The sequence below is a fragment of the Kitasatospora sp. NPDC058046 genome, assembly GCF_042885595.1.
Taxonomy (GTDB): domain Bacteria; phylum Actinomycetota; class Actinomycetes; order Streptomycetales; family Streptomycetaceae; genus Kitasatospora.
Genome location: NZ_JBHVRS010000006.1, coordinates 281,990 through 339,660, shown reverse-complemented (window position 1 = coordinate 339,660; position 57,671 = coordinate 281,990). Strand labels below are relative to the sequence as shown.

At 73.9% G+C, this 57,671-nt stretch carries 47 protein-coding genes (1 of these 47 cut by a window edge); 25 read left to right on the top strand and 22 right to left on the bottom strand.

Features of this window, described 5'->3' with window-relative positions; translation table 11 throughout:
- Positions 1-844 carry the 3' portion of a polyprenyl synthetase family protein gene (locus ACFVU7_RS15930; RefSeq protein ID WP_388045587.1) on the top strand. It extends 221 nt beyond the left edge of the window, so 844 of the gene's 1,065 nt are visible here — the last part of the coding sequence; the start codon falls outside the window, past its left edge; it ends in the stop codon at positions 842-844.
- 40 nt (positions 845-884) lie between these two features.
- On the opposite strand, the gene ACFVU7_RS15925 is transcribed toward ACFVU7_RS15930, so the two are convergent.
- Positions 885-1,880, bottom strand: coding sequence for a helix-turn-helix domain-containing protein (locus tag ACFVU7_RS15925; protein WP_388045475.1), 996 nt, complete (start codon positions 1,878-1,880; stop codon positions 885-887).
- Between the two features lie 162 nt (positions 1,881-2,042).
- Between ACFVU7_RS15925 and ACFVU7_RS15920 the strand changes: the two genes are divergently transcribed.
- The 5 genes from ACFVU7_RS15920 (at position 2,043) to ACFVU7_RS15900 (ending at position 7,048) form a co-directional block, all read left to right on the top strand.
- Entirely contained in the window at positions 2,043-2,396 is a 354-nt protein-coding gene (locus ACFVU7_RS15920; protein ID WP_063780328.1) for a hypothetical protein, read from the top strand.
- A gap of 148 nt (positions 2,397-2,544) precedes the next feature.
- Positions 2,545-2,703, top strand: coding sequence for a hypothetical protein (locus ACFVU7_RS15915; protein WP_388045474.1), 159 nt, complete (start codon positions 2,545-2,547; stop codon positions 2,701-2,703).
- A 196-nt stretch (positions 2,704-2,899) separates the two neighbouring features.
- On the top strand, positions 2,900-4,237 hold the full coding sequence (locus tag ACFVU7_RS15910; RefSeq protein WP_117486056.1) for an FG-GAP-like repeat-containing protein: 1,338 nt from the start codon (positions 2,900-2,902) through the stop codon (positions 4,235-4,237).
- 94 nt (positions 4,238-4,331) lie between these two features.
- Entirely contained in the window at positions 4,332-5,489 is a 1,158-nt protein-coding gene (locus ACFVU7_RS15905; protein WP_380741011.1) for an FG-GAP-like repeat-containing protein, read from the top strand.
- A gap of 29 nt (positions 5,490-5,518) precedes the next feature.
- Positions 5,519-7,048: an FG-GAP-like repeat-containing protein gene (locus tag ACFVU7_RS15900; protein WP_388045473.1), complete on the top strand. Its 1,530-nt coding sequence runs from the start codon at positions 5,519-5,521 to the stop codon at positions 7,046-7,048.
- A gap of 104 nt (positions 7,049-7,152) precedes the next feature.
- Here ACFVU7_RS15900 and ACFVU7_RS15895 read toward each other — a convergent pair whose 3' ends face one another.
- Positions 7,153-8,724, bottom strand: a complete 1,572-nt coding sequence (locus tag ACFVU7_RS15895) for an FAD-dependent monooxygenase (protein ID WP_388045471.1) — start codon at positions 8,722-8,724, stop codon at positions 7,153-7,155.
- 58 nt (positions 8,725-8,782) lie between these two features.
- On the opposite strand from ACFVU7_RS15895, the gene ACFVU7_RS15890 reads away from it, so the two are divergent.
- Entirely contained in the window at positions 8,783-9,424 is a 642-nt protein-coding gene (locus tag ACFVU7_RS15890; protein WP_259316351.1) for a TetR/AcrR family transcriptional regulator C-terminal domain-containing protein, read from the top strand.
- Positions 9,425-9,645: 221 nt separating this feature from the next.
- Positions 9,646-10,701: a beta family protein gene (locus tag ACFVU7_RS15885; protein ID WP_049651707.1), complete on the top strand. Its 1,056-nt coding sequence runs from the start codon at positions 9,646-9,648 to the stop codon at positions 10,699-10,701.
- Positions 10,702-10,803: 102 nt separating this feature from the next.
- On the opposite strand, the gene ACFVU7_RS15880 is transcribed toward ACFVU7_RS15885, so the two are convergent.
- Positions 10,804-11,763, bottom strand: a complete 960-nt coding sequence (locus ACFVU7_RS15880; protein WP_388045469.1) for an alpha/beta fold hydrolase — start codon at positions 11,761-11,763, stop codon at positions 10,804-10,806.
- Positions 11,764-11,878: 115 nt separating this feature from the next.
- Between ACFVU7_RS15880 and ACFVU7_RS15875 the strand changes: the two genes are divergently transcribed.
- Complete coding sequence (locus ACFVU7_RS15875; protein ID WP_388045585.1) at positions 11,879-12,859, top strand: helix-turn-helix transcriptional regulator; 981 nt, start codon at positions 11,879-11,881, stop codon at positions 12,857-12,859.
- A gap of 99 nt (positions 12,860-12,958) precedes the next feature.
- Here the strand turns inward: ACFVU7_RS15875 and ACFVU7_RS15870 are convergent, their stop codons facing one another.
- Positions 12,959-13,522: a YdeI family protein gene (locus tag ACFVU7_RS15870; RefSeq protein WP_049651705.1), complete on the bottom strand. Its 564-nt coding sequence runs from the start codon at positions 13,520-13,522 to the stop codon at positions 12,959-12,961.
- A 282-nt stretch (positions 13,523-13,804) separates the two neighbouring features.
- Between ACFVU7_RS15870 and ACFVU7_RS15865 the strand changes: the two genes are divergently transcribed.
- The 3 genes from ACFVU7_RS15865 to ACFVU7_RS15855 all read left to right on the top strand — a co-directional run bounded on the left by ACFVU7_RS15865 (position 13,805) and on the right by ACFVU7_RS15855 (position 17,635).
- Positions 13,805-14,641 (top strand): hypothetical protein, encoded by an 837-nt coding sequence (locus ACFVU7_RS15865; RefSeq protein ID WP_388045468.1) that lies wholly within the window; start codon positions 13,805-13,807, stop codon positions 14,639-14,641.
- A 196-nt stretch (positions 14,642-14,837) separates the two neighbouring features.
- Positions 14,838-15,317, top strand: coding sequence for a hypothetical protein (locus ACFVU7_RS15860; protein WP_074002806.1), 480 nt, complete (start codon positions 14,838-14,840; stop codon positions 15,315-15,317).
- A gap of 44 nt (positions 15,318-15,361) precedes the next feature.
- The gene (locus ACFVU7_RS15855) at positions 15,362-17,635 is read left to right on the top strand and encodes a tetratricopeptide repeat protein (protein ID WP_388045466.1); all 2,274 of its coding nucleotides are present in this window, start codon (positions 15,362-15,364) and stop codon (positions 17,633-17,635) included.
- Positions 17,636-17,787: 152 nt separating this feature from the next.
- On the opposite strand, the gene ACFVU7_RS15850 is transcribed toward ACFVU7_RS15855, so the two are convergent.
- The 6 genes from ACFVU7_RS15850 to ACFVU7_RS15825 all read right to left on the bottom strand — a co-directional run bounded on the left by ACFVU7_RS15850 (position 17,788) and on the right by ACFVU7_RS15825 (position 24,967).
- On the bottom strand, positions 17,788-18,948 hold the full coding sequence (locus tag ACFVU7_RS15850) for a CopD family protein (RefSeq protein WP_388045464.1): 1,161 nt from the start codon (positions 18,946-18,948) through the stop codon (positions 17,788-17,790).
- Between the two features lie 118 nt (positions 18,949-19,066).
- Positions 19,067-20,488 (bottom strand): MATE family efflux transporter, encoded by a 1,422-nt coding sequence (locus ACFVU7_RS15845; RefSeq protein WP_388045584.1) that lies wholly within the window; start codon positions 20,486-20,488, stop codon positions 19,067-19,069.
- Between the two features lie 25 nt (positions 20,489-20,513).
- Positions 20,514-21,545 carry a cysteine synthase family protein gene (locus tag ACFVU7_RS15840; protein ID WP_388045462.1) on the bottom strand — a complete coding sequence of 344 codons (1,032 nt, stop codon included), beginning with the start codon at positions 21,543-21,545 and terminating at the stop codon, positions 20,514-20,516.
- 49 nt (positions 21,546-21,594) lie between these two features.
- Complete coding sequence (locus tag ACFVU7_RS15835; RefSeq protein WP_388045460.1) at positions 21,595-22,938, bottom strand: Y4yA family PLP-dependent enzyme; 1,344 nt, start codon at positions 22,936-22,938, stop codon at positions 21,595-21,597.
- The gene (locus ACFVU7_RS15830; protein WP_388045458.1) at positions 22,929-23,918 is read right to left on the bottom strand and encodes an ornithine cyclodeaminase family protein; all 990 of its coding nucleotides are present in this window, start codon (positions 23,916-23,918) and stop codon (positions 22,929-22,931) included. Before ACFVU7_RS15830 ends, ACFVU7_RS15835 begins: the two co-directional genes overlap by 10 nt.
- 59 nt (positions 23,919-23,977) lie before the next feature.
- Entirely contained in the window at positions 23,978-24,967 is a 990-nt protein-coding gene (locus ACFVU7_RS15825; protein ID WP_388045456.1) for a TauD/TfdA family dioxygenase, read from the bottom strand.
- Positions 24,968-25,342: 375 nt separating this feature from the next.
- On the opposite strand from ACFVU7_RS15825, the gene ACFVU7_RS15820 reads away from it, so the two are divergent.
- From ACFVU7_RS15820 to ACFVU7_RS15805, 4 genes are read left to right on the top strand one after another with little or no spacing between them, the layout of a single operon-like run.
- A complete protein-coding gene (locus ACFVU7_RS15820; protein ID WP_388045454.1) occupies positions 25,343-26,902 on the top strand; it encodes an ABC transporter substrate-binding protein in 1,560 nt (519 codons plus the stop codon).
- Positions 26,899-27,879 (top strand): ABC transporter permease, encoded by a 981-nt coding sequence (locus tag ACFVU7_RS15815; protein WP_369808294.1) that lies wholly within the window; start codon positions 26,899-26,901, stop codon positions 27,877-27,879. The genes ACFVU7_RS15820 and ACFVU7_RS15815 overlap by 4 nt, the downstream gene beginning before the upstream one ends.
- Positions 27,876-28,727, top strand: coding sequence for an ABC transporter permease (locus ACFVU7_RS15810; RefSeq protein WP_117486043.1), 852 nt, complete (start codon positions 27,876-27,878; stop codon positions 28,725-28,727). Before ACFVU7_RS15815 ends, ACFVU7_RS15810 begins: the two co-directional genes overlap by 4 nt.
- Complete coding sequence (locus tag ACFVU7_RS15805; RefSeq protein WP_388045452.1) at positions 28,724-30,208, top strand: ABC transporter ATP-binding protein; 1,485 nt, start codon at positions 28,724-28,726, stop codon at positions 30,206-30,208. Before ACFVU7_RS15810 ends, ACFVU7_RS15805 begins: the two co-directional genes overlap by 4 nt.
- A gap of 47 nt (positions 30,209-30,255) precedes the next feature.
- Here the strand turns inward: ACFVU7_RS15805 and ACFVU7_RS15800 are convergent, their stop codons facing one another.
- The 4 genes from ACFVU7_RS15800 to ACFVU7_RS15785 form a co-directional block, all read right to left on the bottom strand.
- Complete coding sequence (locus ACFVU7_RS15800; RefSeq protein WP_388045450.1) at positions 30,256-30,837, bottom strand: MarR family winged helix-turn-helix transcriptional regulator; 582 nt, start codon at positions 30,835-30,837, stop codon at positions 30,256-30,258.
- A gap of 208 nt (positions 30,838-31,045) precedes the next feature.
- Positions 31,046-31,993 carry a M48 family metalloprotease gene (locus ACFVU7_RS15795; protein ID WP_388045448.1) on the bottom strand — a complete coding sequence of 316 codons (948 nt, stop codon included), beginning with the start codon at positions 31,991-31,993 and terminating at the stop codon, positions 31,046-31,048.
- Positions 31,990-32,412 carry a BlaI/MecI/CopY family transcriptional regulator gene (locus ACFVU7_RS15790; protein ID WP_380744587.1) on the bottom strand — a complete coding sequence of 141 codons (423 nt, stop codon included), beginning with the start codon at positions 32,410-32,412 and terminating at the stop codon, positions 31,990-31,992. The genes ACFVU7_RS15795 and ACFVU7_RS15790 overlap by 4 nt, the downstream gene beginning before the upstream one ends.
- Positions 32,413-32,624: 212 nt before the next feature.
- Positions 32,625-32,927 carry a hypothetical protein gene (locus ACFVU7_RS15785; protein ID WP_387825057.1) on the bottom strand — a complete coding sequence of 101 codons (303 nt, stop codon included), beginning with the start codon at positions 32,925-32,927 and terminating at the stop codon, positions 32,625-32,627.
- Positions 32,928-33,088: 161 nt separating this feature from the next.
- Here ACFVU7_RS15785 and ACFVU7_RS15780 point away from each other — a divergent pair, with 161 nt between their 5' ends.
- The 3 genes from ACFVU7_RS15780 to ACFVU7_RS15770 are packed head-to-tail and all read left to right on the top strand — an operon-like array spanning position 33,089 to position 35,537.
- Positions 33,089-33,493, top strand: a complete 405-nt coding sequence (locus ACFVU7_RS15780) for a hypothetical protein (RefSeq protein ID WP_388045446.1) — start codon at positions 33,089-33,091, stop codon at positions 33,491-33,493.
- Positions 33,493-34,839 carry a DUF4062 domain-containing protein gene (locus tag ACFVU7_RS15775; protein ID WP_375873031.1) on the top strand — a complete coding sequence of 449 codons (1,347 nt, stop codon included), beginning with the start codon at positions 33,493-33,495 and terminating at the stop codon, positions 34,837-34,839. Before ACFVU7_RS15780 ends, ACFVU7_RS15775 begins: the two co-directional genes overlap by 1 nt.
- Before the next feature lie 11 nt (positions 34,840-34,850).
- Positions 34,851-35,537: a hypothetical protein gene (locus tag ACFVU7_RS15770; protein ID WP_387825063.1), complete on the top strand. Its 687-nt coding sequence runs from the start codon at positions 34,851-34,853 to the stop codon at positions 35,535-35,537.
- Positions 35,538-35,609: 72 nt separating this feature from the next.
- On the opposite strand, the gene ACFVU7_RS15765 is transcribed toward ACFVU7_RS15770, so the two are convergent.
- From ACFVU7_RS15765 to ACFVU7_RS15750, 4 genes are all read right to left on the bottom strand, one after another.
- Entirely contained in the window at positions 35,610-39,698 is a 4,089-nt protein-coding gene (locus ACFVU7_RS15765) for an AAA family ATPase (RefSeq protein WP_388045444.1), read from the bottom strand.
- Positions 39,699-39,703: 5 nt separating this feature from the next.
- Positions 39,704-40,813 carry an effector-associated domain EAD1-containing protein gene (locus tag ACFVU7_RS15760; protein WP_380778888.1) on the bottom strand — a complete coding sequence of 370 codons (1,110 nt, stop codon included), beginning with the start codon at positions 40,811-40,813 and terminating at the stop codon, positions 39,704-39,706.
- Between the two features lie 4 nt (positions 40,814-40,817).
- Entirely contained in the window at positions 40,818-41,876 is a 1,059-nt protein-coding gene (locus tag ACFVU7_RS15755) for a trypsin-like peptidase domain-containing protein (protein ID WP_388045442.1), read from the bottom strand.
- Between the two features lie 64 nt (positions 41,877-41,940).
- A complete protein-coding gene (locus tag ACFVU7_RS15750) occupies positions 41,941-43,266 on the bottom strand; it encodes an alpha/beta hydrolase (RefSeq protein ID WP_388045441.1) in 1,326 nt (441 codons plus the stop codon).
- 231 nt (positions 43,267-43,497) lie between these two features.
- Here ACFVU7_RS15750 and ACFVU7_RS15745 point away from each other — a divergent pair, with 231 nt between their 5' ends.
- The 4 genes from ACFVU7_RS15745 to ACFVU7_RS15730 are packed head-to-tail and all read left to right on the top strand — an operon-like array spanning position 43,498 to position 49,702.
- Entirely contained in the window at positions 43,498-44,109 is a 612-nt protein-coding gene (locus ACFVU7_RS15745; RefSeq protein ID WP_388045439.1) for a hypothetical protein, read from the top strand.
- 49 nt (positions 44,110-44,158) lie between these two features.
- Entirely contained in the window at positions 44,159-47,413 is a 3,255-nt protein-coding gene (locus tag ACFVU7_RS15740) for a protein kinase (protein WP_388045438.1), read from the top strand.
- A 31-nt stretch (positions 47,414-47,444) separates the two neighbouring features.
- Positions 47,445-48,347 (top strand): tetratricopeptide repeat protein, encoded by a 903-nt coding sequence (locus ACFVU7_RS15735; protein ID WP_388045436.1) that lies wholly within the window; start codon positions 47,445-47,447, stop codon positions 48,345-48,347.
- A complete protein-coding gene (locus ACFVU7_RS15730; protein ID WP_074002784.1) occupies positions 48,344-49,702 on the top strand; it encodes a protein kinase in 1,359 nt (452 codons plus the stop codon). Before ACFVU7_RS15735 ends, ACFVU7_RS15730 begins: the two co-directional genes overlap by 4 nt.
- 39 nt (positions 49,703-49,741) lie before the next feature.
- Here ACFVU7_RS15730 and ACFVU7_RS15725 read toward each other — a convergent pair whose 3' ends face one another.
- From ACFVU7_RS15725 to ACFVU7_RS15710, 4 genes are all read right to left on the bottom strand, one after another.
- Complete coding sequence (locus tag ACFVU7_RS15725) at positions 49,742-51,019, bottom strand: alpha/beta hydrolase family protein (RefSeq protein ID WP_388045434.1); 1,278 nt, start codon at positions 51,017-51,019, stop codon at positions 49,742-49,744.
- Between the two features lie 166 nt (positions 51,020-51,185).
- A complete protein-coding gene (locus ACFVU7_RS15720) occupies positions 51,186-52,235 on the bottom strand; it encodes an SGNH/GDSL hydrolase family protein (protein WP_388045432.1) in 1,050 nt (349 codons plus the stop codon).
- Positions 52,236-52,464: 229 nt separating this feature from the next.
- The gene (locus ACFVU7_RS15715; protein WP_388045430.1) at positions 52,465-54,348 is read right to left on the bottom strand and encodes a sensor histidine kinase; all 1,884 of its coding nucleotides are present in this window, start codon (positions 54,346-54,348) and stop codon (positions 52,465-52,467) included.
- Complete coding sequence (locus ACFVU7_RS15710; RefSeq protein WP_388045428.1) at positions 54,338-55,087, bottom strand: response regulator transcription factor; 750 nt, start codon at positions 55,085-55,087, stop codon at positions 54,338-54,340. Before ACFVU7_RS15710 ends, ACFVU7_RS15715 begins: the two co-directional genes overlap by 11 nt.
- 142 nt (positions 55,088-55,229) lie before the next feature.
- Here ACFVU7_RS15710 and ACFVU7_RS15705 point away from each other — a divergent pair, with 142 nt between their 5' ends.
- Together ACFVU7_RS15705 and ACFVU7_RS15700 are read left to right on the top strand one after the other, a co-directional pair.
- Positions 55,230-56,159, top strand: a complete 930-nt coding sequence (locus tag ACFVU7_RS15705) for a M20/M25/M40 family metallo-hydrolase (protein ID WP_388045426.1) — start codon at positions 55,230-55,232, stop codon at positions 56,157-56,159.
- Positions 56,160-56,185: 26 nt separating this feature from the next.
- Positions 56,186-57,619 (top strand): M1 family metallopeptidase, encoded by a 1,434-nt coding sequence (locus ACFVU7_RS15700; RefSeq protein WP_388045424.1) that lies wholly within the window; start codon positions 56,186-56,188, stop codon positions 57,617-57,619.
- Positions 57,620-57,671 lie beyond the last annotated feature (52 nt).

The window sequence follows — 57,671 nt, the reverse complement described above, 5'->3', positions numbered from 1 at the left end:
GCCCGGCCTGGCGGAGGCCGCGCTGAGCATCGAACTGCTCCAGACACACGGGCTCGTCCACGACGACATCATCGACGACGCGCCCGTACGCCGCGGCGGCCCCTCCACCTACTACGCCTACCGCCGGGAGTTCCCGGAGGCGGACCGCACCGCCCTCGGCCTGGCCGTCCTGGCCGGTGACCTCGCCGCCTTCCTGTCGATGCGGGTCCTGTTGGAGGCGGACGTCCCCGCCGAGCTGCGCCAGGCGATGCTGGAGGTGCAGCTGAACGCGGGCGCCGAGACCGTCACCGGCCAGATCGTCGACCTCGAACGCGATTTCCGGTCGCTCCCGGACGAGGAGTTCCTGCACACCGTCTGCGAGTACAAGTCCACCCGGTACTCGGTGCTCGCCCCGCTGCGGCTGGGGCTGCTGGCCGCCGGCGCGGACCTGGCCGCCCACGACGCACGGCTGCGCCGCTACGCGACCCTGGTCGGCATCGGCGGCCAGCTGCGCGACGACTACCTCGACCTGTTCGGCGACGAGGACGCCACCGGCAAGTCCACCGGCGCCGACCTCCGCGCGGGACGCCGCAGCTACGCCGTGAGCGCCCTGCTCGCCGCCGCGGACGAGGCCCAGCGGGCCGTGGTGGAGTCCGCGCTCGGCGACCCGCACTGCCCGGACGACACGGTCGAGCACGTCCGCGAGCTGGCCCGGCGGCTGGGCGTGGACGGCAGGCTCCGCTCCGACATGCGCCGCTGCGCCGAGGCGGCCCGCGCCGAGGCCGAGGGCTGGCGCCCGCACTGGCGGGAGGAGGCGGTGGCCTTCTTCGCGGGCCTGCCGCTGTCGAACGTGGTGCCGGACTGACCGGGCGGTGCGGGCTCCTGCACTCCGGGAAGAGCGCCGTTCAGACGCGGGCCGGGAGCCAGCCGTGCTGGACGGCGCGCACACCGGCCTCGAACCGGCTGCGGGCGCCGAGCCGCTCCATCAGTTCGGTGGCGATCCGCCGCGCCGTGCGCGGCGAGACGCCCAGCCGCTTGGCGATCGCCTCGTCGGTGTGCCCCTCGGAGAGCAGCCGCAGGGCGGCCGACTCCTGGCCGCTGAGGCCCCGGGAGTCGCGCACGGCGGGGCCCACCAGGGGCCGCGCGGCGTCCCAGACGTTCTCGAACAGGGCACACAGGGCCGTCAGCGTGCCGTGCCCGGTCAGCACCACGGCCGCCGCCGCCGTGTCCTCGCTGTTCACCGGGATGACGGCGGTGGCGCGGTCGACCACGATCATCCGCGTCGGCAGCGACGGCACGACCCGCACCTGTCCGCCCCGCGCGGCGAGCCACGCGGTGTACGCGACGGTCGGAGCGCTGTTGCCCGCGCTCTCCAGGTAGACGGTGCGGATCTTCACGCCGCGCCCGAGCAGCTCCTCGTCGAGCGGACGGGCCGCCTCGATGCTCTCCGGCGTGTGGGCGCCGTCGGGGGCGAAGGTCATCACCTCGTCCCTCACCTCGCGGGTGAGGGACGCCAGCCGGTCGCGGATCGCGTCCAGGCCGACCAGGTGCTCGACCCCGGCGTGCGCGGTGGCCGGACGGAGGTCCGAGAAGTCGGCGATGAGCTGCGCCGCCGCGACCCGGGAGGCCTCGATCCGCTGCTGCTGGACCGCCAGTTCGGCCTGTTGGCGGGCCATCAGGATCTCCATGCCGACGTCCGGCGAGACCGCGCGCAGCGCTCCGTCCCGCTCGTGCGAGGGCCGGACCAGGGCGAGCTCGCTGAGGGTGTCCAGCGCCGAGCGCACCTGCGCCTCGGTCAGTCCGACCGCTGCGCAGAGCCCCAGCACACCGTCCTGGGGACGGGCCAGCATGGCCCTGTACACGGCTTCCGAAGCGGTGTCCAAGCCCAGAACAGCCAGCATTTCCTACCCCCCGGTAGCGGTCCTGTGAACGATGCGCGCATGATCATCGCACGAAGATCCGCAGCTGGACCAGGGTTATCCCGTGGACCGTTCCGGCCACGGCCCGAAGCGTCCCGGGCGACCCCCTGTGCTCCGTCCGCGCGGCCTGGGAACGTCGGAGGCATGTACCTGATCCACGTTCAGCTGCTCGCCCCGGAGGGGGCACCCCTGCCCGACGGCGTCGCCGACCTCGTCCGGTCCGTGGCGACCCCCGCGGACCGGCTGGAGCACGTCGCCGTCCACCCGCACGCCGTCCCCGACCCGGTGCTCGGCCTGTACCTCCTCGCCGACGGCCTCGCCGACGCCGAGTCCCGGGCCGCAGGGCTCTGCGAGCGGGCCGTGGCGTCCGCCGCACCGCTGCACGGCTGGTCCGTGGCCCGGGCCGGCGCCCCGCTCGTCTCGCCGTTCTACGAACTGGAACTGTCCCGATCCGGCCCCGCTGGACGGAACCGGCAGGGGACGTTTCCGTCCACCTGACATCCCTTCCGTCCGCCCCGGGCCCACGGCCAAGGTAGTGATCACCGGCCGGGAGCACCGACCGGCAAGGCCACCAGGACGAAGCGTCACCGCGGGACGCACGGTCCGGCCGCCCCCACTCGGCCCACCTCCGTGGAAGGACCCCACCATGCTGCGCACCCGTCTCGCCAAGGCCGCCGCGGTCGTCACCCTCGCCGTCGCCGCCGCGCTGCCCGCCGTCGCCCTGTCCGCCGCCGGGCACACCACCGCCTCCGTCTCCCGTGTCGAGGCCGCCGACGTGCACGACGAGAACATGATCTGGCAGTAGCCGGCACCGCCGCGGGCGCCCACGACCGCTGCTCCTGCAGGGCAGCCGTCCCGCCCCGCGCCCACTGAACACCGGTCCCGGTCTCCGGCGGGCCGGCACGGTCTCCGTGCCCGTCGCCACCGCCCGACCCGCGGACCGTTCCTCACCGTCGCACCACGCCTGTCCCCGCCATGCCCGAAACAGGAGAAAACCCACCATGCGTAAGCGTTCCCTCCGCACGCTGGTCACCGCGGCCTTCGCCACCGCCGCGGTCACCCCCGTCCTCATGTTGACGGGAGCCCAGATCGCCGTCGCCAGCGTCGGGTCGAACATCGTCGGCACCGCCGAGGCCAACCTCGGCCACGGCGCCTGCGACACCAACAGCGCCGGCGGCAGCGGCTACTACACCAGCTGCGGCGAGTCCTGGTGCGCCGACTTCGCCCGCTGGGTCTGGGCGCAGAACGGCGTCAACGTCTCGGGGCTGACCTCCGGGGCCGGCAGCTTCGGACAGTACGGCTCCGGTCTGCACTCGACTCCCCGCGTCGGTGACGCCGCCGTCTTCAACTACAACGGCTCCGACTACGCGGAGCACGTCTCGCTGGTCGTCTCGGTCAACTCCGACGGGTCGGTCGGCACCATCGGCGGCAACCAGGGCAACAGCCAGGTCACCCGCGGCACCATCACCGCCGGCGGGATGTACGGGTCGAAGCACGTCAGCGGCTACGTGTCGCCGATCGGCGGCCGGGGGTCCTCGGCCGGTACGGAGTCGGGTGGGGCGGGTCGGGTGCGGTGGGCGGACTTCGACGGTGACGGCCGTGCGGACTACGTCATCCTGAACGACAACGGTTCGGCGCGGGTGTTCCTGAACAAGGGTGGTGACGGGCACGGTGGTTGGAGCGACCTGGGGCAGGTCACGACGGGGATGACCAGCGACCGCAGTCGGGTGCGGTTCGCGGACTACGACGGTGACGGTCGTGCGGACTACATCCTGATCAACGGTGACGGTTCGGTGCGGGTGTTCCTGAACAAGGGTGGTGACGGTCACGGTGGTTGGAGCGACCTGGGGCAGGTCGCGACCGGGCTCACCGCCAACCCCGCCCAGGTGACGTTCGCGGACTTCGACGGTGACGGTCGTACGGATTACGTCATCACCCAGCCGGACGGTGCGGTGGGTGTCTTCCGCAACACCGGTATCGGCAGCTGGAGCGACCTGGGCAAGGTCGCCGGCGGTGTCACGGCCGACACGTCGCGGATCAAGTGGGCGGACATCGACGGTGACGGGCGTGCCGACTACAACATCGTGAACCCGGACGGCAGCATCACCAGCTACGTGAACCACGGTGGTGACACCGGTGGCGGCTGGACCCTGCGTTCCAAGATCACCACCGGTCTGACCAGCAACCAGAACACCGTCGACCTGGCCGACATCAACGGTGACGGCCGGGCCGACTACCTCGTGACCACCGGTCCGACCACCGCCTTCCTCAACAACGGCGGAGACGACCGGAACAACCCCGGCTGGATCGACTACGGCCAGATCGCCGCCGGCGCCTGAACCGGTCCCACCCGAGGCGGGGCGCCGCGCGCCGGGTGCCCGCGGTGCCCCGCCACCCACCTGATCGATCGCCCTTAGTGAAGAGAGTGAATCCTTGAACCCGCGCCGTAGCATCCCGGTCTCCCTCGCCGTCCTCGCCGCAGCCTGCGGACTCGGCGCGGGCACCGCCAACGCCGCCTCGGTCAGCACCTGGGACAAGGTCGCCCAGTGCGAGAGCACCGGGAACTGGAGCATCAACACCGGCAACACCTACTACGGCGGGCTGCAGATCAGCCTGGCGAACTGGCAGCACTACGGGGGCACCGCGTACGCGGCCCGCCCCGACCTCGCCACCAAGCGGCAGCAGATCCTGATAGCCGAGAAGATCCTCGCCGACCAGGGCGCCGGGGCGTGGACCTGCGCGCCGGGCACGGGTCTCGCCACCGACCACGCCAACCCGTACCCCAGCGGGGCCGGTACGGAGTCGGGTGGGGCGGGTCGGGTGCGCTGGGCGGACTTCGACGGTGACGGCCGTGCGGACTACGTCATCCTCAACGACAACGGTTCGGCGCGGGTGTTCCTGAACAAGGGCGGTGACGGCCACGGCGGCTGGAGCGACCTGGGGCAGGTCACGACCGGGATGACCAGCGACCGCAGCCGGGTCCGCTTCGCGGACTACGACGGCGATGGCCGTGCGGACTACATCCTGATCAACGGTGACGGGTCCGTCCGGGTCTTCCTGAACAAGGGTGGTGACGGCCACGGTGGTTGGAGTGACCTGGGCCAGGTCGCGACGGGGCTCACCGCCAACCCCGCCCAGGTGACCTTCGCCGACTTCGACGGTGACGGCCGCACCGACTACGTCATCACCCAGCCGGACGGTGCGGTGGGTGTCTTCCGCAACACCGGGATCGGCAGCTGGAGCGACCTGGGCAAGGTGGCCGGAGGTGTCACCAGCGACACGTCGCGGATCAAGTGGGCGGACATCGACGGTGACGGGCGCGCGGACTACAACATCGTGAACCCGGACGGCAGCATCACCAGCTACGTGAACCACGGTGGCGACACCGGTGGCGGCTGGACCCTGCGTCCCAAGATCACCACCGGTCTGACCAGCAACCAGAACACCGTCGACCTCGCGGACATCAACGGTGACGGCCGTGCCGACTACCTCGTGACCACCGGTCCGACCACCGCCTTCCTGAACAACGGCGGAGACGACCGGAACAACCCCGGCTGGATCGACTACGGCCAGATCGCCGCCGGCGCCTGAACCGCGACCGGAAACAGGGAAGGAACCCCGTGAAGCGCACCACCACACTCGCCATGGCCGCGGTGACCGCAGTGGCCGCACTCGCCGCCGTGGCCCCCACCGCGTCCGCCGCCGCACCGACGCCCGCCCCGGTCCTGCGGGTGATGCCGCTCGGCGACTCGATCACCGCCGGGTATCGGAGCACCACCGACGCCGGGTACCGCGGACCGCTCGCCGACCTGGTGGCCCAGCAGAACCGCTACACCGTCGACCTGGTGGGCTCGCGCGGCAACGGCGCGGTGCTCGACCCGGACAACGAGGGCCACAGCGGGTCCATGGTCAACGACCTCCTCGCCGGAGTCGACGGATGGCTGGCCGCCGCCCAGCCGGACGTCGTCCTGCTCCACATCGGCATCAACGACCTGGACCGGGGCACCGACAAGGCGCACGCCGCGGACCGGACGTCGGCGCTGATCGACCGGATCCTGGCCGACCGGCCGGGGGTGACCGTCCTCGTGATGGGCCTGATCCCGACCACACCGAACCTGACCGCCCAGGTGGCCGACTACAACAGCGCCCTGAGCCAGGCCGTCCTCGCGAAGCAGGCCCAGGGCCGCAAGGTCCGCTACACCGCCGCGCCCGCGCTGACCCCGGCCGAGATGGCCGACGGCCTGCACCCCGATGACCTGGGCTACCAGCGGCTGGCGCAGACCTTCGACCAGGCCCTGGACCGCGCCTTCACGGACGGCCTGGCCGCCCCGGCCCCGGTGCACCACGCCGGTACGGAGTCGGGCGGGGCGGGCCGGGTGCGCTGGGCCGACTTCGACGGCGACGGCCGCGCCGACTACATCGTCCTCAACGACGACGGCTCGGCCCGGGTCCTCCTCAACAAGGGCGGTGACGGCCACGGCGGCTGGAGCGACCTGGGGCAGGTCACGACCGGGATGACCAGCGACCGCAGCCGGGTCCGCTTCGCCGACTTCGACGGTGACGGCCGCGCGGACTACATCCTGATCAACGGTGACGGGTCCGTCCGGGTCTTCCTGAACAAGGGCGGTGACGGCCACGGCGGCTGGAACGACCTCGGCCAGGTCGCGAGCGGGCTCACCGCCGACCCCTCACAGGTCACCTTCGCCGACTTCGACGGCGACGGCCGCGCCGACTACCTCCTCACCCAGCCGGACGGCGCCGTGGGCGCCTTCCTCAACCGGGGCGGCGACGGCCACGGCGGCTGGATCGACGACGGCAAGGTCGCCGGCGGTCTCACCACCGACCGCGGCCGGGTCCGCTTCGCCGATCTCGACGGTGACGGGCGGGCCGACTACAACGTCATCAACCCGGACGGCTCCATCACCACCTTCCTCAACAAGGGCGGCGACGGCCACGGCGGCTGGACCGACTACGGCCGGACGGCGACCGGGCTCACCACCGACCAGGCCACGGTGGCGCTGGCCGACATCAACGGTGACGCCCATGCCGACTACCTCGTCACCACCGGCCCCACCACCGCCTTCCTCAACAACGGCGGTGACGGCCACGGCGGTTGGACCGACTACGGCCGGATCGCGGCGGGCGTCTGAGCCGGCGGGTCATTGATCGACCCGCGTGGCGCGATGCGTAGGGCGGTGGTCTTCACGGTGGGGAACCCCGCGAAGACCACCGCCCGTACGGCCGCGGTCGGCGGCTACCGGCGGGCGAGGGTCGCCGTGACCGCGTCGCGGGCGGCGTCGCGGGCGTCGGCCTCGCTGGAGAGCCAGGCGAGGTGGCCGTCGGGCCGGACGAGGGCGGCGGTGACGCCGGACCAGGCGGGACGGTGGCCTGCCGGGCGGTGGCCCACCGGGCGCCGGCCGGCCGGCGGAGCGGTGTGGACGTCGAGGCCGGGCGTCACGTCGTGGGCCAGCGGCGCGAGCGGTGACGGGGCGCCGGGGGCGGTGGCGAGGTCGAGCAGGACGTAGCGGCCGCGGCGCAGCAGGGGCAGCAGCGTGCCGCCGCCGTGGACGGCGAGGTCGGGGGCGCGGGTGCCGGTGAGCGGGTGGGCGCCGGACGGGTCGGCGGGCGGGTAGGTGACGGCGAGCCCGGCGGAACGCAGGGCCAGGGTGTCGGAGAACTCCGGAACGCCGGCGATGAGTTCGCCCAGCAGGTCGCGCATGGCGAGGTTCTCCGGGGTGTAGGTGGTCATCAGGCCGGTCTGCGCGCGGGTGCTGCGCAGCAGGTCGGCGCCGACCGGGTGGCGTTCGGCGTGGTAGCTGTCGAGCAGGCCGTCGGGGGCGGTGCCGGCGAGGGTCTGGGCGAGCTTCCAGCCGAGGTTGCCGGCGTCCTGGAGGCCGACGTTGAGGCCGGGGCCGCCGGCGGGGAAGTGGGTGTGGGCGGCGTCGCCGGCGAGCAGGACCCGGCCGTGCCGGTACCGCTCGGCCTGGCGGGTGGCGTTGCCGAAGGTCGAGATCCAGCGCGGGTCGCGCATGCCGTAGTCGGTGCCGGTGATCCGGCGGACCCGGGTGCGGAGCTCCTCGACGGTGGGGGTCTCGGGTCGTTCCCGGACGCTCCGCGCGTCGTTGCCGACCACCCGGTAGAGGCCGTCGGGCAGCGGGAAGACCATGACGGTGCCGTGCTCGGTGGAGACGGAGTGCGCGGCCGGCGGCGCGTCGAGGACGACGTCGGCCATCCAGGCCCACCGGGTGGCGGCGGTGCCGGGGAAGCCGATGCCGGCGGCGGTGCGTACGGTGCTGCGGCTGCCGTCGCAGCCGACCAGGTAGGCCGCGCGCAGCCGCCGGGGCCCGGCCGGGGTGTCGACGTCGACGGTCACCGCGTCCTCGTGCCGGGTCAGCCCGGTCACCCGGTGCTCGCGCAGCAGGCGGACGCCGACGGCCTCGGCGTGGGCGGCGATGAGTTCCTCGGTGCGCGCCTGCGGCAGGGCGAGGGTGAACGGGTAGGGCGTGTCCAGCCGGGAGAAGTCCATCCGGCTGGTGAGCGAGGCGAAGTGTCCGCTGGGCACCCGCAGGCCTTCGGCGAGGAACGGCGCCACCAGCCCCCGGGCGGCGAACAGTTCGAGGCTGCGCGGGTGGACGGTGAGGGCGCGGGAGTGCGGGTCGGGCTCGGCCCGGGTCTCCAGCACGGTCACGTCGACGCCGTGGAGCCGCAGTTCGCAGGCGAGCCAGAGGCCGACCGGTCCGCCGCCGGCGATGACGACCTGGTGCGTGGCGTCCGGTGCGGGGGCGGGGGCGGAGGTGTGCGTGCTGGTGTGCGTGGCTTCGGACATGGCGAAGCCCCCTTTCTTGGTCACTGACCAACGATGGCTCCTCCAGTACACTTGGTCGGTGACCAAGAATCAACCCCGGACCACCGCGCGGCCCCGGCTCGACCCGACCGCCGTGGTGAACGCCGCGCTCGAACTGCTCGACGAGAAGGGCGCCGACGCCGTGTCCCTGCGCGGCACGGCCGAACGCCTCGGCGTACGGATGAACACCGTGCTCTGGCACGCCAAGACCAAGGCCCGGCTGCTGGAGCTGATGGCCGAGGCGATCGTCGCCGAGGTCCGGTTCTCCGACCTGCCCGAGGCCCCGGCCGAGCGCGTGCGCGAACTGGCCCGCCGCTACCGCCGCAGCCTGCTGGCCCACCGCGACGGCGCGGCCGTCGTCGCGGGCACCTACGCCGCCGAGCCCGCGACCCTCGGCTTCGCCGACCACGTCGTGGCGGCCCTGCTCAGCACCGGACTCGACGAACGCCGGGCCGCCTGGACGTTCTGGAGCATCCAGTACCTGACGCTCGGCCTGACCCAGGAGGAACAGGCACTCCGCGCCTCCGACGAGGAGCACACCCTCGGCCCCGCACTCGCCGACGGAAGCTACCCCGCGCTCGACCGGGTGGCCCGGCACATGGAGGACACCGCGTTCGACGAGCGCTTCGAGTTCGGCCTCGACCAGCTGCTGCGCCCCCTCCGGGAGGCCGAGGAGGGGTGACGCGGGCTCCGGGCGGCGGGGCCCGGACACGACGACCGGCAGGCCGTCCGGCTTTCGTCATGCGGCACGGACTCGACCCGGCGCTCCGGTGGACGCCGGTGGTGAACGCCCGCCCGCTGCGCCGGGTGCGCGCCCTGGTGCGACGGCGGCGGGCGTCGCACACTGGCGGGGCGACAGTAACCCCGGGTAACGCACGCGCCACCGTCAGCAGGGGGATGCCGATGGAGTACGTACCGATCCTGCGTGGCAAGGCGGGCGAGTTCATCGCCCTTCGCAACATCAGCGCCGACGTCCAGGCGCGCATCCGCCCGCTCCTCGAAGTCCACCCCGACCAGCGCCTGGCCGACGTCGTGCAGACCTTCGCCGACCACGCCGGGGACCACCTGCCCGGCAACCTCACCGTGACCGTCGACTGCGGGCAGCTCTGGCAGTACGGCGCCGTGGGGACCGGCTTCCGCGGCCACGCGATGCGCTGGCTCAGCGACGCCTTCCGCGAGTGGCTCCACACGCTCGTCCCCGCCTTCCGCACCACCGACCCGGACGGCTCCCTCGACGAGACCCGCCAGGCCCAGCTCGCCCACGGGGCCGGAGGGTGCCTGCGCGTCGACCTCAACCACCTGCCCCACGGCCCCCGGGAACTGACCGAGGACGTCCGCCGCACCCTCGACGCCGTCGTGCTCAAGCCGCCGGACACCGACCTGCTGCTCGACGCCGGCTACCTCCCCGACGCCGACACGGTCACCGGCCTCGTGCCACGGGCAACCGAGGTCCTGGCCTGGGCCCGCGCACTGCCCTGGCGGCGCATCGCGCTCGCCGGCGGCGCGTTCCCGCCGTCCCTGCGCCGCGTCACGCCCCACGTCCTCACCGCGCTGCGCCGCCACGACCTCGACCTCTGGGAGCGCGTCGCCCGACGGGCCGGAGGCCGACCGCCCGACTTCGGCGACCACGGCGTCACCCACCCCGAGCCGCCCGCTCCCGCCCGCGTGCGAGCCGCACCCGTCAACCTGCGCTACACCAGCGGGCGGCACTGGCACGTCGTGCGGGCCGTCGGCATGGCGGGGATCGACACGCTCCGGCTGTGCCGCGAACTCACCCGGGCCGAGGTCTGGTTCGGCGGTCGGACGAACGACGAACTGTCCTGGGGGGACGGTGAGATCCGCCTCCGGGCCGACGGCCTCGCGGCCGGTCCCGGCGGCCCCAGCCAGCGGCGCGCCTGGGAGACCTCCCACCACCTGGCCGCCGTCACCCGGTCCATCGCGGAGCGGGGACGGCCCTGACGGTGCCGCCCGCACGCGGGGCCGTGACGCCTACGGGTGACGCCTACTGGCCGACGTCAGGACGGCAAGGCAATTGGACCGAGCAATGCACCCGCTCGGTGATCATTTGTCAGACAGGCTCCAGCCCTGCCGTTCCAGCCATTCCGAAATCACCTGGTTGGTTTCTTCCGGCATTTCCTCCTGGATCCAGTGACCGCAGTCCAGGCCGACCACTTCCACGTTGGGCACGAACTCTGCCAGTCTTTCGAACCTCGGGATCGCGAAGTCCTGGTCGCCGTAGATCATGAGGGCGGGCTGCTTGATGACCGGGTCCGCGTCCGCCAGCTGGTGCCAGTTGCGGTCGAGGTTCCTGTACCAGTTGATGCCGCCGGTGAATCCCGACGTCTCGAACGCGGAGACGTAGACGGCCAGGTCGCTGTCGCTCATGACGGGCTCACCGAGTGCTGTTTCCGCCTTGGCGAGGTTGATGAACGCCATGCCCGGCTCTGGGGATGCGGGGGGCACGTTCTTCCGGTAGAGGTTGCGGAGGAACCGGGAGGTGTTGGCATCGAATGCGGCGTCCGCGACGCCCGGCTGCCGGTTGAAGTGGACGAAATAGAAGTCGCCGCCGAGGAAGGTCTCCATGACCTCGATCCACGGCGTTTCTCCGCGCTCCTGGTAAGGCAGGCTCAGGTTGATCAGCTTGTTCACCCGGTCGGGGTGCAACAGGGTCAGCCCCCAGACGACGAACGCACCCCAGTCATGGCCGATGAAGGTGGCGTCCTCGTAGCCGTAGTGGTCCAGGAGCGCGACGAGGTCACCCGTCAGGTGTTCGATGTCGTAGTCCGTCACCTCGGTCGGGCGGGATGAGTTGCCATAGCCCCGCTGGTTCGGTGCGATGACGTGGTAGCCGGTCGCTGCGAGGACGGGCATCAGGTGACGCCAGGAGAAGGCGTGCTCCGGCCAGCCGTGGCAGAGCACGATGGGCTTGCCCTTGTTCTCTCGGCCTGCCTCGAAGACTTCGAGCTCCACACCATTGACCTGGACGAGGGTGGGCTCGGGAAATTCTGCTGGATTGAACACTGCATTTCCTCTCTGGGGCGTTCGCCGGCGGTCGACCTCCTCGATGAGGCCATGTCGCCATCGTGCTCCCCAAACCGGTCACCCCATGACCGGTTTCCATGAGACTTTTGTCAGCATGCGATCCGATCGGCTGGTGGCCGTACTCCTCCTGCTCCAACGGCGCGAGCAGGTGACAGCCGCAGAGGTCTCCCGAGAGCTGGACGTCTCCGAGCGCACCGCCCGCCGCGACCTCGACATCCTGGCCATGGCCGGGGTGCCCGTGTACTCCGTACAGGGCCGAGGTGGCGGCTGGCGCCTCGTGGGCGGCGCTCGTACCGACCTGTCCGGGTTGACCGCCAGTGAGGCCCGCGCCCTGTTCCTGGCCGTCGGTCCGGCCTCGGATGCGACGCCGGCGATGAAGGCAGCCCTGCGCAAGCTCGTCCATGCCCTGCCGAAGCCCTTCCAGGTGCAGGCCGAGGCAGCGGCGGCGTCGCTGGTCGTGGACCCGCAGCGATGGGGGGCGAGCCGGATCGAGCACCGGCCGCCGCGCTTCCTCGACGAACTCCAGGACGCGGTGATCAGCGGCGTCCAGGTGTCGCTCGGCTACGTCGACAGCAAAGGCGTCGAAACCCGGAGAACCGTCCACCCGCTGGGCATTGTCGCCAAAGGTCCTGTGTGGTACCTCGTCTCCAACACCGGGACCGGCCGACGGGTCTTCCGGATCGACCGCGTGTCGTCCGCTGACCCGACCGGCGACCCTGTGCACCGACCCGGGGACTTCGACCTTGCCGAGAGCTGGAATGAGATCGCCGAAGAGGTCGATCGCAAACGAACGCCGCTGGAGGTCCAGGCGGTATGCACACCCGACGGGATAGGCATACTCCGGATGGCGCTCGGCGACCGGCTCGACGTGGGAGGTTCCACGGCCGATGGCCGCATCGAGGTCGTGATCCGCGGCCCCAACGAGTGCATCCTCGCCGGCGAGCTCTCCGGGCTGGTCGAATGGGTCGAGGTGACCGGCCCTCCGGGTGTGCGAGACCACCTGGCCTCGATCGGCAACGCCCTCGTCGAACGATACGGCCGGCCGCGCACCCGCGGAGACCTTCACCCGTCTTGAAGCGGGCGAGGCAGGGCTTCGCGAACAGTTCCGTTCAACAGGGTGGGTTCGTCCGTTCCGGCAGTCGCCTGGTCACGAGTCGGCGGGTCTGCCGGGCCCTCAGGTTCCGGGGCGCCGGAACGGCTTGAGCCGCACCCCCTCCAGGCTGTCGGCGATCAGCTGGTCCAACCGCCGCTCCCGGGTCTCGTCCCGCTTGGCACTGATCACATGGTGGATCGCCGACTTGCGGTAGGACGGCGCCTGCCCGCTGAACCACTCCCACGCCCGCGGTTCCGCTTGGAAACGAGCCAACTGCGCCGCCTCGAACTCCCAGACCGGCTTCTCCTCGCGGCCCCGGTCACGGGCTTCGAACACCGCGATGCCGGCCGGCCGCATGAGCCCCTGCGCGGTCAGCTCCTCGATCTTGCGGAGGTTGACCTGGCTCCAGTTGCCGCGCGGCCTGCGCGGGGTGAACCGGATCGTCCAGGAGAAGTCGTCGATCGGGCTCTGCCGGCCGTCGATCCAGCCGTAGCACAGGGCCTGGTCGACCGCCTCCGACCAGCTCAGGGTGGGCTTGCCCGTTCCCTTCTTCCACATGCCCACCCGGCATTCGGAGGCAGTCGCATGGTGCTCCTCCAGCCAGTCCCGGAACTCCTCAGGACTTGAGAAGAAGGTTGGTTCCATGCGCGGTGCTCCCGTCGGTCGTCTCGTCGGTTCCATTGAACCCGTCGGGTGCGACAATCCGAGGCCTGGGCGAAGCTGCTGGAACACGTCCAGGTCGACGATGCGGTGGGCCGGGTGGAGTGGACGGTTGCCGTGGACTCCACGGTGTAGGGGTGCGGCCCGCGTGTTCAGGCCATTCCCGGGTGCGGGCGCCCGAACCCGTCGCCCGGCGGGCAGGATGGCCGGCAGCCCGCGCCCCGCCCGGCCGGGCCTCGACGACCGATCGGAAGGCAGGAACCAGCGATGCCGAAGAGCCCACGGCGATTCACGGCGGCGGCCACCGTCTGCGCCGCACTCATCAGTGCGGTGGGCCTCCTCGCACCGACCGCGCAGGCGCAGGCGCGGACAGGGGCACCGGCGTCGGTGCTCGCCGCACCGGACGCGGAGACGGGCCTGCCGAGGGACACCGGAACTCCCCCGGGCACCGAGGGCCAGTCCACCACGGTCACCCGTCCCGACGGCACCCAGGCGCGGTTCGCGGTCTTCTCGACCGACTACGCCACCGGCCAGACCATCTGGTACCGGACGCAGTCCGCCCCCGGCGGCCCGTTCGGCGCCTGGAGCCAGGTCAACGGCATGAGCCTCAACTTCCAGAACCTGGTGCTCACCGCCGCCGCGGACGCCGACGGCGCCCTGGAGGTGTTCACCATCGGATACCAGTCGTCGGTCCTGGTACGGATCCACCAGGCCGGCCCGGACGGTCCGTGGTCGGCGCCCGAGCCCTTCGGCCCCGCCGGGGCGGGCGTGCCGAGGTTCTTCGGGCCACCGGTGGCCTTCCAGCGGGCGGACGGCACGCTGGCCTTCTTCGAGGTCTACCAGGGCTCGGGCAGCCCGCGGTTGTACGTCAACGAGCAGAGCGCCCCCGGGGTCTGGGGCTCCTGGAACGACCTGGGATCCGGCCCGCTCCCGGCGGGGGTGGCCACTCCCTCCTCCGTCACGCAGTCGGCGGACGGGCGGCTGACGGTGCTCGCGCACATGTGGAACGCCACGTCGTGGACGGCCCGGATCTCCGAGCAGGCTCCGGGTGGCCCCTGGGACTCCTGGCAGGACTGCCGGAACGGCGGCTGCGCCGCGGGCTGACCCCGGCACCCGCCACCCGTATCCGAGCGGCGCCCCGCACGTGAACCCCTCCTGGCCTCCTGGGCGTTGCGTGCGGGGCCCGCCGCGTCCCCGCTCCGAGGCCGGTCCCGAAACCGGTCGACCGGCGGACTGATACGACGTCATGGAGCTCCCGTAGTACGGTCGAGGACACAGACGTCGACACGAGGGGGCTCGGATGCTGTCCGAAGCGTTGACCGCACTGGCCGCGGCGGGGGGAACGGCGGTGATGACCGCCGCCGGTACGGAGGCCTGGGAGGGCTTCCGGCGCAAGGTGGCGGACTGGTTCGGCCGCGGTGACGGTGGGCGCGAGACCGTCGAACTGGAGCGGCTCGACCGCACCGCTGCCGAGCTCGCCGGCGCCGAGGCCGGGCAGCTGGAGCGGCTCCGGATCCGTCAGGAGGCCTCCTGGCAGGCCAGGTTCGAGGCCTTCCTGGAGGCTCTGCCGGAGGAGGAGCGGGAGCGGGCCGGCGAGGCGCTGCGGGCTCTGCTGGAGGAGGCCGCGGCCCGGGGTTCCCAGGTCTCGGCCGGGGCCGGCGGGCTGGCCGTCGGCGGGAACGTGCAGGTCAGTGCCGATCGCGGCTCGGTCGCCGCCGGGGTGATCCACGGGGGTGTGTCCATCGGCCGCCCTTCGGTGCCGGATCCGACCGAGGGCTGAACGGACCGGCGGAGCAGAGCCCAGCAGCGCCGTCCGGCGCCGAGGTGCGGGCGGAGAACCACAGCGTCGCGGTCGGCCACGCGGACCAGGTGTCGTACTTCACCGGTCGTCGGGCGCCCGCGGGTTACCCGCTCCAGGTCGGCGTCGTGCCGAACGCCGCGCACCGCTTCCAGCACCGGCCCCTGCCCGACGCGCCGGCGGGATACCGGGTCCTGCTCGGGACCGCCGGGGTCGGCAAGACCCAGCTGGCCGCGTACGAAGCCCGCACCGCCTGGCAGCAGGGGCGGCTCGACCTGCTGGTCTGGGCCGCCGCCGGTAGCCGGGCGGCGATCCTGGCCGCCTACGCCCGGACCATGGCCGAGCTGAACGGCACCGAACCGGGCGACGCCGAGCTTGGTGCGCGGGAGTTCCTCGCCTGGTTGCGGCCGGGCGGAGCCGGGCAGACGGTGCGCTGGATGATCGTGCTGGACGGCCTGGCCGACCCCGAAGACCTGCGCGGGCTCTGGCCACCGGACGACCCGCACGGGCGGACCGTGATCACCAGCTGGCGCCGGGACGTGGCGCGCGAGGGGTCGGACCGGCACGTGGTCACCGTGCCCGTGTTCAGCCCCGCCGAGGCCCACGACTACCTCACGGCGGTGCTGAACACCGCAGACCGGGCCGAGTCGCCCGGGCAACTCTCAGTGCTGGCCGAGGAGTTGGGTCGCCTTCCGCTCGCCCTCGCGCAGGCCGCCCGGTACCTGACCGGCACCGGGCTGAGCTGCGCGGAGTACCTGGACCGGCTGCGGGACGGGGAACACCGGCTGGCCGACCTGGTGCCGGCCCCGGGCAGGCTGCCGGACGGACAGGGCGAACCACTCCCGCACATCTGGGACCAGGCCCTGCGACAGGTTGATCCGGCTGCCCGGCGGCTGCTGGAACTGCTCGCTCCGCTGGACCCGGCGGGAGTACCCCGGCCCGTGGTGGACAGGCTCACCGGGCAGGCCCTGCGACAGCCCGGGGAAGAGGCCAAGGAGACCGGAAGCGACCGGCTGCTCGACCTGTTGCACCGGTGCTGCCTGGTCGAGCACGACCCTTCGAACGAGCAGCGGAGGGTCCGCGTCCACCCCCTGGTGCAGCGGGCAGCCCACGAGAGCGTGCCGGCGCACCGGTCGGACGAGTCGATCGACCTCGCCGTCGAGGCACTCCTGGCCGGGACGGTGGTGAACCCCGAGCGCGGTTGGGAGCCCAGGTACGACGCGTTCTACGGACAGGCGCTCAGAGCGGAGGAGGTCGAGTCCTTGCTCTCCGGGGTGAGGAGGGCGAACCCGCCGAGTCCGCCCGAGGTATCGGCGGCGACACTGCACGGGAACCTCGGGGCACTGCTGCGCGGGCCGTACCGGCGCAGACTGGGCTACCGGGAGAACAAGCTGGCCGTCCGGATGGGCGAGACCCTCGTGGCGGAGGGCAGGCCTGAGCAGGCGGTGGCCTACCTCCGATCGTTCCTGGCCGGGGTCGCCGAGGAGGCGGGCGCGGATCATCCTGGGACCGGGGAGGTCAGGGCCGCCCTCGCCGAGGCCTGCGCGGCAGCCGGCGACCTCGCCGGCGCCATCGCGGAATACCGTGGCGTGATCGACGTCCAGGTGCGCGAGTCGGCCGCCGTGCCGCCCGGGTTGTACGGCGTCCTGTGGCCCGCGAGCGCCGAACGTGTCACCAAGCTGCGTCGGCGTCTGGCCCATTGGCTGGCGCAGAACGGCGACCTGGTCGAAGTCGCCGCTGTCTTCCGGGACTTGGTCGACGACGAACAACACGGCCAGGACCACAGGCCGGTCGACGTGTTCGACGAATACGCCTTGCGGGCCGAGGCCGCCGACTGGCTGGGTCGAAGCGGCGATCCCGCGGGGGCCGCACTCGCCTACCGGCAGATCGTCGAGGCATCGTCGGGCAGGTTCGGGCGGCGGTTCGCGGCGTTCTTCGACCTGCGCTACGGATACGGACACTGGCTGGGGGAGTCGGGCGACCCGCGCAAGGCCGTCAAGGTGCTGGCCGGCCTGCTGAGGGACCAGCTCCACGTACTGCACGGCAGACCGGAGGAAGACCCGTACGGGCGGTACCTCCGGACTCCCGATCACCGTCCGGTCACCTTCAAGACCCGGGCGGCGTTGGCCTTCTGGCTCGGTCGTTCCGGCGATGTGCGCGCGGCGGTGGCAGCCCTGGAAGAGCTTCTGGACGAGCAACTGCGCCACCTCGGTCCGGACCATCCGGACATCGCCGCCACTCGGCAGAACCTCGCCCACTGGCGGCAGCAGCAGCAGAAGAGGAGGTGGCGACGTTACTGAGGTTCTCAGGGCGGAGTCGGTGGGGCGAATGACAGACCGGTACCGGTCAGGCCTCCCTCGACGAGGGTCGGCTGGAGCCGGATGTGTCGCAGGCCTCGGCGGAGGGACCCGTGGGGGCCGCCGACCCGGGTCGGAGGCCCCCACGTCCGTCGTCAGGCGGTGGCGCCCTGACGGCGGGCGAGGGCGTCGGAGGCCTTGGCGGTGGCGTAGAGGGAGACGCCGAGGGCCAGCACGAGGGCGGCGCCGGCCGCGAAGACGGTGCCGGAGGAGACGGCCTTGGCGTCCGCGGCCTCGGCGCGCGCCGATCCGGTGATGAACGGGACGACCGCCAGGACGGCGACGCCGAGGGCGACCTCTCCCCACACGACCTTCGGGAAGTGCCGCAGCGTGAGGTGGAGCAGGGAGGAGGTGTCGTCGGCGCGCCGGGCGTGGGCGATGCGGGGCATCAGCCAGAACTGGTTGAAGGCGCCGGCGGTGACGAGGCCGAGGACGAGGAGGACCTTGACGAGCAGGGCGAGGCCGTAGCCGGTGGTCCACAGCTGGGAGACCGCGCCGACGTGCTTCCAGCTGAGCCAGAGGCCGGAGACGGTGACGGCGGCGACGCAGACCATGGCGACCAGGCTGAAGCGGCGCCACAGGTCCGCCCACAGCAGGCCGGCGCCCGTGCCGAGCCGGCCGCGGGTGCCGGCGAGGGCGACGAGCAGGGCGAGGCCGCCGAGCCAGACGGTGCCCGAGACGATGTGCACCTGGTCGAGGAGGAGGTCGAGCCAGCGGTCGAGTCCGGCGGGGGCGGTGGTCGGGACGGCGGCGATCAGGGTGACGGCGAGGGCGGCCGGCAGCGCGGTGAGCGCTATCGCGTCGACGTGGCGGCGTACGGCCGGGACGAACAGGGCGGCCAGCAGGACGGCCGTCGCGGCCAGGACGGCGTTCTGGACGAGGTGGACGGTGCCCTGGGCGATCCAGGCGCCCTTGGCGGCCGGGGCCTGGAGGTAGTCCCAGAGCCTGCCGGGGGCGAGGGCGTCACCGAAGGGCATGCCCTTGCCGGCGCGGGCGAGGCGGGCGGCGAGCTGGAAGTAGCCCGCGACCAGGAGGACCACGCCGGACACGGCCAGGCAGGTCGCGGCCCTGGCGCGCAGGACCCTGGAGTCGTCGGGGTCCGCGCCGCGCAGGGCGGGGCGGACGGTGGTGGCGTAGGTGACGGTGGTGCCGATGGCCGCGCTGAGGCCGAGGAAGTAGCCGGCCTTGGTCAGGACGCGCCACAGCGGGGGCAGGACGTACGGGGTGGCGGTGGCGGCGAGCGAGGCAGCGTGCATGGGGGAGTCTCACGTGGTGGTGGGTGGATACGGAGCAGGGTGGTGCGCCGGAGGGCGGGTGGGGTGGCACCCGCCCTCCGGCACCGCCGACGGGCTGGCAGGCACCGCCGACGGGCTGTCAGGCTCCGGCGGCGACGGCGTCGGGTGCCGCGGCGGCCCTGGCGGTGAGGGCACGGTCGTAGCGGCGCAGCAGGAGGACCGCGGTGGTGGCGAGGCCGATCAGCAGGCCGAACCAGAGGCCGCGGGTCTCGCCGCCGAGGGGGTAGGCGAGGAGCCAGGAGGCGGGCAGGCCGACGGCCCAGTAGCCGACGAGGGTGATGCGGAAGCCGCTCCTGGTGTCGTCGAGGCCGCGCAGCAGGCCGACGCCGATGTTCTGGGCGCAGTCGAAGAACTGCAGGACGGCGACGACGACGAGCAGGCCGGTGGCGATCTCCAGGCCCTGCTGGTCGGTGGGTGCGTTGGGGTCGAAGTAGGGGCGCAGGACGAGGTCCGGGAGCGCGAGGTAGAGGGTGCCGACGACCGTCATCACCACGGCGCCGCAGGCGAGCGCGGTGTTCTTGATGCGGCGGGCGGCGGCGTACTCGCCGAGGGCGAGTTCGCGGCTGACGTTGATGGACGCGGCGTGCGAGAGGCCGACGGCGACCTGGAAGACGATGTAGATCAGCTGGTTGACGGCGGTGTGGGCGGCGAGCGCGGCGGGGCCGAAGCTGCCGGCGAGCAGCGCGGTGACGGAGAAGAACCCGGCCTCGGAGCCGTAGGTGGCGGCGATCGGCGTGCCGAGGCCGAGCAGGCGGCGGACGGTCGCGGCGTCGGCGCGCCAGAAGTCCAGGCTCAGCAGCGGTGCCAGCCGGTCGTCGCGGCGGGCGGAGGCGTATAGGGCGAGGAAGGACAGCAGGTAGACGCTGCTGGTGGCGACGCCGATGCCGGTGAGGCCGAGCCGGGGCAGGCCCCAGGTGCCGTGGATGAAGGCCCAGTTGAGGGCGGCGTTGACGGCGACGGAGGCGAGGGTGATCCGCAGCAGCGCCTGGGGGCGGCGCATGCCGACGGTGAACTGGCGGATCGCCTGGAACCAGAGGCAGGGTACGAGGCCGGGGGCGAGGGCGGCGAGCATGCCCTGGGCGCGGTGGGCGACCTCCGCGTCCTGGCCGAGCCAGGTGGCGGCCTGGCCGATGAGGACCATCAGGACGGCGCCGGCCAGTCCGGCGAGGGTGGCGACGGCCATCGCGGCCCGCACCAGGCCCCGGACTTCCTGGTCGGCGGCGTCGGCGGTAGCGTCAGCGGATTCGGCGCGCTCGGCCCGGGCCGCCGCGGCCGCCACCTGGTTGCCGACGGAGGTGACCAGCCCGACGCCCATGGTGCGGAGCTGGTTGAAGATCACCAGGGCGAGGCCGCCGGCCGCGAGGGCCTCGGTGCCCAGGACGCCCATCATGATCGTGTCGGTGGTGGTGAGGGCGACCTGGGCGAGCTGGGTGAGGGCGAGCGGTACGGCGAGGGCGGCGAGCGCGCGGCTGTCGCGCGCCAGGGTGGTCAGCTGCTGCATGGTGGGTGTCACGTCTCTGGAGGTGTCAGGGCCTGCGGAGTTTGGCGAGGGATTCGTCGATGTCGGTCTCGACGGCCTCGTCGAGGAGGTCGCGGGCCGTCATCCAGTCGTCGTTGAAGACGGTGTCCAGGTACTTCTCCCCGCCGTCGTTGATGAACGCGACCATAACGGCGTCCGGCGGCAGGGTCGTCAGGCGGGCCAGGGCGTCATGGACGACGCCGCCGGCGGAGCCGCCGATGAGCAGCCCGGTGCGCCGGGCGACGACGCGGGCGGTGGCGAAGGCCTCGACGTCGCCGACCTTGACGCCCTCGTCGATGAGGTCGTAGTCGACGAGCAGGCCGATGGTGGCGCCCTCGGGAGTGCCGGTGCCGGACTGGTAGTAGTCGTGGGCGGGAGGGCCGAAGGCGATGGAGCCCTTCGGCTCGACGCCGACGACCGTCACGTCCGGCACGTACGCCTTGAGCTCGCGGGCGGTGCCGCACAGCCCGCCGCCGGTGCCGACGGCGCCGACCAGCACGTCGACCCGGTTGTCCAGGGCCTGGGCGATCTCCCGGCCGACCGCGTGGTAACCGACCGCGTTGCTGGGGTTGTTGTGCTGCTCGGTGAAGAAGGTGTTGTCCTTGCCGCGGGCCATCTCCTCGGCGAGCTCCTCTCGGGCGGCGGTGTGCAGCTCCTCGCCGTCGGTGTCCGCGTCGACGTACACCAGCTCGGTGCCCATCGCCTTCATGCCGCGCAGCTTGTCGGCGGCGGCGTGGTTGTCGACGACGGCGGTGAAGCGGTAGCCGCGTTCGGCGGCGACCACGGCCAGCCCGAGGCCGGTGTTGCCGGAGGTGGACTCGATGATGTGGCCGCCCTCGCGCAGCTGTCCGCGCTCCTCGGCGTCGAGGACCATCTGCCGGGCCATGCGGATCTTGGCGCTGCCGGTGGGGTTGAACATCTCCAGTTTGAGGAGCAGGCGGGCGCCGTTGTCGGCGCGGGCGAGTTCGAACAGCGGGGTGTAGCCGATGAGGTCGGAGATCCGGGTGACCACCGGGGGGCGGTGCAGGGCGTCGGTCATGGCGGGGGGCTTCCTGGTGAGCGCGGTGGGCGGCGTCGGATCAGAGGGATCAGAGGGCGGGGCGGCGGTCGAGGCGCCAGCGCGGTCGGCCGTCCTCGTGCTGGACGACGACCTTGGCCGGCAGGGGGAGGTCGTGGAAGGGGGACTCGTTGGAGTCCATCTGGTAGCCGGCGGTGTTGGGGTAGACGAGGAGGTCGCCGACCCGGGGCCGGGCGGGGAAGGGGATCTTGCGCCAGGTCAGGAGGTCGGAGTCGAGACAGCTGGCGCCGCCGACGCACGCCCGGTACTCCTCGGCCGCCTGGCCGGGAGAGCGGGGCAGGAGTACGGGCTCGGGCAGGTACTCGCTGTTGAACCACTGCTCGGACAGGCTCAGGCTGGTGCCGTCGACGGTGACGATGCCGTATCCGGCCCGGTCCTTGACGCCCTGGACGACGAAGACGGAGGAGCCGGCCCGGTCGAGCAGCGCGCGTCCGGGTTCCAGCAGCAGCGTCACGCCGGCCTCCCGCAGCCGCTCGGCCAGGTCGGGCCCCTGCCCGCCCGGGCGGGCAGTGAGGATCGAGCGCAGCGCGTCGGCCCCGGCGACGGGGGAGTGGTAGGGGTAGAAGTCGCCCGTGCTGAACGTCCGGCCGCCGTGGTAGTGCCCGGGCTCCTGCTCGGCGAGGAACAGCTCCCAGGCGTCGGCGGGCACGTAATCGACGGCGAAGCCGCCGCCGATGCTGATCCGGTCCGCGGGCAGGCCCATCGTCCGGGCCTTGAGGCACAGGTCGACGAGTTCGCCCGCGAGGTCGGTGCGCGGCCGCACCTCGTAGCCGGACAGGTGGAAGCTGAAGCCCTCCATCCGGACCCGCTCACCGGCCGCGGCGCAGCGCGACAGCGCGGCGTCCAGCTGGTCGTCGTCGAGGCCGAAGCGGCTGCGGGGCTGGGCCGGCGGGTGACGGCGCAGCAGGAGGCGGACGGGCCGGGGGACGTCCAGGTGCAGGACGCGCTCCAGTTCGTCGAGGGCGTCGACGGCGATCAGCGCGCCCTGGAGGGCCGCGATGCGCAGCAGGGCCTCGGACTTGGCGGGGCCGGTGACGACGAGGTCCTCGCCGCGCACGCCGTGGCCGAGCGCCTCGCGCAGCTCGCCGAGCGAGGCGACGTCGACCCCGGCCCCGGTGGCGGCGCAGCGTTCGACGAACGCGGCGGCCTTGTTGGCCTTCTTGGCGTAGTAGACCCGCCCGTCCACGCCGGTGTCGGCGAGGACGGCGCGGAACGCGGCGAGGTTGGCGTCGAAGCGCTCGGGCAGCAGGTAGTGGAACCCTCCGCCGAGGCCGTGGGCGAGTTCGTGGAGCAGGCCGCTCGCGTGGAGGCGCTCGGCGAGGGGGTCGGGGTGGGCGGGCAGGGTCAGCGCCACAGGTCCACCTCGGTGCCCAGGCCCTGGTCGGCGGCGAGTTGGGCGAAGCGGTGGCCGAGCGCGATGTCGGTGACGACCAGGCCGCTGTTGTAGGCGAAGATCCGCTGGTCGGGCGCGGTACGGGCCTTGGAGGCGCCGGAGACGGCGGCGGGCAGTTCCAGGTCGACGGCGGGCAGGGTGCCGTCGGCGTCGGCCATGTCGGTGCCGGTGACGCGCATCTGGGCCTCGCTGGTGGCGATCACCCGGTCCGCGCGGTGCAGCGTGGACGGGGCGAGGCCGTGGCCGACGAGGATCGCGGTCGCGCCGGGCTTCAGCCAGTCGGCCTCGACGGCGGCGGGGGTGTGGCCGCCGGCGGTGGCGACGATGACGTCCGCGTCCCGGGCGGCCGCTTCGAGGTCGGTGACCAACTCCAGCTCGCGGCCGGGGAAGTGGCGCTCCAGCTCCTGGCGGACGGCGGCGATGCCGTCGGGGTGGGTGCCGGAGAGCAGCAGGCGCTTCAGTCCGGGCAGCGTGGTGAGCAGGAACGGCAGCGCGAGGCGGCCCTGGGTGCCGGTGCCGATCACCAGCGCGGTGGCGGCGTCGGGGGAGGCGCACTCGCGGGCCAGCAGGGCGGAGACGGCCGGGGTGCGCAGCGAGCCGATGCGGGAGCAGTCCATCATGGCGACCGGCAGGCCGGTGACGTCGTCGTAGACGGTCAGCGTCGTGTAGTAGTGCTGCTCGTCGCGGCCCTTGTCCAGGCCGTGCTTGTACGAGGTCTTGAACGCGACGACGTTGCGCACCCCGTCGCGGCCGAGCATGGCGTAGGAGACGGAGTGGCCGTCGGCGGGCCGGACGGTGAGCTTGCGGGGGTTGTCGGACCGGCCGGCGGCCAGGGTGCGGTAGGCCTGTTCGACGGTGTCGACGACGTCGGCCAGGGTGATGTCCAGGCCGGCGAGGTCGCTGGTGGAGAGTACGCGCAGGGTGGTGTCGTCCCGGTCCACGCGGGTGCCCTTTCGGTTCGGTGAGGCGGCGTCTGGAAAAGCAGGGGGAGAGCGGGCGGTCAGGAGGCCCAGGCGGTGAGGGCGGCCTGGCCGTAGCCGTGCTCGTCGTGCTCGGCGAGCGGGCGGGTGGGGCGCTCCTCGACCCGGACGGAGGCGCGCTTGAGCCAGCGGTCGGTGCCGTCGTAGCGGGCCCGGAAGGGGACGCGGCCGTGGACGACGAGGTCGTTGTCGACGACCAGGACGTCGCCCGGCTCCAGGCTCACCGCGACGGACACCCGGGCCAGCTCCTCGCCCAGGCGCTCGTAGGCGCCGCGCCAGGCCTCGTCCGTCCCCTCCAGCGGGGTGTAGGCGGGGTCGTAGCGCATGGTCAGGCCGTCGGGGGAGTCGAAGAGGGTGGGCACCGGGGCGGGCCGGCCGGGGAACTGCTGGGCCTGCTCGTAGGCGTCGTCGGGCAGGATCGGCGCGACGGGGCGCTTCAGCCGGTCCAGGTCGGCCTGGGCGAGCGCGGTCAGCCGTACGCCGGCCGCGGTGGTGGCGATCCGGTCGTGGTTGCGCATGCAGCAGAGCAGCAGCAGGTGGGCGCGGCCGGGGTGGAAGGCGTCCTCGGTGTGCGGGGTGAGCAGGACGGAGCTGGAGGCGCCGGTCTGCTCGCTCTCGTGCCCGGGCGAGGGCACGATGTTGTGCACGAACCGGCCGTCCTGCTGGCCGTCCCAGGCGATCGGGGTGCCCATCAGGGCGGAGACCAGCAGCAGCGTCACGTCCCACAGCGCGCCGGCGTCGCCGACGGTCGACCAGTGGCCGGGCGTGGGGCCGAGTTCGGTGTCGTCGGGGCGCAGGCCGCGCAGCACGAACAGGCCGTCGGCGGTGTCCACCGGGCGCAGCGCGTGCCGGAGTTCCGCGCTGAGCCGGGTGCGGGTCGCGGGCAGGTCGGCCAGCAGGTCGGGGCTGGTGGCGGAGCCGTGGCGGGCCAGCAACTCGGCGGCGGTGTCGGTCAGTTCCTGGGCGGTGGCGGTGTCGAGGCGGCGTACCGGGGCAGGGCAGGTGGGCACGGCGGGACCTTCCGGGGGCGGGACGGGAGAGGGCGTGCGAGCACGCGGCATCACCGCACCGGTGTGGGACGGGCGGGAGCAGCGCGTGGGGCGTGGGTCCGGGGCGGCTCGAACGGCCGGACGACATGAACGTAACAACGACTTCGAAGTAAGGCAAGCCTTACCCAAATCAGATGTCTACATTTACGTAGTCTCGGCTTCCGGCGGCGGCGCACAGGCCGCTCAGGGTCAATTCTGCCGCTCACGAGGCGTTTTGGGAGCGAGGGGCGCACGGCCGGAACGAGGGTGCGCTCCGCCGGGCGGCTTGCGGGCGGCCTCGAACTTAGGGTAGGTAAGCCTAAGCAAATCGAGCGCAATCCGAATCGAGGAACGAACGTGCGCGTCACCCGACGACAGCTGCTGTGGGCCGGTGCCGGTATCGGGGCGGCCGGTGCGCTGGCCGCCTGCGGCAGCGGCACGGGCGGATCCAAGGACGCCGCACCGGCCGGTACGGCGTCCGCACAGCCCCGCGCCGGGGGAACACTGAAGGTCGGCGCCCTCGGCAAGGCCTCGGCGATCACCCGTGACCCGCACGGCACCCAGGCCAACGAGAGCGACTACCTGATCATCAGTCTGCTCTACGACACCCTCGCGATACCCGGGGACACCGCCAACACCGTCCCGCGCCTGGCCGCCTCCTGGAAGCCGTCGGAGGACCTGACGACCTGGCGCTTCACGATCGCCGACGGCGCCGTCTTCCACGACGGCACCCCCGTCACCGCCGACGACGTCGTCTGGTCGTTGCGGCGCCTGCGCGACACCCCGGCCGGCAAGAGCCGCCTGCCCGGCATCCAGCCCGAGGGCATCAGGGCCGAGGACCCGAAGACCGTCGTCCTGGTCTCCGACTACCCCAACGCGGACCTGCCGCTGCAGACCCGCCTCACCACCTTCGTCCTCAAGAAGGACACCAAGGACGACGCGATCGCCGGCGCCCCCGGCACCGGCCCGTTCAAGCTCGACTGGTACCGCGACGGCAACGCCCGCCTGGTGCGCAACGACCAGTGGTACGGCGGCAAGGTCCTCCTCGACGCCGTCGAGGTCCGCCTCTTCGAGAGCCCCCAGGCCATGGCGAACGCCCTGCTCGCCGGGCAGATCGACGTCGCCTCCAACGTCGGCGCCGTCGCCGCCCGCACCGCCGAGGCCCGCAAGGACGTCCGGATCCTGCGCCGCCCCAACGACATGGCGATGCCGATCGTCATGCGCACAGCCGACGGCCCCTTCGCCGACCCCCGGGTGCGCGAGGCGCTGAAGCTGGCGGTCGACCGCGACGCGATGGTCAAGCAGGTCCTCTCCGGCTACGGCAGCGTCGCCAACGACATCCTCGGCACCGGCGACCCCGCCCTCGCCAAGGACATCCCCCAGCGCACCCGCGACCTCGCCAAGGCCAAGCAGCTCCTCGCGGACGCCGGATTCGACACCTCCCGGACCTACGACCTCATCACCACCGAGGACATCTCCGGCCTGGCCGAGTCCGCGACCCTGTTCGCCACCCAGGTCCGCGAGGCCGGCGTGAAGATCAACGTCGTCAAGCAGGACTCCAAGGTGTTCTGGGACGCCACCTGGCTCAAGGGCACGCTCTACACGACGTACTGGGGCACCAACGACTCGGTCGTCTTCTTCGCCGCCAAGACGATGCTCTCCGACGCCGGCCAGAACGAGTCCGGCTTCAAGGACCCCGCCTTCGACGAGGCCTACCGCACCGCCATGGGCACCGCCGACGCCGCCGCGCGCGGCACGCTGCTGCACCAGCTCCAGGAGATCGAGTTCGCCAGGTCCGGCTACCTGCTGTGGGGCATGGCCGACGGCATCGACCTCGCCGGCGCCGCCGTGCGCGACCTGCCCAAGCTCCCCGGCTACGGCCGCGTCCAGCTCGAGAAGACCTGGCTGTCCCGTTGACCACCCTTCAGCCGCACGGCGTCCCGGCCCGCATCCTCCCCGGTGCGGGCCGGGTCGCCCGGCAGGCCGCCCGGCGCCTGGCCATGCTCGTCGTCCTGCTCGCCGGCGTCTTCGCCGCCGTCGAGCTCCTCCCCGGCGACGCCGCCGGCGCGACCTCCGACCGCGGCGTCACCGCCGCCGACCTCGCCGCCCGCCGCACCGCCCTCGGACTCGACCGCCCGGTCGTGGAACGCTTCTGGGACTGGATGACCGGCCTGCCCACCGGCGACCTCGGCACCACCGCGCGCGGCCAGCACGTCACCGACGTCCTCGCCGGCCCCTTCCCCAACACCCTGCTGCTCGGCACCCTGGCCCTCGCCCTGAGCACCATCGGCGCCCTCGCCCTGGGCAGTTGGGCCGCGCTGCGCCCCGGCGGGCGCACCGACCGGGCCGTCGACGCGCTCTCCACCGCCGCGTTCGCCCTGCCGGAGTTCGTCGTCTCCGTCGCCCTCCTGCTCCTGCTCTCCCAGTGGACCGGCTGGCTGCCCGCCGTCACCCTCACCGGCCCCGACGGCGCCCCCGAATCCTGGACCATGCTCGTCCTGCCGCTGCTCTCCCTGGCCGTCCCCCAGATCGGCTGGAACACCCGCATCGTGCGCGGCGCCCTCGCCGACCAGGCCGCACTGCCGCACGTCCAGGCCGCCGTCCTCGACGGCCTGCCGCGCCGGCGCGTCCTCGGCCACCACATGCTCCCCGGCGCGCTGCCCGCCATCGCCGTCGGCATCGCCACCTCCGCCGGCATGCTGCTGGGCGGCACCGTCGTCGTCGAGACCCTCTTCAACTACCCCGGCATCGGCGCCGTCCTGGCCGGAGCCATCACCGACCGCGACACCCCGCTCATCGCCGGCGTCGTGGCCGCGGCCGGCGCCGCCATCAGCCTGCTCCTGCTGCTGGCCGACCTCGTCCGCACCACCGCCCTCGGAGAGGAGCGCCGATGACCGCCGACGCCCCGACAGCAGCGGCCCCCGCGCCCGCCACCCGGCGCACGGCGCGCGCCCTCGTCCGCGCCGTCCCCGCGCTGCTCCTCGTCCTCCTCGCCCTCGTGGGGCCGTTCCTGGCGCCCCACCCGATCGACACCCCGGTCACCTTCCCGTACGCCGGGGCCGGCGCCGACGCGCCGCTCGGCGGCGACCAGCTCGGCCGCGACGTCCTCAGCCGCCTGCTGACCGGCGGCGCGCCCCTGATCGCCACCGCCCTGGCCATCGCCCTCGTCGTCACCGCCGCCGCCACCGCCCTCGGCATCCTCGCCGCCCTGCGGCCCCGGCTGGGCCGGTGGATCGAACGCCTCGCCGACCTGACGATCCTCCTGCCCTCCGTCCTCGCCATCATGCTCATCGCCCTGGCCTGGCCCGCCGGGGGACGCCTGGCCGTCGCGGCCGCCGCCGTCCTCCTGGGCATCCCGTACGCGGTGCGCATCGTCGCCGCCGCGGCCGCCCCCATCGCCGCCACCGGCTACATCGAGGCGGCGGCCGCGGGCGGCGAACGGCTGGGGCACCTGATGCTCCGCGAGGTCCTGCCCAACCTGCGCTCCACCCTGCTGGCGCTGTTCGGCCTGCGCTTCGTCGAAGGCGTCTACATCGTCTCCGTCGCCGCGTTCCTCCAGCTCGGCCCCCAGCCACCCGAGGCCGACTGGGCGCTGATGATCCGCGAGAACGCCGCGGGCATCACCCTCAACCCCTGGGCCGTCGGCGCGCCCTGCCTGGCCATCGGCCTGCTCGCCATCAGCGTCAACCTCGCCGCCGAAGCCCTCGCCCCCGCCCGGCCCACCCCGGAGACCCCGCTGTGAGCACCCCCGCTGTGAGCGCCCCCGCCCCCGCCGCCCGCGCCACCGGCCTGACCGTCATGCTCGGGGACACGCCCCTGCTCACCGACGCCGACCTCGCCCTCGTCCCGGGCCGGGTCCACGCCATCACCGGACCCTCCGGCGCCGGCAAGACCACCCTGCTGCGCGCCCTCGTCGGCGCCCTCCCGCCCGGCGCCCGCGTCAGCGCCGGCGGCGTCGACGTCCTCGGCCAGGACATCCTCGCCCTGCCGCCCGAGGACCTGCGCCGCCTCCGCCGCCACCGGCTCGCCTTCGTCGGCCAGGACCCGGGCTCCGGCCTCAACCCGCGGATGCGCGTCGAGCGCCTCGTCACCGAGACCGCCGCCGACCGCCGCCGCACCTCCGTACCCGAGCTGCTGCGCACCGTCCGGCTGCCCGCTGACGAGCGCCTCGAGCACCGCCGCACCGCGGGGCTGTCCGGCGGCCAGCAGCGCCGGGTCGCCCTCGCCCGCGCCCTCGCCCGGCGGCCGGAGATCCTCCTGCTCGACGAACCCACCGCGGGCCTCGACGCCGCCCTGCGCGACGACATCGCCGAGCTGCTGCGCGCCATCGCCGAGCGCGACGGCATCGCGATCGCCTTCACCAGCCACGACCCGGACTTCGTCGCCCGCTGCGCCGACGACGCCCTCGCCCTGTGGCCCGCGCAGGCCTCGCCGCCCGCGCCGCCCGCGCCGGCCCGCCCGGCGGCGGTGGTGGCCGAGAGCGGGCCCAGGCCTACGGAAGGCGGCGGCCCCGTGCTGAGCGTGCGGGCGCTCGGCGCCCACACGGGCAGCGGCCGCACCCGGCGCACCGTCCTCGCGGACGTCGACCTCGACCTGACCCCGGGCACCCTCACCGGAATCGTCGGCCCGTCAGGCTGCGGAAAGACCACCCTGGTCCGCACCCTAGCCGGACTCCACACGCCCGACACCGGCACCCTCACGCTTCACGACCAGCCGCTGGCCGCCTCCTACCGGCGCCGCACCCGCGACCAGCGCCGCCGCATCCAGCTCGTCCCGCAGAACCCCCTCGGCGCCCTCAACCCCGCCCGTACCGTCGGCGCCACCCTCACCCGGCCGCTGAAGCTGCACTTCGCCCTGCCCGCCGCCCGGTGCGAGGAGCGCGTCGCCGAACTGCTCGACGCCGTCGGCCTGCCCGCGCGCTACGCGGCCCGCCACCCCCACGAGCTCTCCGGCGGTCAGCGCCAGCGGGTCTCCCTGGCCCGCGCCCTGGCCGCCGAACCCGACGTGCTGCTCTGCGACGAGGTCACCTCCGCCCTCGACACCGACACCGCCGCCGCGCTCATGGACCTCCTCGACGGCCTGCGCACCGGCCGGGGCCTGGCGGTGGTCCTGGTCAGCCACGACCTTCCCCTGGTCACCGGCCGCGCCGACCACGTCCTGCCGCTCGGGGGACCGTTGTCCGCACCGTCCGTCACCAAACAGCCCGCGGGCAGCGTGCGCTGACCCGGCGCCGCACCGGCTACGGGAGCCCGCCGGTCACGGCGCCGTGCTCACCGGCCGGGCGCGGCCTTGTCCGGGCGCGCGGCCGCACCGGCGGCGGCGTCCTGCTCGACGACCCACCTCCGGCGCTGTCCGCCGGTCAGCACCCAGCGGGGGCCCGGCCGCGCGGGCGTACGGCGTCCCGCGCCGCGGCCGGCCGCCGCGCACACCCGCCGCAGCAGGGAGTTGAGCTCGGCGCGCTGGCCCTTCGTCAACGGGGCGAGCAGGTCCTCCTGGACGGCGGAGGCGTCCTCGTGCAGCACGTCCAGCGCCGCCTGCCCGGCCGGGGTGATCGTCAGCACTTCCTGCCGTCCGCCGATGTGGACGACCATGGAGTGCACCAGGCCCGCCGACAGCAGGTCGTCCAGCGCCTGGTCGGCGTCGGTCCCGGTCGCGGCGGCGCGCTCGACGAGGTCGTGGCGCCCGTGCGGCCCCAGCTGGGCGAGCGCGGACAGCAGCGTCTGGTGGGCGCGGCCCATCCCGCGCGAGTCGAGGCGGTCGGCCAGCAGGTGGTCGGCCGCCCGGCCGGCCGTCGACAGGAGGTAGACGGTCTGTTCGAAGGGGCTCGTCGACCCCGTCCTCCCGTCGTACACAGCAGGTCCAATCGTCCGGGAAGGCCGCCGTGTTCTCGGGCCGGGGGCCACAGGGGTGGCATCCGCACGGGAGCGCCGGGCCCCGGGACCGGGTGGACACGGTCCCCGACGGACGGCTGACCGTCGACGGACGACGGCGGCACGGCCCGCGCACGCAAGCCGAGGCTCACCATACCCGGGCCCGAACAGTTGGTCTACATCGATGTCGTCAAACGGTGCCGTGCGCCAGCAGGGCCCGGGCCGCGTACTCGACGTACTCGTGCAGCCCGTAGGCCAGGCCCACGCCGAGCAGGGCCGCGACCGCGACGGCCGCGAGCAGGGCGACGGCGGCCCGTGCCCGGTGCCCGGTCGGCCGGGCGGGCGCGGGGCCCAGGAGCGCCTGGACGCGCTGGGGCACCGGACCGGAGCTCACCGACAGCAGCGGGCCCGTGGCGTGGCGGACGGACGGCGACCCGGCCAGGGCCGCCCGGGCGATGGCCGTCGCGGCGGTGCGCCGGTCGGCGACCGCGCGGGCGGCCTGCTCGTCGGCCCACCGCTCCAGGTGGAAGTCGAGGCCGGCCCGCAGCCGGCCCAGCGCCGGGTGGACGGCGGCGGCGAGGTCCGCGGCGGCGGAGAGCAGATGGTGGCGGCCCCTCAGGTGGGCGCGCTCGTGGGCGAGCAGCACCGCCCGCTCCGTCGGCCCCAGCGCGCGGAGCATGCCGGCCGAGACGACGACCCGGCCGGGGCGCCCCCGGTGGGCGGGCAGGGCGAAGGCCTCCGCTTCCTCGCCCGCCACCACGAGCAGGTCGCCGTCGCTGGTCGCGCCGCCGGTCAGCTCCCAGGCGCGGGCGAGGAGCGCGCGCTGCCTCCGCCACCGCCGCCCCAGCCGTACGGCCTGGACGGCCAGCAGCACCCCGGCGGTGCCGGACACCGGCACCACGGCGGGCCACCGGGCGAGGACGCGGGACAGCGGCAGGTGCTCCAGGCCCGCCAGGAACGGGACGTGGAACAGGCCGACGAGGGCCGCGGCGGTGCCGCCCGCCAGCAGGACGGCCGCGCCGGCGAGGGTGAACGAGGCCTCGCGCGGCGGCAGCAGGACGGCCAGGCGGCGGGCCGCCGGCACCGCGGCCCAGGGGACCAGCAGGGCCAGGGCGACGAGCACCAGGACCAGGCTCATGCGCGGTCCTCGGGTTCGGCGGCGGCTCCAGCAGTGGCCTCGGCCTCGGGGCGGGTGTCGAGGAGCAGGCGGCGCAGGACGTCCTCGTCGTCCTCGGACAGCGAGGAGACGAACCGCTTCAGCACCAGGTCGCGCTGGGGCTCCTTCTCCAGCTCCCGGCGCATCCGCCCGGCGGCCAGTCCGGCGGCGTCCTCCACGGGGGCGTAGGCGAAGGACCGCCCGGGGCGGGAGCGGACCAGGGTGCCCTTCTCGTGCAGGCGGGTGAGGATCGTCGCCACGGTGGTGCGGGCCAGCCCCTGGTTCAGGGTCTCCTTGACCTGCTGGGCGGTCAGCGGCTCCCCGGCCGCCCACAGCACCGCCAGCACGTCCGCGACCAGCTCCCCGTGCGGACGTCTGGCGTCCCGACCGCCACCCAGCATCTCCACTCCCGTTCTCGCAGCTCTCCGGCAGGCACACCGGAGCGGGCCGCGCGCGCCGGGATGTGAGGTCCGTACCGCCGCCGCCCGCGCCGAGGGCGAAGCGCCCTCGATATTAGGTGTGCCTAAGCTAACTTTACGGGCCGCTGACACCGCGCTGCCCGGGGGACCGTCGAACGCGGTCCCCCGGGCAGCGCGGTGTCCACGGAGTGCCGTCAGGCCGAGCCGTTCGGGCTTACCCAGTTGTACTGGCGCTGGTCCTCGGATGTCTTCTCCCCCTGTGGTCGCAGCCCGTCGGCGAGGATGATCTCGGGGGTCCGGATGGACCCCCGCCAGAGGACGTCCTGGTCCGAACACCAGGTCAGTTTCGGTCGTGTCTCTTTCACCGGCGCGTCGGGATCGGCCGTGGTGTCCTTCCACTGGGTGTACCAGTCGTCGGCGAGCGGGGCGGACCGAATGGTGTGAAGACGCCGGGCGCGCCGATCCCGGCCGCCCGGCGCACCCTCCTTTCCGGGCACCCCGTACGGGCCACCCGGCGCACCGGGAGCCGGTCCCGACGGCGCGGCGGTATCCGTCGCCGGATGCGCGACCCGGTTCGGGGCTCTTCCGGAGCGTGGTGCGAGCGGGGGCCGGGTACTACGGTCTCACCGGGTTGTCGCTGTGATGGAGGGCATCGCACATGCGCCTGCTGTTTTGGTCAACGGCCTCGGCCTGTACGGGTGTTGCGGTCGCGCTCGCGCTGTGGGCGGTGCTCGGGGACGCCGCCGGGGCCGAGCGGGCCAGCGCCGTCGTCGGGGCGGTCGTCGGACTCGCCGGGCTCGTCGCCTCGGTGTACGCGCTGCGTCGCGGCGGGCAGGACGACGGCGGCGCCGTCCGGGCCGCCGGACGCGGTGCCGTCGCCGCCGGGGGGAGCGTGACGGGCAACGCGATCGGCGCCGACAGCAGGGTCACGGGGGCGCCGCCGACCCCGCGCGGGGTGTCCGGGCCGGGGCGGGCCGTGTCGGCCGAGGGCGAGGGAGCGGTGGCCGCGGGGGGCGATGTCGCCGGGAACGCGCTGGGCGAGGGCGGCGAGGTGGCCGGCTGATGCCGGGGTCGCGCTTCCGGCGGCGCAGGCCGCAGGACCCGGGAGAGCCGGAGCGGCCGGCCGAGCACGTGGAGGTGCGGGGCGGCGGGGTCGGTGCCGGGGCCGACGTCGCCGGCAACGCCATCGGCCCGCGCAGCTCGGTGACGAACAACTTCAACTACTACGGGCCGGCGGAGTCCGACGCCCACCCCGGCGCCCCGGCGTCGTCGGGCACCGCGCCGCCGGCCGGCACCGCCCCTGACGAGCGCCGCTACCAGGTGTTCGTGAGCTCGACCAGCCTGGACCTGAAGCAGCACCGCGAGGCCGTCATCGACGAGCTGGTCAAGGAGGGGTACATCCCCTCCGGCATGGAGCTGTTCGACGCGCGGGCGGAGGGCGCCTGGGAGGTCGTCGAGCGGGTGATCAACGACTGCGACTACCTCGTCCTCATCCTCGGAGCGCGGTACGGGGACGTCGGCGCGGGGACCGTCAGCTTCACGGAACGGGAGTACGACCACGCCCGCTCGCTGGACAAGCCCATCCTGGTGTTCGTCCACGCCGACCCCGTCGAACTGCACACCGACAGCTGGCAGCCGACGCCGGAGGACGCGCAGCGGCTGGCCGTCTTCCGCGAGAAGGTGCGGCGGGAGCGGCTCTGGAGGTCCTGGCGCACCGTCGCCGACCTGCGCAACGACGTCACCAGGGCGCTGCGGCTGGCGGTCCGGCACACTCCCCAGCCCGGCTGGGTCAAGGGCAATTCGATCGCGCACACCTTCTCCGCCGAATGGCAGAACCTGGTGGCCCCGGGGACGCAGATCGGTGTGGCCCGGATCAGCGTGGACGGGCAGGCCGGCAACGCCCTGAGCGAGAACCTCGGGAAGGCCTCGTCGATCGGGATCATGTCCACCAGCGGAAAGCGGCTGATCGAGATCCAGACGCCCTACCTGACGAAGGCACTCGCGGCCGGCTCCCGGATCCGCGTCCTGGTGCCGACGCCCGACGGGCAGTTCCTCGCCGACGTCGACGAGTCCGAGTCGCTGTGGGACCAGCGCTCGCCGATCGCGGCCGAGGTGCGCGAGGTGGAGGCCCGGCTGCGGTCGATCGTCCGCGAGGCCGGGGCGCGCAGCACGGCCGCCGGATCGATCGAGATCGGGTTCTTCACCACGCACCTGCGGTCCACGATGATTCTCTGCGACCGGACCTGGGGATGGGTCACGCTGACCCTGCCGCCGGCGCGGGCCCCGGAGACCCCGTCCCTGGAACTGCGCGGGACCCGGGACTTCGGTCTGATCGACGCCTGCTGGAAGCACTTCGACCGGACCTGGGCCATCGTCGAGGAGCGCGGCGAAGTGAGGACGATATCGTGAGGCGGTCTGCGATGGACTTACGTGACACGGCGGCCCTGTCCCCTGCTACAGCGGGGCGGTGGCGCGAGCGGCTCTCCACGGCCCAGGCCTTCATGCGGGCACGGCGCCACCTGCCGGGCGTGCTGATCGAGGTGGCGGCCCAGCACCCGCTGGCCGACCGGGCCGTGCCGGGCGAGGAGTTCGAGGCCCGGCTGCGGCGCGGCCACGAGCTCTACCGGGGCTACCTGGAGGCCGGGCGGCCGGTGGAGGTCTACGTGCCGGGCAGTCGCCACCGGCACCTCGGGGTGGAGGACGAGAACAGCCTCAGCCGGGCCGGCGGGGAGTTCCTGGAGAAGCTCGGCGTGCCGGCCCCGGCCGTGCGCGGCGACGACCTCAACGAGCGGTACAAGGGCGAGGCCGGCGTCTACGGCTCCGCCGACGAGTGCTTCGTCGCCGCCTCGTACTTCAGGGACGGCGGGTTCGGCACGCTCGTCTCGGTCTGCTCGCCGGCCCAGATGATGCGCAAGACCCTGCACTACCTGCAGTTCGGGGTCTACCCGCTGACCCACACGGCGCCGACGCCGGAGGGCTTCCACGACTTCCTCTACGAGCTCCTGGTCGCCGTGCCCGAGGTCATGGGCACCGACGACACGCTCCAGGACCCCGGCTCGGACGGCGCCGAGCGCCTGCGCTCCGACCGCCGCCCCTCGACGGGCTGACACCCGCCGGAGGCGGAACGGCGGAGCGGGCGGCTGGAGCTGCGGGCTCCGGCCGCCCGTCCGCCGGTGGGGTCAGTCGGGGCCGGTGGTGAGGAGGAGGTCGCTGACGCGGTCGGGGCCGGAGGTGACGGTGACCCGGTAGAGGCCCGGGCGGGGGAGGGTGACGGCGGCGACCAGGGTCGCGTCGCTGAGGAGCAGCCGGGGCGTGGCGACGGTCGCCCCGGTGGCCTCGTCGGTGATGCGGCAGGCGGCGTCGTCCGGTGACGCACCGTGCACCATGAGCGGCCAGGGCTGGCCCGGGACGGTCGTCTCGGGGAGGGACAGGCCGAGGCCCGGGCGTTGGAGGGCGTGGCTGACCGGGCGGGGCCGCACGGCGGCCGGCCGCCGGTCGGTCAGGACGGACCGGACGAGTTCCAGGACGTGCGGATCGGAGCAGAGGGTGCCGTGCCGGCCGGACACGAACAGCACGGCGTTCGAGGCGGAGGGCGCGGCGGCGTCGCGCGGGACGAGGCCGTCCCCGCCGCGGTCCCAGCGGACGGCCTCGCCGGACTCGCTCCGGTACGGGCGGCCGTCGTCGTGGGCGCGGGGTGCCGTCAGCACCGGTTCGAGGCCGTCCCCGGCCAACCGCAGGCCCTGCACGGTCGGTTGGCCGATGCCGACCACGGCGCGGGTGCGGGGGAGGAAGGCCGCGCGGGACTCCGCCGCCCGCGCCGCCATGGCGGCGGCGGCGAGCTCCGGATCGCCGCCGAGGCGGCGGACGTCGTCGAGGTCCAGCCGGCGCAGCGCGTCGTCGGTCTCGACGCAGCGGAAGGTCGGCAGCAGGTCGTACACCCCCGGCAGGGTGGCGGCCAGCCCGGACAGTGGGCGCGGGAGGAACCGGCGGCGGCCGCCCAGCATCTCGGCGACCGCGGGGGTGCCGTGGAAGGGCGTGGCGATGGTGACCAGGTCGCGGGTGAGCGCCGCCAGCCGGGAGTCGGCCGCCAGCGCCGCCCGGGCGACGAGTCCGCCGGTGGAGTGGGCGACGAAGACCAGCCGGGGCTCCTCGTCGGGCACCCCCGCCCGACGGCGGTGCGGGCTCGCGCGCCAGGCCGCCAGGTGGCGGTGGGCGGCCTCACCCAGCAGACGCGCGTTCACCTCGGCGGAGAGCCGCCAGTCGTAGGGGAACGGCAGGACGGCGTCCTCGTGGAGGACGGTGGCGTGCAGGGCGTCCAGCAGGGGCTGGTAGGTCTCCAGGCCGCCGAGCGCCGAGAGCCAGGCCGGGGCGCGCAGCAGGCCGTCGGGGTGCAGGCGGCCGGTCCGGCCCGCCCGCTCGTCGGGGGTGACGCGCAGCGAGGAGTCGTCGGTGAGGCTCAGCCGGAGGAGGGCGGTGGGTCTGAGGTCGCCCCAGACGTGCCGGCCGGTCTCGGTGTCGAGGAGCGAACTGCCCATGTGGCCGGGGAGGAGGACGACGGCGTCGTGGGTGGTGTCGCGGGCGGGGGCGGAGGGTGCGGCGAAGTCCACCTCGTGCCGGAGGTTCTCCACCACGGCGTTGTTCAGGGCCTCGGCGTGCTTGCCTCCTGCGCCGAGGTAGGTGTTGACGGCGTCGCCGAAGTCCACGCTGGTGGGGGCGGGGCCTGAGGGGTCGGTGTCGGTCGCGGGCAGTGGAACGCTGACGCCGGTGGCCCTGGTGAAGTCGCGCAGCTCCTCCGGGGTGAGGGAATCGAGCAGGGCGGCATCACCTCCGTCGGAGAGGTCGAGGCCGGAATGCTGGGTGGTATAGGAGACCAACTCGGGCGCATCGTCGCCGAGTTCGGCGGCGATGAGTCGGATGATCTCGGGGTTCTGGGTGACATCGCGCTGGTCCAGATCACTGACGAGCGCGAGTGTACGGGCGCGGAGCTTTCGGGCGTCGGGTGAGTCGAGCGACCCGCTGTCCCGGTGCAGGCGCAGGAGTGCCGACATGATTCCGAGAGTGATCACCCTGTCCTCGATGGCCTCGGCCGCGAGGAGGGCCCGGTTGAGCAGGTCGTGGGCCGAGGCGAAGTCTCCTTGACTCCTGGCGCTTTGGGCGCGGGCCATGAACATGCCCGTCGCGGTGGTCGGGTCGGGCTCGGTGGTGAGAACGTCGTCGGCCAGGGCATCCACCTCGTCCCAACGCTGCAGGGTGGCGAGGGCCGAGATGCGCAGACCGACGATCCGGATGCGAGGGCGCTCTCCGAGGAGTGTCAGCACGTCCTCCGGGCGGTCGTCCAGGAGGAACTGGTCTCCGGCGCGCCTTGCCTGCCGGGCCCACGTCTCGTCGTCGGCCTGCGCTCGGAGCTCCGCGGAGACGATGTTCCCCATCCGCTCGGCGAGGTAGACCTGCGAACAGGGCGGCAGCTCGTCGTTGGCCGGCTCCAGCAGCCGGCCCGCCTCCTCCTCCCACCGGGCGTCCAGGGTGGCGGTCGGTTCGCCGAGGGCCAGCCGGTGGTACAGCTCCTCGACCCGGTCGCCGGCGTCCTCGTAGTGGGCGGCCGCCCGGCGGTGGATCAGCTCCACGACCTCGGCGTGGTCGCGGCGGAGCAGTGGCAGCATGACGGCGCGCACGTCGGCCCGGTGGAGGACCGCGTCCTGCCCCGGTACCTCCTCGACGAGGGAGACCTCGTCCCGGAAGCGGTGGAACAGGCCCCACGCGCGGTCCTCGTCCACGGCGCCGAGCCCGCACGGTTCGGCCAGGACGTGGCGGATGACCTCCGGTGTGACCTTCCGGACGATCAGGCCGGGGCTGGCGATGCGGCGCAGGTCCGGGTCCTCCAGGTGGTCGAGGATGCGCCGGTACAGCACGCCCTGGACGGTCTCGGCCTCCAGTTTCCGTCGGAGCTGGTCGTGCAGCGCCGGGTCCCGCAGGGCGTCGGCCTCGCGGCGGAGCAGGGCGGCGGCCAGCTTGAGGTTGAGCGGGCTCCGGCCGACGGTGTCGGTGACCAGGTCGAGTTCCTCGTCGGTGCGCCCGGCGAGTTCGGCGACCTGGCGGCGCAGGTAGTGGCGGGCCGTCGGCGGGTCGAAGCCTTCCAGCGGGAGGGAACGGAAGCGGGGGTCGTCGACGGGCGCGCGGCCGGCGGCGACGACGCGCAGGTTCGGGCAGCTCCACCGCAGGTCGTCCAGGGCCTGCAGCAGGCGGCGCTGGGCGTACTGGCCGCGCCGCTGCACCCGCTCGAAGGTGTCGAGGACGAGCAGCGGCGCCCGGCCGCCGTGCTCGGTCCCGAAGGCCGCCAGGAAGGTGCCGACCCGGTGGAGCAGTACGTCGGTGTCGTGGCGGCGTGAGGTCCGGCGCCCGGAGGAGGAGCTGCGGTCCCGCTCCGACCGGAGGTCGGCGGCGATGGTGCGGCGGAGGGAGTGCTCCAGGGCGTCGGCCCGCTCGCGCATGGCCGGTGCCAGCAGCGCGACCTGGCGGACGGCTTCGGCCAGGACGGTGAGCGGGCGTTCCGGGGCCAGCTCGGGTCGCTCGAAGGTCAGGTAGACGTGGGCGACCGGGTCCGCTCCGGCGCGGTCCAGGAGGAAGCGTGACAGCAGCGTGGACTTGCCGACGCCGCCCGGCCCGTGCACCAGGAGCCAGGGGGAGTAGCCGTTCCTGGCGTCGACGTAGTCGGTCAGCGTGCCGAGTTCGTCCTCCCGTCCGGTGAAGCTCTCGTCGGCGAGGGCCTGGAGCGGTTGCAGCAGCCGGGCCCGCTTGAGGTGGTGCTGCACCTCGTCGGCGGAGGGCAGGTCGAGTCCGTGGTCGGCGAGGGCGGCCCGGGTGCGGGGGGCGTCGCGGAACCAGCCGACCACGGTGAGGGCCGCGTACAGCTCGTCGAAGTGCTGTGCCTCCAGCGGCGGGTTCCGTGCGGCGAGGAATCGTTCGGCCCAGTCGCGTGCGGCGTCGCCTTCCGTACGCGGGGCGGCGGTGAGGGTGGCCAGCAGGCGTTCCGGACGGCCCAGGGTCTCGATGGTGTGGCTGCGGACCTCGGGGGCGAGCCGCCAGCGGCGGCCGTCCCGGGTGGTGACCCGTTCGCAGTCCTGGGTGAGGAAGTCCCGCAGGAGCGCGCCGGGTTCGGCCGCGTCCGCGCCCGGGGCGGTCGCCGCCAGGCTCTCGGCGGTGAACGCGCCCAGCAGGACGGTCCGTTCACGGTAGACGGCGTCGGGCATCGGGGCGAGGGTCTCGGTCACCGTCGTCAACATCCCTGGTAGAGGCTTCGGCCGAGGCCGGCGGCCGTGTGCTGGATCGCGGTGGTCAGGGGGAGCGGGCCGTCGGGGAGGCAGCCGTCGTGGCCGGTCTCGCTCAGCACCTTGGCGGCGAGGCCGCGGGCCGTGTCGGCGTCGATCGGGCGGCCGGCTTCCGCCGCGACCGTCCGGAAGAAGTCGTGGAGGTCCTCGATGCCGATCGGGCCCAGCTGCTCCCGGGCGGTGTACCCCTCGACGTCCGGCGGCAGCCAGCCGTCGTAGGCGAGCAGCACGATCCGCAGCCGGTCCGCCATCTCCTCCTCGACCACCGCCTGCACCAGCCGGACGACCGCGCGCAGGGCGGGTTCGGTGAAGCGGACGGACTCCGAGTCGTCGAAGACGAGCCAGTGCCGGGGCTGCGCCGGGACGGACCGCCGCTCCTCCCGCATCCGGCCCCTGAGCTGGCTGACCAGCCGGTCGGCCTGCTGGTCCTCGGAGGAGTGGTGGTCGATCCGCACGCTCCACTCCCGGAACTCGTCGTTGAGGAATCCGGTGAGTTCGGCCACCCGGACCGGCTCGGTGTACTCGCTCAGCCGGATCCGGCAGGGGTGGATCCCCTGGCTCGCGAGCACGTGGTGGATGAGGAACCAGGTGAAGGTCCGGCCGGTCCGCGGACCGCCTTCGACGGTGAGCACGCGGTGGCCGCGGTCGAGGACCATCTCCCGCAGCCGGGAGCGGAGGGACGTCCGGTCGAAGAAGGCGCGCTGCCGGTCGTTGATCAGCCCGTGGCCGAACGGGTCGGTGGTCTGTTCGGCGGGTTGCGAGGTGCGCTGCTCGGCGAGCAGGTACGCGAACACCGGTGAGGCGGCCCGGGAGTTCGGGTCCTCGGCGACGACCTCGACGAGCCTGCGCAGCCGTCCGGTCGCCGCGGCCTTCTCGACGATGTCCGGCCAGACGTCGAGCATCGCCCCCTGCCAGGCGATCTCCGCCTCGGCGATGCCGGCGCGGGCGACGACCTGCCGGGCCGGCTGCGGGAGGCCGTACGTGTACATGAGGGCCCTGAGCAGTTCCGCGGCTCTGGGGTCCTCGTTCGGGAACGCGCGCAGGTCCAGCAGTGCCACCGGCTCACCTCACCCCGGCGGCGGCCAGGCCCTCGGCCACCCGCTCGATCCGGAGGCCCTCGTTGCGGAACTCCGAGGCGCTGAGCCGTTGCCCGATGCGGACGTGGCCCCGGTGCAGGGCGACCAGCCGCCAGCGCTCGTCGAAGACGGGGGCGCCGGAGGAGCCGTACTCGGTGTCGGTCCAGTACTGCACGACCTGCTCGTCCACGTGCCGGACGACGTTGTGCCGGGCGGCGAGCTTCTTCACCAGGCCGTGCGGGTGCTGGATGATGCAGACCCGGTCGCCCTCGGCGACGGTGGCCCGGTCGGGGATCGGCACCACCAGGGCGTCCTCGGGCAGGGGCTCGGCGGCGCGGACCACGGCCCAGTCGCCCTCGGGCCGGCCGACGGCGGTGGCGGGGGCGCAGCGGACGGTGCGGTACCTGAGCTCCCGCCCGTCGAGGTCCTGCTCGTAGCCGAACCAGGCCTCGACCGCCTCGGCGGGCCGGCCGTCGGAGTACAGGACGTGGTGGTTGGTCAGCAGGAGGTCGGGCCCGATCCGGAAGGCGGTGCCGTAGCAGGCCTGGCCGTCGGCGTGGGTGACCAGCAGGCGGCAGACGGCGGTGGCGAGTTCGGCGCCGCGGCGCAGGAACGCGACGTCCTGGAACCCGGAGGCGCGGAAGATCTGGCGTTCCTGTTCGTCCGGGTCCCGGAAGGCGGCCCAGGTGCCCGACGGGAGCTCCGGCTCGGGGGCGGGGAGCACGGGCCGGGTGGCGAGCAGTTCGCGGACGCGGGCGGCGAGCGCCTGGTCGGGGCCCGCGGCGATCCGGTCGAGCAGCGGGCGGAGCTTCTCCTGTTTCCGGGCGACGGTGATGAGGTCGAACCAGACGAGGGACATCGGCTGGTCCCAGTTGACCTCGGCCGGGGCGATGCCCGCCTGCTGGGTCAGCTCCAGCACCGGGTTGACCCGGAAGTGGACGGAGGCGAGCAGGTCGCGGAGTTCGACGGCACCGGGGTCGGTCCACCGGAAGGGGTAGCTGTCCAGGAAGTGGGTCGTTCGCGGTGCGGGGTTCGTCGTCGCCATGCCCTGTGTGCTCGCTCGTCGGAGAGGGGGAAGTCGTGCTGCCGGGGAGGATTCGCGAGGATCGTTACGGCTGGAAGGCCCAGTACGCGCCGTCCGGGTGCGGGACCCGGGCCAGCCCGTAGCGCTGGGACGGCCGGTGGCCGTGGCGCAGCAGCCCGTACAGGTCGGAGAGGACGGACCGGTGGTCGCCCGGGTAGGAGTGGCCCGTCAGGCCGGTGTCGAGCTCGGAGACGTCGACGGTGTCCAGACCGGGTGCGACCACCACGCCCGGGCCGGCCTGGCCCGCCCGGGGGTGTTCGGCGAGGAGGCGGGAGGCGGCGAGCGCGCGGTCGTTGGCGGAGACGTAGAGGGTGCAGCCGCGCGCCTGGTTGACGATCCGGGGCACGAGCTGGCGGAACACCTCGGCGTCGACGTCGGGCGCGGTGAAGACGACCTGCCCGAGCCGGCCCGCGCCCTCGGGGAGCGCGGTGGTGTCCAGGTCGGCCAGCGCGTCGACGACCACCCGGTTGCCCATGCTGTGGGCGACGACGTGCAGTTCGTCGACGCCGGTGTCCGTCAGCACGTGCCGCAGGAACTCCTGGAAGTACGGGACGGCCCGGCGGGCGGCGTTGCCGTCGGCCGCGTAGTCGGTGACGGAGGCCTTGGACGGCCAGCTGTACAGCATGGGGAGGCCGGTGAAGTTCAGGTCGTAGGCGATCTGGGCGGCGCGGACGGCGGCGTCGGCGAAGGAGACGTTGTATCCGTGGACGAACACCAGTGCCGATCGGGGGGTTTCGCCGTCCCCGGGGAGGTGGTGGCCATGGGCGCGCTCGGCGAACCCGGCGGCGGTGAGCGGCGTGATGTCGCCGAGCTGGGTGTCCCGGGCCGGGTTGGTGCGGAACCGCAGCCGCCACCAGCGGGGCTTCTCGACGGCGCCGATGCGGTGGTCGTCGGGGACGCTCACCACGGCTTCCCCGTACGACAGTTGGCCGCGGTCGCCGCCGTAGGCCGCGCTGGTGCCGCTCCCGCCGGCCGGCGCGCGGTCGGTGGCGTAGAGGACGGGGACGAGCAGTGAGCGCAGCGCCGTGCCCCAGGAGGGCGGGGGCGCGTCCGGGCCGAAACGCTCCTGGCCGTCGACGAGCGCGTCGAACGCGGCGACGAGGAGGTCGCCCAGAGGCGGGTAGGCCTCGAAGGCGGCGGCCACCGCCTGGGCGGCCTCCTCGACGGGATCGGCCCCGTCGGCCCCTTCGGTCCCGGCTGACGGCGCACCGCCGCGCGCGCTCTCCAGGGCGCGCAGCGCCACCAGGACCTCCGCCTCCAGACGCTCGCGCTCGGCCTCGGACAGGCTGTCGGGCACCTTCGGCCAGACCCGGGCGACGGCCGGCTCCAGCACCTCCCACATGTCCACCATCGTCCCCCACCTGGCTTGTTCACGACGTACCCGACGGCGTGACAACGCGACAACACGTGTCGAACCGGATCGCTCGCATCATAGGTCGTGGAGGGCCGCGCGCGGGCGGTTCGCCCAGGTCCGGTGCCGGATCGGGCCACTGTCACGAATACGTACCGGGGAGAATCTGAGGATGTATCAGAAATCGGAGCACGCCTGACGGTTGACAGGGCCGCGTGTTAGCTTCCGATCGTGTCCCCATCAACTCCGCTCCCGCTCCCGCTGGCCTTCGACACCGCCGGCCTCGAACCGTTCGACGAAGGCCGGTGGTTCGTCCCGGACTCCTGGAACGACGTGGTGGTGCTGAGCGTGCGCGAGGCGCTGCCGCCCGCCCCCGTCTGGCTGGACGGGATCGAGGCGCTGCGGGTGACCCTGGCGCGCGGCCACGCCGCGGCCGGCGGCTCGCTGCTGGAGGCGGAAGCGGTGTCGCTGGGCGGTGTTCCGGCGCTCTACACCCTGGTGTCCGAACGACTGCCCGGATCCCGCACCGGCTTCCGGTTCCGGGGCTCGTTCCTGCTCGCCAGGTCGACCGTCACCGCCGTGCTGACCGGCCAGTTCCAGGAGTCGGGCGTCACCGGCGTCCGCGAGTCGATGGTGCGCCTCAAGCTCGACCCGGCGGGGACGGACAGCGGCGGCCACCCGTACGACCCGGAGCTGCCGTACGAGCGCAGCCACGCCGCCGACTGGGACCCGATGTTCCCGAGGCACGCCCTCTCGCTGGCCCGGGCCTGGGCCCGGACGGTGTGCCGGACGGCCGTGGTGGCACCGGCGTTCGCCGCGCTGCCGCCGTACCGGGCCGCCTGAGGTGCCCGGACCGGCCGTCGGGGTTCCGGCGCCCTGGACGGTCGGCGAGGTGGTCGCCGACCAGTACCGGGTGCTGCGGGTGCACACCGAGGGCGGCATGGGCGTGGTCTACCGGGTGCGGCACCTGGAGTGGGACGTCGACCTGGCGGTGAAGTGCCCGCGCCCCGAGCTGTTCGGCACGCCGGAGCAGCAGGAGCGGTTCGTCCGCGAGGCCGAGACCTGGGTGTCGCTCGGCCTGCACCCGCACGTCTGCGGCTGCCACTACGTCCGCGTCCTGGACGGGCTGCCGAGGGTCTTCGCCGAGTACCTGCCGGGCGGCAGCCTGCGGGAGTGGATCGACGACCGGCGGCTCTACGCGGGCGGCCCGGCCGAGTCCACGGCCCGCATCCTGCGCCTGGCGGTGGAGACCGCCTGGGGGCTGCGGCACGCGCACGAACGCGGCCTGGTGCACCAGGACGTCAAGCCCGCCAACGTCCTGCTGGACCTGGACGGCACCGCCAAGGTCACCGACTTCGGGCTGGCCCAGGCGCGGGCCACGGGCGGCGGGCGGGTGTCCGGCGGCGGGATGACCATGGCGTACGCCTCGCCGGAGCAGGCCAGGCGCGAACCGCTGGACCACCGCACCGACCTCTACAGCTTCGCGGTCTCGGTGGTGGAGATGTTCACCGGCGAGGTGACCTGGCTGATGGGCCCGGTGGTCGGCGAGGCGCTGGCCTCCTACCGGGCGGGTGGCGGTCGCGGGTTCACGCCCGGCTCGACCTGGCGTCCGGAAGGGGACGGCCCGCCGCCGCTGCCGGAGCCGGTCGCCGAGCTGCTGGCCCGCTGCCTGCGCGAGCGCCCGGCCGACCGGCCCGCCTCGATGGCCGAGGTGGCCGACGAACTCGCCGACATCCACCACCGGTTGACGGGCCGCGCGATCGACCGCGGCGAGCCGCGCGAGGCCGAGCTGCGCGCCGACGAGCTCAACAACCGGGCCGTCTCGATGCTGGACCTGGGCCGCGCGCCGGAGGCCGAAGCCTCCTTCGGCGCGGCCCTCGCCGCCGACCCGCGCCACCCGGAGGCGACCTACAACTCCGGTCTGATGCACTGGCGGCAGGGCGGACTCACCGACGAGGACCTGCTCGCCGCCCTGGACGCGGCCAGGGCGGACGGCGGCGACGCCGCGCGGACGGGGCCGCTGATCGACGCGGTGCAGCGCGAACGCGGCGCCGCCGGCCCCGCCGCCGAGCCGACCACCTGGACCGTGCCCTGGTACGAGTACGAGCGCTGGACGGATTCGCCCTGGGACGGTGGCCGGACCCGGCGGGCGGCACCCGACATCGAGATCCGGCCCACCCCCGACGGCCGGCTCGCGCTCACGGCCTGCGACGGCACCGTCAAGCTCTGGGAGGTGGCCACCGGCCGGTGCCTGCGGGAGCTGGACGAGCTGCGGCACACGGTGGACCTGGACGCCGAGGGGCGGCGGGCCGTGGGCGTCGGCTCCGACGGCCTGGTCCGGCTGTTCGACCTCGGCGACGGCCGCTGCCTACGGGTCTTCACCCCGTACTACCGGTCCGGCAGCACCACCGTCCGCTCGCTGCGGCTGCTTGCCGGGGCGGGCCTGGTGGTCGGCGGCACCAGCGACGGCACGGTCCTGGGCTGGGAGCTGACGACCGGCAGGGCCCGCTTCATCCTGGACGGCTTCTCGGGCGGCACCGTCGAGGCGACCGCGGACGGCCGGCTGCTGGTCTTCGACGGCCCCGAGGGAGTGGTCGCGGTGCGCGATCCAGCTGGCGCCGGTGAACAGACCCCGCTGCTGGAACGCCGCTACGCACACGAACCGTGCTGCCTCAGCCGGGACGGCCGCACCGTGGCCGCCGCCGTCGGCGACCGGCTCCGGGTGCACGGCCCGGGCCCCGACGCGGCGATCGCCGCCGGCCACGGCGCCGGGCACCGCCTCGCCCTGAGCCCCGACGGGCGGCTGCTGGCCGGCGGGGGCCTGGACGGCGCGGTCCGCCTCTGGGAACCGGACACCGGCCGCTGCCTGCGCACCTTCCGCGGGCACCGGGGCCACGTCGACGCCGTGGTGTTCCTGGCCGACGGCAGGCACCTGCTCTCCGCCGGGCGGGACGGCACCGCCCGACGCTGGCCGCTGCCCGAGCCCCACCCGGCCGCGGCCCGGCTCAGCCGCCCCCGGCGGCACGCCGAACTGGACGACCTGAGCAGCCGGCTGGCCGCGCTGGTCGAGCGGGCCGGGCGGGAGCACGCGGCCGGCCGCTGCGCCGCCGCCCTCGACCTGCTGAGCCGGGCCCGGGCCCTGCCCGGCCACGAGCGCGATCCCCGGGTGCTGACCGCCTGGCAGGAGCTGGCCCGTGACCGGCGGGTGACCCGCACCGGACTGCGGGCGGCCTGGCCCGCCCGGGTGCTGTACGACGGCGCCTGGGGCGCGCCGGCCCTGGCGCCGGACGGCCGGACGGTGGCCGTCCGGGTGCCCGGGGGCATCCAGCTGCTCGCTGCGGAGACCGGCGAGCGCGGGCCGCTGATCGAGGGCCTGTCGCGGGTGCACGGCAGGCTCCGCTTCACCGGTGACGGCCGGACGGTGCTGTTCGCGGGCGGCGACGGGACCCTGGGCTCCTGGTCCGCGGCGACCGGTGCCCGCCTCACCTCGGCCCGGCTCGCCCTGGGCGCGGGGACGGCCTGGTTCACCGCGGACGGGCGGTTCGTCCTGGCCCGTGGCGCAGACGACGGGATCCGGCTGTTCGAGACGGCCACCGGCGCCTGCCGCCGGACCCTGGAGGGCGACCACGGCCGGGGGCCCAACCTCTGGGGGCCCGCGCTCTGGCTCTCCCCCCACGGGCGCACCGCCGTCACCGCGGGCCCGAAGCACTCCATCGGGCTCTGGGACGTCCCCACCGGCCGCCGCCTGCGGGAGTTCCACGGCCACACGGCCACCGTGACCGAGCTGCTGGTCGACGCCGACCGCGGACTGCTGCTCTCCGGCTGCGGCCAGGACCGCGCGATCCGGCTCTGGGACCTGCGCACCGGGGCCTGTCTGCGGGTCCTCGACGACCAGCCGGGCGGCACCGGGGCGCTCCGACTGAGCCCGGACGGGCGGTTCGTGCTGTCGCTCGGCGAGGACGACGGCGCGCTGCGGGTCTGGGAGCTCGGCACCGGCCGCTGCCTGCGGGTGCTGGCCGGCCGTCCGGCCGGCTTCTCCGGGGTCGAACCGGGCCCGGACGGCGGCTCGGCGGTGTGCGTCCGCGGTGACGGTTACGTTCAACTCTGGTGCCTGGACTGGGAGCTGGCGGTCCGTCGGCAATCATGACGGGAGCGTCGAGGAGAGAGGGGAGGCCGTCGTGTGGTTCGGCCGTAAGCGCACCAAGAAGGCGTCCGAGAAGGCGTCCGAGAAGGCGTCCGGGAAGGCCGGGAGCGACCTGGCGCCGCTGACCCGGGCGATCATGGAGCTGAGCGGCGACCCGGGGCTGGACAGCCGGGTCGCCCGGCAGGAACGGCAGGCGCGGTCCGGCGATGCCGAGGCCCTGATCCGTCTGGGGGCCCGGCTGCTCGACGAGGGCCGTGACGCCGAGGCCGAGCAGCAGTTCCGCCGCGCCGCCGAGCTCGGCGAACCGCTGGCCATGCACAACCTGTCCGTGGTGCTGGGGAAGGCCGGCCGGGCCGCCGAGGCCGCGTCCTGGCAGCAGCGCGCCGCCGAACTCGACTGCGCTCCCGCCATGGTCGGCGCCGGCTTCCGCGCCGTCGACGAGAACCGCCTGGCCGACGCCGAGCGGTGGTTCCGCGGAGCGGCGGACCAGGGCGAGGACCAGGCCGCGTACATCCTGGGCGTGCTGCTGTCCGAGGCGGGCCGCAGCGCCGAGGCCGAGCGGTGGCTGCGGGCCGCCGCTGACAAGAAGAACGCGGAGGCGATGTACTCGCTGGCGTACCTGGTGCAGGAGGCCGGACGCGAGCCCGAGGCCGAGCTCTGGTACCGGCGGGCCGCCGACGAGGGGCACCCGCAGGCGATGAACAACCTGGGCACCGTCCTGCGCTACAGCGACCGGGTGGCCGAGGCCCAGGAGTGGTTCCGTCGCTCGGCCGAGGCGGGCGAGCCGATGGGCATGCTCAACCTCGGCGAACTGCTGGAGGCCGGCTCGCCCGAGCGGGCCGCCGAGTGGTACCGGCAGGCCGCCCGACTGGGATCGGCGAAGGCGCAGAGGCACCTGACGCGGATGGCGGAGCAGGGCCCGGGGCGGCCCGCATGAGCGAGGCCACGGTCGTCCTGCACCAGGTGGGCGGCCCCGGGACCGGCGACGAGCACGTCTTCACCGAGCGCACCACCTGCCTGCTCGGCCGGGCCGCCGAGTGCATGCCGCGACTGCCGGACGACGAGCGCCACCGCACCGTCTCCCGGCACCACTGCCTGCTCGACATCAACCCGCCCGACATCCGGATCCGCGACTTCGGCAGCCTCAACGGGACGTACGTCAACGGGAGGAAGATCGGCCAGCGCGCCCGGAACCAGAGCCCGGAGGAGGGCGCGGCACTCGACCTCCCCGAGCACGACCTGGCCGACGGCGACGAGATCCGGATCGGCGACACCGTCTTCCGGGTCGGCCGGTCCGCCCCCACCCTGCGCCTGCGACCGGCCCGCTGCGCCGCCTGCGGCCGGGACACGGCGGACGAGGCCGACGGCCGGGACGGCAGCTACGTCTGCGCGACCTGCCGGGCCGAGCCCGGCATGGTGCTGCGGCAACTGCTCGCGCTGGCCCGCCAGGGCGGTGGGGCGGTCGCCTCGCTCGCGGACTACGAGCTGTCGGCCCAGCTCGGCCGCGGCGGGATGGGCACCGTCCACCTGGCCCGCCACCGGGGGACCGGTCGGGAGGTGGCACTGAAACTGATGCTGCCCAAGGTGGCGGCCAGCACCCGGGCGCGGGCCCTGTTCCTGCGCGAGGTCGCCGTCACCCGCACCCTGCACCACCCGAACATCGTCACCCTGCACGAGGTCGGGTTCGCCGGCGGCACCTTCTTCTTCACCCTCGAGTACTGCCGCGGCGGCAGCGTGGAGGACCTGCTGGGCCGACGCGGCGGGCGACTGCCGGCGGACGAGGCAGTACCGCTCGCCCTCCAGGCGCTGGCCGGACTGGCCCACGCCCACGCGGCCGGCGTGGTCCACCGCGACCTCAGCCCGGGCAACCTGCTGCTCGACCACGGGCCGGACGGCCGACCGGTGACGAAGGTGGCGGACTTCGGCCTGGCCAAGGCCTTCGACCAGGCGGGCCTCAGCGGCCTGACCCGCACCGGCACCACGGCCGGCAAGCCCTCCTGCATGCCCCGCCAACAGATCGTCAACTTCCGCTACGCCACCCCGGAGGTCGACGTCTGGGGGCTGGCCGCCTGCCTCTACAGGATGCTGACCGGCCGCTACCCCCGCCCGTTCCCGCCCGGCACCGACCCATGGCAGGTCGTCCTGCAGACCCCGGCCACCCCGCTGCGGGAGGTGGCGCCGCACCTCCCGCGCCGCCTCGCCGAGGTGGTCGACCAGGCCCTGCGGGAGCAGCCGGCGATCGGCTTCCCGGACGCCGCCGCCTTCGCGGCCGCGCTCCGGGAGGCGCTCTGACCGGCCCGCCCCCGACACCCGGGGCGGCCGCCGGGCGCGCTACCGCTCGTAGACCATCTCGGGGAAGCGCGGCGACGGGCCGTCCAGGAGGTGGTCGTCGTGGCCGCGCAGCCAGCGGTCGAAGAACGACGCGACGTACGAGCGGGTGGCCAGCACCGCGCGGTCCGGGGGAACGTCGCCGACGGCGCCGGTCAGGTCCGTCCCGCTGATCGCGCCCTGGCGGGCGAGCTGGGGCAGCAGGGACTGCGCGTCGGTGTAGGAGCCGTGGCGGGAGCCGGTGAGGGTCACGTCGGCGTGCCAGCCGGTGCTGTGCCGCCACAGGGCGTCCCAGCCGGGCTGCCGGTGGTAGCTGCCGGATTCGGGGTCCTGGGTGCCCATGAGCAGGAAGGGCCGGGTGAGGCCGTCCTCGGCGGCGGTGGGCAGGGGCAGTTGGACCCCGGAGCCGTCCGGGTTGGAGAAGTGCAGCTGGCCGTCGAGGTTGACGCCGGCCTTGAGGCGCGGATCGTCGTGCATGGTCTGGAGGGCCGCGGAGCCGCCGCCGGAGTGGCCGACCATGCCGATCCGGTCGAGGTCGAGGGAGGCGGCGAGGCCGGCCGGCAGCCGCTCGTCGTGGCGCAGCCCGTCGAGCCGGTCCAGGACGGAGCGGGTGTCGTCGACCCGGCTCTGCAGCATCCTGCGCAGGAGGGCGCTCATGTCGAGGCCGGGCTGGGCCAGCAGCGCGGGGAAGACGGAGGTGGCGAGGTCCCCGTCGGGGAAGGCGACCTCGGAGGCCTCGTAGGTGTGGTCGACGGTGACGACGACGTAGCCGCGCGAGGCGAGGTCCTCCACCAGGCCGGTGCCCCAGGTGCGCGGGTCGCCGAAGCCCGCCGAGTACAGCACGACGGGCCGCTTGCCACCGGGGAGGGCGGGCGCGTCGGCGCGGGCGTGGGTGCGGATGCCCGCCCAGTCGGTGCGGCCGGGCTCGAACCGGTAGTCGCTCTGGCCGACGCTCCCGGCGCTGCCGAAGTGGTCGGCGGCGGCGGGGACCATGTACGGCGCGCGGTCGTCGCCGGTGGCGGCCCGGGTGGTCGGGTACCAGAGGCTGATCATCAGCTTGCGGTGCTGCCCGGGCTTCCAGGGGTCGTCCCGACGGTCGTCCGTCAGCTGCAGGGACGTCGTGCCGACCGGGTACGGCCCGGTGGGCTGCGGCAGCCAGGCCCTGGCCTGCTGCCCGGCGCCCGGCCCCGGCGCCGCCACCGCGCCCGGCGCGCCGACCACACCCAACGTCACCGTCGCCGCCAGCAGCACCGCCGCCACGGCCCGTCCTCGCCCGCTCATCGTCGCTTCCCCCTCGTTCGGTTTCCGTCGTCGCTTTCGACACGGGCGACGGTACGGGCGAGGCGGGGCGGACGCCGTCATACAGGGGTGCCAAGTCCGCTGTGCTACCCCGGTATGACGGTTTCCGGTGCCACCGGTACGTCCAGCCCCTCGGGTCGAGTGCCCCTTACCGGCCGAGGATCGCCTTGACCTTGTCGGCGACCTGCGTCGCCTGGATGTCGCGGCCCTTCTCATTGGGGTGCAGATACCACGGGAGCGTCGTGTCGCCGAGCTTGACCAGGGAGGGCTCCAGCAGGCCGCCGATGCCCCGGTCGGCGCCGTCGCACGCCGTGTTGCCGCCGGTGTGGGCGTAGAGGTCCACGAAGTCGGCGCCGCCCTCGGCATCGGCGACGGCCTTCTTCATGACGTCGTCCAGCCGCTTCTGGATCTGGTCCAGGACCGGCAGGGCGTCCTGCGGGATGTCGGCGAACGGCAGCTCGGTCTGACCGGGGGCCGCGGTCAGGCACTTGGCGGTGTCCGCGGGCACGAGCCTGGGGTAGCCGACCAGGACGCGCTTCGCGTCGGGGGAGAAGTAGCCGATGCGGTCGAGCAGTTCCTCCAGCTCCCACCCGACTTCCTCGAACTGCCGGTCCAGCCACTGCTTTCCGTCTCCGGACGTGAAGAACTCGCCGCACGTCGCGGCCGGCACGTCCTCGTCCACCGGTGTTCCCGGCAGCAGGACCCCCTCATTGCCGCGGAGCTTGGCGGAACACTGCTTCAGGATGCGGTTGAAGCCCACCGTGTTGCCGCCCAGGCTGCCCACGACCAACTGGGTGTCGGGTTTGAGCGCGTCCTGCTGCGGCGGGACCTCGCCGAGGTTGAAGGGCAGCTCCTGCTTCTCCCAGAAGTGACGGACGAGGGCCCCTCCGCAGGAGACGTCCGACTGGACGTCGAGCGTGACGCCCTTGTCCGCGAGGAGCCGGGTGGCGACGGCGGGGTAGTTCTCCTTCGCCTGGAAGCAGAAGACCTGTGGGCTGTCCTCGTGGTTCAGGGGGGCGATGCCGTAGTTGGCGGTGTAGGAGTCGCCGAAGAAGACGGTCGGTACGGGGACGGCGGACGCCGCGCCGGCGCTGCCCGCCGGACCGGCGAGCGCCAGGCAGCTGCCCAGCGCGGCCGCGGCGGCGACCAGCCGCCGTACCACTGGAGTTCCCGTCGTCTTGCGCGTGGCCGAAGGCATGGCTGTGCCCTTTCATCGGAGCCGAGGTGAAGGAAACGGAACGATCCGTATTCATTCACATGCGGAGCGCGATGGTCCGGTGGATGCCGGCCGCAACCGGGTGTGTTCCCGCATCACCCCCTGGCGTGCGTCCGTCGAGCCTGGTCAACCAGGGGAGGCGCGGTCGACGGGTCCGAAGGCGATCGTCACCCGGACGGCGGAACCCGCCGGCCGCCACCCGGGCGGGGCGTCAGGCGGGGCGGCCGGTGACCTCGGAGACCGTGCCGTTGCCCGTCCCTGACGCCGTGCGGGGGAGGCGTACGGTGAACACCGAGCCGGTGCCGGGGGTGCTGGCCGCGTGGACGTCGCCGCCGTGGAGTTCGGCGAGTTTGCGGACGATGGCGAGGCCGAGGCCGCTGCCGCCGCTCTGGCGGTTGCGGGACTTCTCGGCCCGCCAGAACCGTTCGAAGACCAGCGGCAGGTCCGCCGGGGCGATGCCGTTGCCGGTGTCGGCGACCTCGATGAGCAGGGCGTGGGCCTCCGGCCGGGTCCGCAGGGTGACGGTGCCGCCCGCCGGGGTGTGGCGGACGGCGTTGGCCACCAGGTTGCCGACCATCTGGCGCAGGCGTACCGGGTCGGCGGACAGCTCGTACCGGGCCGTGGCGGTGTCCGTGTCGACGACCAGGGTCACGCCCGACGCCTGCGCCAGGGCGCCGTGCGCGGTGGCGGCCTGGGTGAGCAGGTCCTCGGCGTCCACCGGCTCGCGGTGCAGGGCGAGTTCGCCGGCGTCGGCGGCGGCGAGGTCCCGCAGGTCGTCGATCAGGTGCTGGAGCAGCAGGGCCTCCTCCAGCAGCGAACTCGTCAGGGCGCCGTCGGCGGTGACGACGCCGTCCTCGACGGCCTCCAGCCAGCCGCGGATGTTGCTCAGCGGGGTTCGCAGCTCGTGCGCGATGTCGCCCACCATCGCGCGGCGCAGCTCCTCCAGCTGTTCGCGGCGCTCCGCCATGGCGTTGAAGGCGGCGGCGAGTCCGGCGATCTCGTCCCGGCCGGTCGCGGTCACCCGGGCGGAGAGGTCCCCGTCGGCCATCCGCCGGGCGGCCCGGGTGAGGGCGTTCAGCGGCCGGGAGAGCCGCAGCCCGACCGCCGTGGTGATCGCCACGGTGACGGCCAGCACCAGCGCGGCGACCTCGACGACCCGGCCGCGGTGGGGCGCGGACAGGACGGGGGCCGGCTCCGCCGTGCCGGAGGGCGCGCCGACGAACAGCAGCACGGGCGGAGCCACGTACCGGACGAGCTGCTGGCGACGGGAGTTGGCGAGGCAGGCGGAGACCACCTGGTCCTGCTCCCGGTCGCGGGACGGGGCCCACTGCAGCGACAGGGACAGCTGGACGGGCCGGATCCGCTGGCGCTCCAGGCAGGCGTTGACCAGCCCGGTCAGGTCGGCGAGAGCGGCGCTCTCGGTGCCGGTCGGGGCGTCCAGCACCTGCGGCGACGCGCAGCGCACACCCGAGGCCGCCTGGCCGCCGGGGACGTTCACCACGGGGTGCCCGGCGGCGTCGTCGGTGACGGTCGCCTCGACGCCCAGGGCCGACCGCAGGCAGTCGGCGCGGTCCCGGGCGGCCTCCTCCATGGCGGCGCGCTCGGTGGCCGTCATCCGGAACGGGCCCACGGCGCGGGCGTCGATCCGGTCGGCGGGGGCGTCGGGCAGCATCGCGAGGTCGACCGAGAGCGGGTCGACGGTGGTGGTGGGCGTACGGGGCAGGGCTGTTCGGCCGGCGGCGGGGTCCGGGGCGGCGGTGGCCGAGGGGGCCGCGGCGGGCGTGGCCGCCGCCGAGTCGATGACCGGCTCGAAGCGCGGCGTGGCCAGCAGGATGCGCTGCCCGGTGTCGGCCGCGAGCCTCCGGACGGTCGGCTCCGCGCCCGTCCAGTCGGGGTGGGTCGCGGCGTAGCCGAGCAGTTCGTGGTAGATCCGGACCTGGTCCGCGAGGACCTGGTGCTGCTCCTGCCGGATCGCGCCCGTCGTGGTGCGGGCCGTCAGCCAGGCCGTCGCGGCGATGGAGCAGAGGGAGACCAGGGCGGAGAGGGCGAGCAGCCGGAGCAGCAGCGTCCGGCGGGGAGGGGCGTCACGACGCACCGTGCGGCTCCTCGGCGAGCTTGTAGCCGATGCCGTAGACCGTCAGGAGCCGGGTGGGGCGCCGTGGTTGGGGCTCGATCTTGCGGCGCAGGTTCATCACGTGGGTGTCGACGGTGCGGGTGGTGATGTACCGGTCGATGCCGTGCAGCTGCTCCAGCAGCTGGGCGCGGGTGAAGACCCGGCCGGGCTGGGCGGCCAGCACCTCCAGCAGCCGGAACTCGCCGGGGGTGCAGCTGACGGGCCGTCCGTCGGCGGTGATCTCGTGGCGCACGGGGTCGACGGTCAGGGCCCCGGCGGTCAGCACGCTCGGCGGCGGCGGGGTCGGCGTGGCCGGGGGCGTGGCGGAGTCCAGGGGCGGGGACTGGGGCAGGGGTCGGGAGCCGCGGCGCAGCAGGGCGCGGACCCGGGCGACGAGTTCCCGGGGGCTGTACGGCTTGGTGAGGTAGTCGTCGGCGCCGAGGTCGAGGCCGAGCAGCAGGTCCTCCTCGGCGGTGCGGGCGGTCAGCATCAGCACCGGGACGGCGGATTCGACGCGCAGGGCGCGGCAGACGTCGAGCCCGTCCATGACGGGCATCATCACGTCGAGGACCAGGAGCTGGGTCGGGCCTCGGCGGGCCTCCTCCAGCGCGGAGCGGCCGTCGTGGACGACGACGACGTGATGACCCTCCCGCTCCAGGTACAGCCGGACCAGGTCCGCCTGCTTGGGATCGTCCTCGGCAACCACGACGTGTGCGCACATGACCATGATCGTAAAGCGCCTTCGGAGGGCACCCCCACCGGTTCGGGACGGCCTCCCGACAAGTTCCTGACATCTCCGGACCAGGGTGGGGGAGTCCGCCGGGGCACGTGCCCCGGACCCTGCTGCGAAAGGCGCCCGCCTGATGCCCTCCTCCCGTCCGGTGTCCCTCACCGCCCGCGCCCTCGGGGCGGCCCTGCTGCTCTCCACCGTCCCCGCCGTCGCGGCGACGGCCGCGACCCAGGGGCCGTCCCCCGTCGCGTCCGCCGCCGCGCCCACCGTCACGGCGGCGGAGGTGATGCCGCACCTCCAGGCCCTGCAACGGATCGCGGACCACAACGGCGGCAACCGCGCGCACGGCACCCGGGGGTACGCGGAGTCGGTGGCGTACGTGAAGCGGGCGCTGGACCGGGCCGGCTTCCAGACGCAGCTGCGCCGCTTCTCCCACGACGGCAAGGACGGCTACAACCTGATCGCCGACTGGCCGGGCGGCGACCCGGACCACGTGCTGCTCTCCGGCGCCCACCTGGACAGCGTCCCGATGGGCCCGGGGATCAACGACAACGGCTCCGGCTCGGCGGCCGTCCTGACCACCGCCCTCCAGGTCGCCAAGGCCGGGCTGAAGCCCGAACGGCACCTGCGCTTCGCCTGGTGGGGAGCCGAGGAGGCGGGCCTGGTCGGCTCGGCGGACTACGTCAAGAACCTGTCCGAGGGTGACCGCAAGGCCATCGACCTGTACCTCAACCTCGACCAGGCGGGCAGCAAGAACCTCCAGCAGTACCTCGTGGTGAAGGACGAGAAGAACGGCGGGGCCGCGGCCTTCAAGGCCTTCGAGAACTGGTTCGGCAGCCGGGGCTTCGCCACCTTCGACATCCCGCTGGACAGCTCCGACACCGAGTCGTTCGGGAAGGCCGGCATCCCGACGTCCGGCTTCAGCAGCGGCGTCTCGGACTGCCTCCACAGCGCGTGCGACGACCTCGCCAACGTCGACCCCGCGACGCAGGCGACCAGCACCAACGCGCTGATCGGCGTGGTGTGGCAGTACGCCGCCTCCGCTGCCACGGCCCGACCCTGATTCCCCGTCGTCTCCAGGAGCCACAGATGCGCGCACCACTGAGCCACCACCGCCGCAAGGCCGCCACCCTGGTCGTGGCCGCCACCGCCCTCGGCGTCGCCCTGACCGCCGCCCCCGCGGGAGCGGCCGGCATCGGGGACCCGTACTTCCCCGAGGACGGCAACACCGGCTACGACGTGGCGAACTACGACGTCCGGATCGCCTACGACCCGGCGCACCCCGACCGGTTGGACGGCGACACCACCGTCACCGCCCGGGCCCTGCGCCCCCTCGACCGCCTCTCCCTGGACCTGAAGGGCTTCCAGGTCGCCTCGGTCGCCGTGAACGGCGCCCCGGCCAAGTCGTTCTCCCGTTCCGGCGAGCACAAGCTGGACATCGAGCCCGCCCGCCGGGTGGCCGCCGGCGCCACCTTCGCCGTACGGGTCGTGTACGCGGGCAAGCCCGACCCCGAGGGCTGGCACCAGCTGGTGTCCGGCGGCGTCAACGCGATGGGCGAGCCGCACGGCGCGACCTCCTGGTTCCCGTCCAACGACCACCCGTCCGACAAGGCCACCTTCTCGCTCACCGCGACCGTCCCCGACGGCTGGACGGCCATCGGCAACGGCCGGCCCGGCCCGACCACCGGCAAGGACGGCTCGACGACCTTCCGCTGGCGCGAGGACAAGCCGATGGCGACGTACCTCAGCACCGTCGCCATCGACAGGTTCACCGTCCACCGCTCGGAACTGCCCGACGGGACGCCGGTCATCACCGCCTACGGCCCGGACGTGCCGATCGACGACGTGGCCAAGGCGACGGAGGCCCAGCAGCCGGAGATCATCGCCTTCCTGGCCTCCAGGTTCGGCCCGTACCCGTTCTCCTCCGCGGGCGCCATCGTCCGCAGCTGGACCAAGGAGTCGGGTACCGGCGCGCCGGACCTGGAGACCCAGAGCCGGCCCACCTACACCAACTACTTCTGGGACGCCGCGGCGGTCCACGAGATCTCCCACCAGTGGTTCGGCGACAGCGTCTCGTTCACCGACTGGCGCGACGGCTGCATCGCCGAATGCGTCGCCCAGTACGCCAACCAGCTGTGGGACGAACACCAGGGCAGCGACCTCGACACCGGCTTCTACGCCCCCACCGTCCAGGAGAACCGGAACAAGCCGGAGTTCTGGTCCACCAAGCTGTACGACCCCGGCCAGGGCAAGGAACTCGCCCCGGCCCTCTACTTCAAGGGCTCGCTGATGATGCACGCCCTGCGGCGCACCGTCGGGGACGACGCGTTCTTCGGCACCCTCAAGCGCTGGACCGCCGACCACGCCTACGGCAATGCCTCCTTCCCCCAGTTCGAGGCCCTCGCCGCGAAGGTCTCCGGCAAGGACCTCAAGGGCTTCTTCGACGCCTGGGCCCACGGCACGACGATCCCCCCGCAGCAGTACCTCTACCCGGGCACCCTGGCCCCGCTGGCCGGCCGGTAGGAGCCCGCTGACGACCGTGCCCGCGGAGGGGCTGTCCCGCTCGGGGACGGCC

Coding starts and splice junctions, on each gene's coding strand:
- ACFVU7_RS15865 (WP_388045468.1), top strand. CDS start 13,805: ATGCCGAAGAGCCCACGGCGATTCACGGCGGCGGCCACCGTCTGCGCC.
- ACFVU7_RS15780 (WP_388045446.1), top strand. CDS start 33,089: ATGCGCCTGCTGTTTTGGTCAACGGCCTCGGCCTGTACGGGTGTTGCG.
- ACFVU7_RS15790 (WP_380744587.1), bottom strand. CDS start 32,412: ATGCTGGGTGGCGGTCGGGACGCCAGACGTCCGCACGGGGAGCTGGTC.
- ACFVU7_RS15920 (WP_063780328.1), top strand. CDS start 2,043: ATGTACCTGATCCACGTTCAGCTGCTCGCCCCGGAGGGGGCACCCCTG.
- ACFVU7_RS15895 (WP_388045471.1), bottom strand. CDS start 8,724: ATGTCCGAAGCCACGCACACCAGCACGCACACCTCCGCCCCCGCCCCC.
- ACFVU7_RS15910 (WP_117486056.1), top strand. CDS start 2,900: ATGCGTAAGCGTTCCCTCCGCACGCTGGTCACCGCGGCCTTCGCCACC.
- ACFVU7_RS15720 (WP_388045432.1), bottom strand. CDS start 52,235: ATGCCTTCGGCCACGCGCAAGACGACGGGAACTCCAGTGGTACGGCGG.
- ACFVU7_RS15795 (WP_388045448.1), bottom strand. CDS start 31,993: ATGAGCCTGGTCCTGGTGCTCGTCGCCCTGGCCCTGCTGGTCCCCTGG.
- ACFVU7_RS15730 (WP_074002784.1), top strand. CDS start 48,344: ATGAGCGAGGCCACGGTCGTCCTGCACCAGGTGGGCGGCCCCGGGACC.
- ACFVU7_RS15860 (WP_074002806.1), top strand. CDS start 14,838: ATGCTGTCCGAAGCGTTGACCGCACTGGCCGCGGCGGGGGGAACGGCG.
- ACFVU7_RS15915 (WP_388045474.1), top strand. CDS start 2,545: ATGCTGCGCACCCGTCTCGCCAAGGCCGCCGCGGTCGTCACCCTCGCC.
- ACFVU7_RS15810 (WP_117486043.1), top strand. CDS start 27,876: ATGACCGCCGACGCCCCGACAGCAGCGGCCCCCGCGCCCGCCACCCGG.
- ACFVU7_RS15845 (WP_388045584.1), bottom strand. CDS start 20,488: ATGCAGCAGCTGACCACCCTGGCGCGCGACAGCCGCGCGCTCGCCGCC.
- ACFVU7_RS15710 (WP_388045428.1), bottom strand. CDS start 55,087: ATGTGCGCACACGTCGTGGTTGCCGAGGACGATCCCAAGCAGGCGGAC.
- ACFVU7_RS15875 (WP_388045585.1), top strand. CDS start 11,879: ATGCGATCCGATCGGCTGGTGGCCGTACTCCTCCTGCTCCAACGGCGC.
- ACFVU7_RS15870 (WP_049651705.1), bottom strand. CDS start 13,522: ATGGAACCAACCTTCTTCTCAAGTCCTGAGGAGTTCCGGGACTGGCTG.
- ACFVU7_RS15750 (WP_388045441.1), bottom strand. CDS start 43,266: ATGGTGGACATGTGGGAGGTGCTGGAGCCGGCCGTCGCCCGGGTCTGG.
- ACFVU7_RS15770 (WP_387825063.1), top strand. CDS start 34,851: ATGGACTTACGTGACACGGCGGCCCTGTCCCCTGCTACAGCGGGGCGG.
- ACFVU7_RS15725 (WP_388045434.1), bottom strand. CDS start 51,019: ATGAGCGGGCGAGGACGGGCCGTGGCGGCGGTGCTGCTGGCGGCGACG.
- ACFVU7_RS15700 (WP_388045424.1), top strand. CDS start 56,186: ATGCGCGCACCACTGAGCCACCACCGCCGCAAGGCCGCCACCCTGGTC.
- ACFVU7_RS15755 (WP_388045442.1), bottom strand. CDS start 41,876: ATGGCGACGACGAACCCCGCACCGCGAACGACCCACTTCCTGGACAGC.
- ACFVU7_RS15925 (WP_388045475.1), bottom strand. CDS start 1,880: ATGCTGGCTGTTCTGGGCTTGGACACCGCTTCGGAAGCCGTGTACAGG.
- ACFVU7_RS15885 (WP_049651707.1), top strand. CDS start 9,646: ATGGAGTACGTACCGATCCTGCGTGGCAAGGCGGGCGAGTTCATCGCC.
- ACFVU7_RS15850 (WP_388045464.1), bottom strand. CDS start 18,948: ATGCACGCTGCCTCGCTCGCCGCCACCGCCACCCCGTACGTCCTGCCC.
- ACFVU7_RS15705 (WP_388045426.1), top strand. CDS start 55,230: ATGCCCTCCTCCCGTCCGGTGTCCCTCACCGCCCGCGCCCTCGGGGCG.
- ACFVU7_RS15840 (WP_388045462.1), bottom strand. CDS start 21,545: ATGACCGACGCCCTGCACCGCCCCCCGGTGGTCACCCGGATCTCCGAC.
- ACFVU7_RS15775 (WP_375873031.1), top strand. CDS start 33,493: ATGCCGGGGTCGCGCTTCCGGCGGCGCAGGCCGCAGGACCCGGGAGAG.